This window comes from Mesorhizobium robiniae, from assembly GCF_040545535.1.
Lineage (GTDB): Bacteria > Pseudomonadota > Alphaproteobacteria > Rhizobiales > Rhizobiaceae > Mesorhizobium > Mesorhizobium robiniae.
This window is the reverse complement of record NZ_JBEPMC010000001.1, coordinates 561,235-616,723: the sequence shown is the minus strand read 5'-3', so window position 1 is coordinate 616,723 and position 55,489 is coordinate 561,235. Positions and strand designations below refer to the sequence as shown.

General features: G+C 63.3%; 55 protein-coding genes and 1 pseudogene (1 of these 56 cut by a window edge). 24 read left to right on the top strand and 32 right to left on the bottom strand.

Features of this window, described 5'->3' with window-relative positions; translation table 11 throughout:
- The 10 genes from ligD to ABID19_RS02935 form a co-directional block, all read right to left on the bottom strand.
- On the bottom strand, positions 1-1,665 hold the 5' portion of the coding sequence (ligD, locus tag ABID19_RS02980) for a DNA ligase D (RefSeq protein WP_354487887.1). 816 nt of this gene lie to the left of the window's left edge; the window shows 1,665 of its 2,481 coding nt (coding positions 1-1,665); the start codon lies at positions 1,663-1,665; the stop codon falls past the left edge of the window.
- A 109-nt stretch (positions 1,666-1,774) separates the two neighbouring features.
- On the bottom strand, positions 1,775-1,999 hold the full coding sequence (locus ABID19_RS02975; protein WP_095482742.1) for a hypothetical protein: 225 nt from the start codon (positions 1,997-1,999) through the stop codon (positions 1,775-1,777).
- A 122-nt stretch (positions 2,000-2,121) separates the two neighbouring features.
- The gene (locus tag ABID19_RS02970) at positions 2,122-3,222 is read right to left on the bottom strand and encodes a class II histone deacetylase (protein WP_354487884.1); all 1,101 of its coding nucleotides are present in this window, start codon (positions 3,220-3,222) and stop codon (positions 2,122-2,124) included.
- Between the two features lie 6 nt (positions 3,223-3,228).
- A complete protein-coding gene (locus tag ABID19_RS02965) occupies positions 3,229-4,812 on the bottom strand; it encodes a GMC family oxidoreductase (RefSeq protein ID WP_354487882.1) in 1,584 nt (527 codons plus the stop codon).
- A 10-nt stretch (positions 4,813-4,822) separates the two neighbouring features.
- Entirely contained in the window at positions 4,823-5,890 is a 1,068-nt protein-coding gene (locus tag ABID19_RS02960; RefSeq protein WP_354487880.1) for a branched-chain amino acid ABC transporter permease, read from the bottom strand.
- A gap of 7 nt (positions 5,891-5,897) precedes the next feature.
- Entirely contained in the window at positions 5,898-6,785 is an 888-nt protein-coding gene (locus ABID19_RS02955) for a branched-chain amino acid ABC transporter permease (RefSeq protein ID WP_354487878.1), read from the bottom strand.
- A 4-nt stretch (positions 6,786-6,789) separates the two neighbouring features.
- Positions 6,790-7,518, bottom strand: a complete 729-nt coding sequence (locus ABID19_RS02950; protein WP_292626057.1) for an ABC transporter ATP-binding protein — start codon at positions 7,516-7,518, stop codon at positions 6,790-6,792.
- Complete coding sequence (locus tag ABID19_RS02945) at positions 7,515-8,333, bottom strand: ABC transporter ATP-binding protein (RefSeq protein ID WP_354487877.1); 819 nt, start codon at positions 8,331-8,333, stop codon at positions 7,515-7,517. The genes ABID19_RS02950 and ABID19_RS02945 overlap by 4 nt, the downstream gene beginning before the upstream one ends.
- Before the next feature lie 84 nt (positions 8,334-8,417).
- Complete coding sequence (locus ABID19_RS02940) at positions 8,418-9,713, bottom strand: ABC transporter substrate-binding protein (RefSeq protein ID WP_354487875.1); 1,296 nt, start codon at positions 9,711-9,713, stop codon at positions 8,418-8,420.
- A 55-nt stretch (positions 9,714-9,768) separates the two neighbouring features.
- Complete coding sequence (locus tag ABID19_RS02935; RefSeq protein WP_354487873.1) at positions 9,769-11,202, bottom strand: amidase; 1,434 nt, start codon at positions 11,200-11,202, stop codon at positions 9,769-9,771.
- A gap of 134 nt (positions 11,203-11,336) precedes the next feature.
- Between ABID19_RS02935 and ABID19_RS02930 the strand changes: the two genes are divergently transcribed.
- The 6 genes from ABID19_RS02930 to ABID19_RS02905 all read left to right on the top strand — a co-directional run bounded on the left by ABID19_RS02930 (position 11,337) and on the right by ABID19_RS02905 (position 18,022).
- Complete coding sequence (locus tag ABID19_RS02930; protein ID WP_354487871.1) at positions 11,337-12,302, top strand: LysR family transcriptional regulator; 966 nt, start codon at positions 11,337-11,339, stop codon at positions 12,300-12,302.
- 124 nt (positions 12,303-12,426) lie between these two features.
- Positions 12,427-13,434: an aldo/keto reductase gene (locus tag ABID19_RS02925; RefSeq protein WP_354487869.1), complete on the top strand. Its 1,008-nt coding sequence runs from the start codon at positions 12,427-12,429 to the stop codon at positions 13,432-13,434.
- 241 nt (positions 13,435-13,675) lie between these two features.
- Entirely contained in the window at positions 13,676-14,626 is a 951-nt protein-coding gene (locus ABID19_RS02920) for a substrate-binding domain-containing protein (protein WP_354487867.1), read from the top strand.
- A gap of 245 nt (positions 14,627-14,871) precedes the next feature.
- Positions 14,872-16,464 (top strand): sugar ABC transporter ATP-binding protein, encoded by a 1,593-nt coding sequence (locus ABID19_RS02915; protein ID WP_354487865.1) that lies wholly within the window; start codon positions 14,872-14,874, stop codon positions 16,462-16,464.
- Positions 16,461-17,477, top strand: coding sequence for an ABC transporter permease (locus ABID19_RS02910; RefSeq protein WP_354487863.1), 1,017 nt, complete (start codon positions 16,461-16,463; stop codon positions 17,475-17,477). Before ABID19_RS02915 ends, ABID19_RS02910 begins: the two co-directional genes overlap by 4 nt.
- A gap of 47 nt (positions 17,478-17,524) precedes the next feature.
- The gene (locus tag ABID19_RS02905) at positions 17,525-18,022 is read left to right on the top strand and encodes a GNAT family N-acetyltransferase (RefSeq protein ID WP_354487861.1); all 498 of its coding nucleotides are present in this window, start codon (positions 17,525-17,527) and stop codon (positions 18,020-18,022) included.
- A gap of 42 nt (positions 18,023-18,064) precedes the next feature.
- Here the strand turns inward: ABID19_RS02905 and ABID19_RS02900 are convergent, their stop codons facing one another.
- From ABID19_RS02900 to ABID19_RS02885, 4 genes are all read right to left on the bottom strand, one after another.
- Positions 18,065-18,697, bottom strand: coding sequence for a DUF982 domain-containing protein (locus tag ABID19_RS02900; protein ID WP_354487859.1), 633 nt, complete (start codon positions 18,695-18,697; stop codon positions 18,065-18,067).
- Positions 18,694-18,909 carry a hypothetical protein gene (locus tag ABID19_RS02895; RefSeq protein ID WP_354487857.1) on the bottom strand — a complete coding sequence of 72 codons (216 nt, stop codon included), beginning with the start codon at positions 18,907-18,909 and terminating at the stop codon, positions 18,694-18,696. Before ABID19_RS02895 ends, ABID19_RS02900 begins: the two co-directional genes overlap by 4 nt.
- An 81-nt stretch (positions 18,910-18,990) precedes the next feature.
- Positions 18,991-20,622, bottom strand: coding sequence for a chaperonin GroEL (groL, locus tag ABID19_RS02890; RefSeq protein WP_354487855.1), 1,632 nt, complete (start codon positions 20,620-20,622; stop codon positions 18,991-18,993).
- A 51-nt stretch (positions 20,623-20,673) separates the two neighbouring features.
- A complete protein-coding gene (locus ABID19_RS02885; protein ID WP_354487853.1) occupies positions 20,674-20,988 on the bottom strand; it encodes a co-chaperone GroES in 315 nt (104 codons plus the stop codon).
- A gap of 278 nt (positions 20,989-21,266) precedes the next feature.
- On the opposite strand from ABID19_RS02885, the gene ABID19_RS02880 reads away from it, so the two are divergent.
- The gene (locus ABID19_RS02880; protein ID WP_354487851.1) at positions 21,267-21,536 is read left to right on the top strand and encodes an usg protein; all 270 of its coding nucleotides are present in this window, start codon (positions 21,267-21,269) and stop codon (positions 21,534-21,536) included.
- Positions 21,537-21,593: 57 nt separating this feature from the next.
- On the opposite strand, the gene ABID19_RS02875 is transcribed toward ABID19_RS02880, so the two are convergent.
- Positions 21,594-21,851, bottom strand: coding sequence for a DUF982 domain-containing protein (locus tag ABID19_RS02875; RefSeq protein WP_352937584.1), 258 nt, complete (start codon positions 21,849-21,851; stop codon positions 21,594-21,596).
- 159 nt (positions 21,852-22,010) lie between these two features.
- A complete protein-coding gene (locus tag ABID19_RS02870) occupies positions 22,011-22,229 on the bottom strand; it encodes a hypothetical protein (RefSeq protein WP_023799042.1) in 219 nt (72 codons plus the stop codon).
- A gap of 36 nt (positions 22,230-22,265) precedes the next feature.
- On the opposite strand from ABID19_RS02870, the gene ABID19_RS02865 reads away from it, so the two are divergent.
- Genes ABID19_RS02865 through ABID19_RS02855 form a run of 3 tightly spaced genes read left to right on the top strand, consistent with a single transcriptional unit; the run spans position 22,266 to position 23,519 of the window.
- Positions 22,266-22,460, top strand: coding sequence for a hypothetical protein (locus ABID19_RS02865; RefSeq protein WP_354487849.1), 195 nt, complete (start codon positions 22,266-22,268; stop codon positions 22,458-22,460).
- Positions 22,461-22,462: 2 nt separating this feature from the next.
- Positions 22,463-22,927, top strand: a complete 465-nt coding sequence (locus tag ABID19_RS02860; protein WP_354487847.1) for an Hsp20 family protein — start codon at positions 22,463-22,465, stop codon at positions 22,925-22,927.
- Between the two features lie 55 nt (positions 22,928-22,982).
- Entirely contained in the window at positions 22,983-23,519 is a 537-nt protein-coding gene (locus tag ABID19_RS02855) for an Hsp20/alpha crystallin family protein (protein WP_354487845.1), read from the top strand.
- Positions 23,520-23,932: 413 nt separating this feature from the next.
- Here the strand turns inward: ABID19_RS02855 and ABID19_RS02850 are convergent, their stop codons facing one another.
- From ABID19_RS02850 to ABID19_RS02820, 7 genes are all read right to left on the bottom strand, one after another.
- Positions 23,933-24,250: a hypothetical protein gene (locus tag ABID19_RS02850; protein WP_354487843.1), complete on the bottom strand. Its 318-nt coding sequence runs from the start codon at positions 24,248-24,250 to the stop codon at positions 23,933-23,935.
- Between the two features lie 254 nt (positions 24,251-24,504).
- The gene (locus ABID19_RS02845) at positions 24,505-25,401 is read right to left on the bottom strand and encodes a ribokinase (protein WP_354487841.1); all 897 of its coding nucleotides are present in this window, start codon (positions 25,399-25,401) and stop codon (positions 24,505-24,507) included.
- Positions 25,398-26,273, bottom strand: a complete 876-nt coding sequence (locus ABID19_RS02840; protein WP_354487837.1) for a MurR/RpiR family transcriptional regulator — start codon at positions 26,271-26,273, stop codon at positions 25,398-25,400. The genes ABID19_RS02845 and ABID19_RS02840 overlap by 4 nt, the downstream gene beginning before the upstream one ends.
- Positions 26,270-27,247, bottom strand: a complete 978-nt coding sequence (locus tag ABID19_RS02835; protein WP_354487835.1) for an ABC transporter permease — start codon at positions 27,245-27,247, stop codon at positions 26,270-26,272. Before ABID19_RS02835 ends, ABID19_RS02840 begins: the two co-directional genes overlap by 4 nt.
- Positions 27,248-27,263: 16 nt before the next feature.
- A complete protein-coding gene (locus tag ABID19_RS02830; RefSeq protein ID WP_354487833.1) occupies positions 27,264-28,790 on the bottom strand; it encodes a sugar ABC transporter ATP-binding protein in 1,527 nt (508 codons plus the stop codon).
- Positions 28,791-28,861: 71 nt separating this feature from the next.
- On the bottom strand, positions 28,862-29,920 hold the full coding sequence (locus ABID19_RS02825) for a sugar ABC transporter substrate-binding protein (RefSeq protein WP_352937572.1): 1,059 nt from the start codon (positions 29,918-29,920) through the stop codon (positions 28,862-28,864).
- A 44-nt stretch (positions 29,921-29,964) separates the two neighbouring features.
- Positions 29,965-30,954: a sugar phosphate isomerase/epimerase family protein gene (locus ABID19_RS02820; protein WP_354487831.1), complete on the bottom strand. Its 990-nt coding sequence runs from the start codon at positions 30,952-30,954 to the stop codon at positions 29,965-29,967.
- A 293-nt stretch (positions 30,955-31,247) separates the two neighbouring features.
- Between ABID19_RS02820 and ABID19_RS02815 the strand changes: the two genes are divergently transcribed.
- Genes ABID19_RS02815 through ABID19_RS02790 form a run of 6 tightly spaced genes read left to right on the top strand, consistent with a single transcriptional unit; the run spans position 31,248 to position 37,113 of the window.
- Positions 31,248-31,850, top strand: a complete 603-nt coding sequence (locus tag ABID19_RS02815; RefSeq protein WP_354487829.1) for a CDP-alcohol phosphatidyltransferase family protein — start codon at positions 31,248-31,250, stop codon at positions 31,848-31,850.
- Between the two features lie 29 nt (positions 31,851-31,879).
- Positions 31,880-33,670, top strand: coding sequence for a bifunctional alpha/beta hydrolase/class I SAM-dependent methyltransferase (locus ABID19_RS02810; RefSeq protein WP_354487827.1), 1,791 nt, complete (start codon positions 31,880-31,882; stop codon positions 33,668-33,670).
- A 2-nt stretch (positions 33,671-33,672) separates the two neighbouring features.
- On the top strand, positions 33,673-35,013 hold the full coding sequence (locus ABID19_RS02805; protein ID WP_354487826.1) for a phosphatase PAP2/dual specificity phosphatase family protein: 1,341 nt from the start codon (positions 33,673-33,675) through the stop codon (positions 35,011-35,013).
- Positions 35,010-35,444 carry a hypothetical protein gene (locus tag ABID19_RS02800; protein WP_354487824.1) on the top strand — a complete coding sequence of 145 codons (435 nt, stop codon included), beginning with the start codon at positions 35,010-35,012 and terminating at the stop codon, positions 35,442-35,444. The genes ABID19_RS02805 and ABID19_RS02800 overlap by 4 nt, the downstream gene beginning before the upstream one ends.
- A gap of 8 nt (positions 35,445-35,452) precedes the next feature.
- Positions 35,453-36,160 (top strand): lysophospholipid acyltransferase family protein, encoded by a 708-nt coding sequence (locus tag ABID19_RS02795; protein WP_354487823.1) that lies wholly within the window; start codon positions 35,453-35,455, stop codon positions 36,158-36,160.
- A 23-nt stretch (positions 36,161-36,183) separates the two neighbouring features.
- Positions 36,184-37,113 (top strand): phosphatidate cytidylyltransferase, encoded by a 930-nt coding sequence (locus tag ABID19_RS02790; RefSeq protein ID WP_354487821.1) that lies wholly within the window; start codon positions 36,184-36,186, stop codon positions 37,111-37,113.
- Positions 37,114-37,299: 186 nt separating this feature from the next.
- Here ABID19_RS02790 and ABID19_RS02785 read toward each other — a convergent pair whose 3' ends face one another.
- Positions 37,300-38,775 carry a glycoside hydrolase 5 family protein gene (locus ABID19_RS02785; RefSeq protein WP_354487819.1) on the bottom strand — a complete coding sequence of 492 codons (1,476 nt, stop codon included), beginning with the start codon at positions 38,773-38,775 and terminating at the stop codon, positions 37,300-37,302.
- Positions 38,776-39,346: 571 nt separating this feature from the next.
- On the opposite strand from ABID19_RS02785, the gene ABID19_RS02780 reads away from it, so the two are divergent.
- Complete coding sequence (locus ABID19_RS02780; RefSeq protein ID WP_352937554.1) at positions 39,347-39,919, top strand: inorganic diphosphatase; 573 nt, start codon at positions 39,347-39,349, stop codon at positions 39,917-39,919.
- Between the two features lie 246 nt (positions 39,920-40,165).
- Here the strand turns inward: ABID19_RS02780 and ABID19_RS02775 are convergent, their stop codons facing one another.
- Complete coding sequence (locus ABID19_RS02775) at positions 40,166-41,089, bottom strand: glycoside hydrolase family protein (protein WP_352937553.1); 924 nt, start codon at positions 41,087-41,089, stop codon at positions 40,166-40,168.
- Between the two features lie 418 nt (positions 41,090-41,507).
- On the opposite strand from ABID19_RS02775, the gene ABID19_RS02770 reads away from it, so the two are divergent.
- Both ABID19_RS02770 and glf read left to right on the top strand, forming a co-directional pair.
- A complete protein-coding gene (locus tag ABID19_RS02770) occupies positions 41,508-42,680 on the top strand; it encodes a glycosyltransferase (RefSeq protein ID WP_354487817.1) in 1,173 nt (390 codons plus the stop codon).
- A 2-nt stretch (positions 42,681-42,682) separates the two neighbouring features.
- The gene (glf, locus tag ABID19_RS02765) at positions 42,683-43,852 is read left to right on the top strand and encodes a UDP-galactopyranose mutase (protein WP_352937551.1); all 1,170 of its coding nucleotides are present in this window, start codon (positions 42,683-42,685) and stop codon (positions 43,850-43,852) included.
- Positions 43,853-43,876: 24 nt separating this feature from the next.
- Here glf and ABID19_RS02760 read toward each other — a convergent pair whose 3' ends face one another.
- The 3 genes from ABID19_RS02760 to ABID19_RS02750 form a co-directional block, all read right to left on the bottom strand.
- Positions 43,877-45,025 carry a glycoside hydrolase family 1 protein gene (locus ABID19_RS02760; RefSeq protein WP_354487815.1) on the bottom strand — a complete coding sequence of 383 codons (1,149 nt, stop codon included), beginning with the start codon at positions 45,023-45,025 and terminating at the stop codon, positions 43,877-43,879.
- A gap of 218 nt (positions 45,026-45,243) precedes the next feature.
- Positions 45,244-47,232, bottom strand: coding sequence for an AI-2E family transporter (locus ABID19_RS02755; RefSeq protein WP_435528678.1), 1,989 nt, complete (start codon positions 47,230-47,232; stop codon positions 45,244-45,246).
- A 193-nt stretch (positions 47,233-47,425) separates the two neighbouring features.
- Positions 47,426-48,355: a hypothetical protein gene (locus ABID19_RS02750; RefSeq protein WP_354487814.1), complete on the bottom strand. Its 930-nt coding sequence runs from the start codon at positions 48,353-48,355 to the stop codon at positions 47,426-47,428.
- A 180-nt stretch (positions 48,356-48,535) separates the two neighbouring features.
- Between ABID19_RS02750 and ABID19_RS02745 the strand changes: the two genes are divergently transcribed.
- Positions 48,536-48,766, top strand: coding sequence for a hypothetical protein (locus tag ABID19_RS02745; RefSeq protein WP_354487812.1), 231 nt, complete (start codon positions 48,536-48,538; stop codon positions 48,764-48,766).
- 147 nt (positions 48,767-48,913) lie between these two features.
- On the opposite strand, the gene ABID19_RS02740 is transcribed toward ABID19_RS02745, so the two are convergent.
- Positions 48,914-49,267 carry a cupin domain-containing protein gene (locus ABID19_RS02740; protein WP_354487810.1) on the bottom strand — a complete coding sequence of 118 codons (354 nt, stop codon included), beginning with the start codon at positions 49,265-49,267 and terminating at the stop codon, positions 48,914-48,916.
- Positions 49,268-49,413: 146 nt separating this feature from the next.
- On the opposite strand from ABID19_RS02740, the gene ABID19_RS02735 reads away from it, so the two are divergent.
- The 3 genes from ABID19_RS02735 to ABID19_RS02725 all read left to right on the top strand — a co-directional run bounded on the left by ABID19_RS02735 (position 49,414) and on the right by ABID19_RS02725 (position 52,510).
- Positions 49,414-49,635 carry an alkylphosphonate utilization protein gene (locus ABID19_RS02735; RefSeq protein ID WP_354488284.1) on the top strand — a complete coding sequence of 74 codons (222 nt, stop codon included), beginning with the start codon at positions 49,414-49,416 and terminating at the stop codon, positions 49,633-49,635.
- A 242-nt stretch (positions 49,636-49,877) separates the two neighbouring features.
- Positions 49,878-50,240, top strand: coding sequence for an SPW repeat protein (locus ABID19_RS02730; protein WP_354487809.1), 363 nt, complete (start codon positions 49,878-49,880; stop codon positions 50,238-50,240).
- A gap of 302 nt (positions 50,241-50,542) precedes the next feature.
- Positions 50,543-52,510: an acyltransferase family protein gene (locus tag ABID19_RS02725; protein WP_354487807.1), complete on the top strand. Its 1,968-nt coding sequence runs from the start codon at positions 50,543-50,545 to the stop codon at positions 52,508-52,510.
- Here the strand turns inward: ABID19_RS02725 and ABID19_RS02720 are convergent.
- Positions 52,414-52,656 (bottom strand): annotated as a pseudogene (locus ABID19_RS02720) (hypothetical protein); the annotation flags it as partial. The gene ABID19_RS02725 and the pseudogene ABID19_RS02720 overlap by 97 nt on opposite strands.
- A 43-nt stretch (positions 52,657-52,699) precedes the next feature.
- On the bottom strand, positions 52,700-53,257 hold the full coding sequence (msuE, locus tag ABID19_RS02715) for an FMN reductase (RefSeq protein ID WP_354487805.1): 558 nt from the start codon (positions 53,255-53,257) through the stop codon (positions 52,700-52,702).
- A 236-nt stretch (positions 53,258-53,493) separates the two neighbouring features.
- Here msuE and ABID19_RS02710 point away from each other — a divergent pair, with 236 nt between their 5' ends.
- Entirely contained in the window at positions 53,494-54,090 is a 597-nt protein-coding gene (locus ABID19_RS02710; protein WP_354487803.1) for a DUF922 domain-containing Zn-dependent protease, read from the top strand.
- A gap of 266 nt (positions 54,091-54,356) precedes the next feature.
- Here the strand turns inward: ABID19_RS02710 and epmA are convergent, their stop codons facing one another.
- Complete coding sequence (gene epmA, locus ABID19_RS02705) at positions 54,357-55,400, bottom strand: EF-P lysine aminoacylase EpmA (protein ID WP_354487801.1); 1,044 nt, start codon at positions 55,398-55,400, stop codon at positions 54,357-54,359.
- Between the last annotated feature and the right edge of the window lie 89 nt (positions 55,401-55,489).

Sequence of the window (55,489 nt, the reverse complement as noted above, 5' to 3'; positions counted from 1 at the left end):
GCCGAACAGCCGCCGCGTCGGGTTGGTCACCCAGATCGTGGCGAGATCGGCCTCGGCGATCAGCCGCTTGCGCTTGGCGGACACCGGCGTCGACAGGCCGACATCCCTGAGCCCGCGGAACACGCCGTGGCGCAGCGCATTGTCCGCGGTGCGGTTGGCATAGTGGATGCGGGCCGACAGCAGCGGCCGCACCCAGTTCATCTCGCGCATGATCTCGCGCGGAACCCCTTCGGGCGCCGACGCGCCGGCGCGCAGCGGCTCCAGCCGGGCCAGCAATTCGCCTGCTGTCGCGGCATCGAAGCCGGTGCCGACCTTACCGCGATAATGCAACTCGCCGTCCTCGAATTCGGCCATGCCGAGCGCCGCCAGTCCCTCGGCCGCGCTGGAGGTTGTGTAGCCGGCGATGACGAAGTCGTCGGATTTGAGCGCCTTGGTCTTGGTCCAGGTCTTGGTGCGGCCGCTCTGATAGGTTGCCGTGGCGCGTTTCGAGACGACGCCTTCCAGTCCCATCTCAGAGGCCTGGTCATAAAGTGCCTGGCCGTCGCCTTCGACATGGTCTGAAAACTGAATGGCGGAGTTGGAGCCCAAACCGGACAGCAGTTGCGACAGCAGCGCCTTGCGCCGGCCGAGCGGCGCTTTTCTCAAGTCCCATCCGTCGAGATACAACAGATCGAAGGCGTAGAAGTGGAGCTTGTTGCCGGCACCTTCGGCCAGCGCGTCCTGCAAAAGCGCGAAGCGGCTGATGCCCTTGGCGTCGAGCGCGACGACCTCGCCGTCGATGACAGCCTCGCGGCAGGGCAGCCTGGCGAAGGCGAGTGGCAGGTCGCCATAGCGTTTCGTCCAGTCGAGGCCGGCGCGGGTGATAAGCTTGACCGCGCCGTCGGCCAGATGTGCCATGGTGCGGTAGCCGTCGAACTTGATCTCGTGCAGCCAGGTTTCGCGCGTTTTTTCCGCGGGGCCTTCGCCGCCCGGCGGCTTCGGAACCTGCGTCGCCAGCTGTGGCTCGATCCGGGAAGGCGGCGGCGCCTTGACGGCGCCCGGGAAAGCGCCGGGCTTCAGCACGACCGGTTTCGCAGGCCTCGCGGCAGGCTTCGGCGCTGCCACCAGCTCCTCGATGCGGCGGCCGGATTTCACGCTTTCGGGGCGGGCTTCCAGTATGTCGAGCTTGGCGTCTGCCGCGAGGTCGCGCTCCTTGAACAGCAGCCAGTTCTTTTTGCCCTCATCCTCGCCGGGCTTCGGTTTCAGCCTGGCCAGCATCCAGCCGCCATTCAGCTTCTCGCCGGCCAGACGGAACTTGAAGGAACCGGTGCGCAGGCTCTTTTCGACATCGTCCATCGGCGCCCAGGTGCCGGTGTCCCAGACGATCATCGGCCCGCCGCCATATTCGCCCTCGGGGATGACGCCTTCGAAGTCGATATATTCGAGCGGATGGTCCTCGGTCTCGACCGCCAACCTTTTGTCAGCGGGATTGAGCGACGGGCCGCGAGGCACCGCCCAGCTCTTCAGCACATCGCCGACCTGCAGGCGCAGGTCATAGTGGTCGGCGGTAGCGTGATGCTTGTGGACGACGAAGCGGTTGCCTTCTGCGGCAACCAGTCCGCCGGCGGGCTCCGGCGTCTTGCTGAATTCGCGCTTGGCTCGATAGGCCTTGAGCTTCGACGTCATGTCCGCATGCCAAGCGGGATGCGTCGTCCCTGTAAAAACAAGGACTTGACCCGGATCACATGAATCATTTTGTCAGCATGCGGCGGGCCGATGTCGTGCCTCACACAGCTCAATCGTCGGTGGCCGGCGTCAATTCGAGCTCGGCCGGCGACAGACCCTGCTGAAGCTGGCTCAGCCGGAATTCGTCGACCCAGTAGGCCTCGCCGTCAACGAGGACACGCGCCTTGTAGGCGCCGGCGGAAAAGCTCTGTGCGGTGATATAGACCTTGTGGCGGTCTAGTGCCTTGCGCACCGCGGCGCGCTTGGATTTCTGGCTGGTGACGGAACTGGCCATAACTCGCTCACACACGCTGCCGCAGGAAAACCACGGCTGGTATAAGGATGGCCGAGACCGAGTGTTCTGTCAATTTGGGATGATCAGGCTACCTTGAGCGCATACCTGAGCGCACTCGGCACCTATCCGATGCCGCCCACCAATTCCTCCGCCTTGGCGATGGCGGCCGCCTGATGCGGCTGCAGGGGTTGGCCGGCGTAACCTTCGAAGACCGGCAGGAACGGGTCGTCGATGTCAGTCCTGATGCCGGACAATTGCTCCATCACCGCCAGCCCGCAATAAGGCACGTAGGAAGCCGAATAGCCTCCTTCATGCGACATCATCAGCCGCCCGCCGCAGAGATCGTCCGCCGCATGCATCAGCAGCCGCGTCATTTCGCGGTAGCTGCCGCTGTGCAGCATCATGCGCCCCAGCGGATCGGCCGCTGACGCATCGAAGCCCGATGGCACGACGATGAGATCGGGCTTGTAGCGAGTGAGCGCCGGCAGCACGACGCGCTCGAAGACGGAGATATAGGCGCCGTGGCCGCATCCGGCCGGTAGCGGCACATTGATGTTGTAGCCCTCGCCTCTGCCCTCGCCGCGTTCCTTGTGGAAGCCGCTATCGGGCGGATAGAGCCCGTCCTGGTGGATCGAGATCGTCAGCACGGACGGATCCGCATAGAAGGCCGATTGGGTGCCGTTGCCGTGATGGACGTCCCAGTCGACGGTGGCGACCCGCTCGAAGCCATGTTTGGCTCGGTTCTTCAGGATAGCGACCGGGACATTGCCGAACAGGCAAAAGCCCAGGCCTTGCGCGCGTTCGGCATGATGACCGGGCGGCCGCACCAGCGCGTAGCCATTGTTGATATCGCCGCTCAGCACCGCATCCATCACTGCCGCCGTACCGCCAGCTGCCAGGCAGGCGATCTCGTAACTGCCATGACCGAAAGGCGTGAGATAGCTCGCATCACCGCCGCGTTCGTCGCTGAGCGTCTTGATGCGGCGGATGTAGTCGCGATCGTGAAACAGGGCGAGATCGTCCTCGCTCACCGCGACCGAGGCGACCTTCAACAGTTTTTCGGTGAGGCCCGAAACCTCCATCAGGTTGCGGAACCGGCGTTTGGTCGCGGCATTTTCCGCATGCTCGCCCGGCTCGATGGTCAGGCTCGGCTGAAAGAACTGCGCGGCGTTCCCGGTCTCGTGCCAGAGATAGAGTTCATGGAAATTCCAACCCGTCGCCATTGTTTCCTATCCTCCCAGGATCATCGATGCGGCGCGTTCGGCGATCATGATCGTCGGCGCGTTGGTGTTGCCCGAGACCATCTTTGGAAACACCGATGCGTCGGCGATGCAAAGCCCTTCCAGCCCGTGCACCTTCATTGATGCTGGGTCGATGACAGCCATTTTATCGGTGCCCATCCGGCAGGTGCTGGTCGGGTGATAGAGCGTCGTGCAGTGGCCGCGGATGTACTCAGCGATCTCGGCATCGCTTTCGCATTCGGCGCTTGGCGTGATTTCGCCGACCAGCATTTCTTTGAGCGGCGACTGCGCCGCGATCCGGCGGCTGATGCGGATGCCTTCGACCAGCGTGGCGATATCCGAGCCGTCCTCGTCGCTGACGAAGTAACGCGGGTCGATCGCCGGATATTCGATGGGATTGGCCGAGCGCAGGCGGATCTCGCCGCGGCTGTCCGGCCGCTGCAGTGTGGTGTGCAGCGTGATGCCGGGCTTCGATGACAGGAAACGCACATAGTCGCGATGCGGGCTGATGGCGCCGTAAAGCTGCAGGTCCGGTTCGACATCCGGTCGGCTCCTGACAAAGCCACCGGCCGCCACCCAGGGCGAGGAGCGCGGCCCGCTGCGCGAGGTCTGCCATTCCGCAAAATCGCGCTGCAGCGTCTCGTCGGTCCAGGCGCCGACGCCGATCTTGTCCTTTGTATAGAAGGTGATCGGAATATTGATATGGTCCTGCAAATCCTTGCCGACGCCCGGCAGATCGTGGACAGGATCGACGCCGATCTCTCTAAGTTCGTCGGCCGGGCCGATGCCGGAAAGCAGCATCAGCTGGCAGCTGCCGATCGAGCCTGAGGACAGCACCACCTCGCTGTCGGCAAAAGCAGTCTCCGGCACGCCGTTGACCAGATAGCGGATGCCTTTGACCCGGCCCTTCTCGACGATCAGGCCCGTCGCCAGCACGCCGGTTTTGACGGTGAGGTTTGGGCGTTGCCGCGCTGGGCGCAGATAGGCCTTGCCGGTGCCCCAGCGTTCGCCGTTCTTGATGGTGAACTGGAAGAGGCCGACGCCTTCCTGCTCGACGCCGTTGAAATCGCGATTGTGCTGGTAGCCGGCTGCCTTGCAGGCCTCGATCCAGGCGAGCTCGTTGGGATCGACATGTCCGACATTGCCGATATGCAGCGGCCCGTTGGCGCCATGCAGCGGATCGTTGCCAAGCTCGGCATTGCTTTCGCTGGCCTTGAACACGGGCAGCACGTCCTCCCAGGCCCAGCCGGGACAGCCCATGGCGGCCCAGCCGTCATAGTCGGACGGCAGGCCGCGAATATAGATCATCGCGTTCAGCGCGCCGGAACCGCCGATCATCTTGCCGCGCGGCCAGAACACCCGCCTGCCGCGGCAGCCGGCCTGCGGCTCGGTGTAATAGCCCCAATCGACGGCGGTGTTGAACATGGTCGGCCAATCCGACGGCACGTCCGAGGCGAGCGGCGCCTCGCGCCCTGCCTCCAGCAAAAGCACCTTGCGGGCAGGATCGGCGCTGAGCCGGTTTGCCAGCACACAGCCGGCCGAGCCGGCACCCACTATGATCGTGTCGAACATCGTCGGTCTCTCATTTTCCAGCCGCAGCCGGGCTTTGCACAATGTTGCTGCTCGCTGGGCCGCTGCGCTTGCGCGTCAGCCAGCGGACAAGATTGCCAAAGCGGCCCACCAATCCCTTCGGCATCAGCACCACCGACAGCGCGATGATCAGGCCGAGGCCGAGCGTGCGGAATTCGCCGCTCTCGCGCATCAGCTCGTCGGCCAGGACCAGCACTACGGTCCCGACCAGCGGTCCCCAGAACGTGCCGACGCCGCCGACCACGACGATGGCGATGATGAACATCAGCTGCGACATCGACAGCACGCCGGGGCCGATCGCCTGGAAATGCGCGGCATAGAAACCGCCGGCCAGCCCGGTGAAGAAGGCGGAAATCCCGAAGACCAGAAGCTGCGCCTGGAAGCGGTTGACGCCACGCGCCACCGCATAGCCCGGATTGTCCTTGAGCGCCCGGAAGGCAAGCCCGATCGGGCTTTTGACGATCGCGTAGGTGAAGACCATGGTGATGCCGAACAGCAACGCGATGATCGCATAGTTGCCGACCAGCCACTGCGCTCTCAGCAAGGCCCTGGTGCCAAGATCGCCGAAGCGCGCAAAGCCGACAGCGCCACCGGTGAACTGGCGGCAGACCGAGCCGACCATGACGAAGCATTCGGTGTCGGTGACGATCAGCAGATACATCGTCTGGGCAATCGCCAGCGTCAGCAGCGCGACGTAGACGCCGGTCAGCCGCAGGCAGGCCAGGCCGACGACGAGCGAGAACAGCACCGCACCGAGCGCGCCGGGCACAAGCGCTGCCCAGACGTTCCAGCCGAAATAGAAGCAGAACATCGCCGTCGCATAGCCGCCGAAGGCGAAGATCGCCATTTGCGCCAGAGAGAAGATGCCGGAGAAGCCGAACAAAAGGTTCCACTGCGATGCGATCGTTGCATAAAACAGCGCCAGCACAATCTGGCCGAGAATGTAGCGGCTGTCGATCATGAAGGGCAGCGCAACCGCCGCAGCGATCAGAACCAGGCTGATGGCAAGATCGGTCCTGGCTGAGCGGGACATGCGCGACATGGATCCGGTGTCTGTCATGGTGCCCTCACATGCGCCGGATTTCGGCGCGGCCGAAGAGGCCTGACGGTCGCCAGATCAGCACGGCAATGACCACGAACAGCAGCGACGGAAAGCCCCAGCGAGCGCCAAGCGCGTACTGGACGAAGGATTCGAGCAGCGCCAGGCCAAGCGCGGCGGCGACCGCGCCCGGCAGATTGCCGAGACCGGCGACGACGCACATGATGAAGGCCTTCAGCATCGGATCGTTGCCGAGTGGCGGCGACAATTGCGTCATCGAGGAGACCATGACGCCGCAGATACCGGCGAGCGCGCCGGACAGCATCAGCACCTGCAGATAGACGCGGTTGACGGCAACGCCCATGAGCTGGGCCGCATCGCGGTTCTGCGCCGTCGCCCGGATTGCACGACCCATCCGCGTGCGGCCGAGCGCCAGCGAAACCACCACCATCATGACGACGACGACCGCTATGATCAAAAGGTTTTGCCATGGCAGCGTCAGCGGCCCCAGGCGGAAGGCGCCGGCGATCGAGACCGGCTGCTTGAGCGGCTGTCCGCCATAGGTCAGCAGGATGGCATTCTCCAGCGCAATGCCGATGCCGACCGTGGCTATCATGACATTGGCTTCGAATGTCGACTTGTCGTTCTTCAGGAGATTGCGAACGATCACAAAATAAAGGATCGCACCGGCCGTGGCGCCCACGAGAATGGCGCCGGCAAAACCGATCGCAATCGGCAGGCCGAGCGAGGTGATCACCGTGAAGGCGACGTAGCCACCAAGCGTCAGCATTGCCGCATGGGCCATGTTCAGCATGCCCATCGAGCCCCAGACCAGCGACAGCCCGACAGTCGCCAACGCATAGAGCGCGCCGGAGGTGAAGCCGGCGACGAGAATGGCCATGAGAACGTCGGTCATCGCGTCAGCCTCCCAGATAGGTTGCGAGGAGCTCGTCGCGCGCCATCAGTTCGGCGGGCTTGCCCGACCAGACGATTGCGCCGTCGTCGAGCAGATGCAGGCGGTCGGCGAGATCCTCGACCCGCGCCGGGTTCTCCTCGACGAGGAGAATCGTCCGGCCGGCTTTGCTTAGTTCGGCAATGACGCCGTAGACCTGATCGATGATCAGCGGCGCCAAGCCGAGCGAGGGTTCGTCGATCAGCAGGATGCGTCCGCCCATCATCAGGCCACGGCCGATGCCGGCCATGCGCCGTTCGCCGCCGGACAGGCTCGAGGCGACCTGGTCGCGGCGGTCGGCGAGCTTCGGCAGAAGCGTGTAGACCTCGTCCAGCCGGCGCTTGATCTCGGCCTTATCAGGCGCCAGATAGGCGCCCATCAAAAGGTTTTCGAGCACGCTCATCTGCGCAAACAGCATGTCGCCCTGGGGCACGTGGGCGACGCCCAGCATCGCCGTTTCGTGTGGCTTTCCGGACAGGCGCCGGCCGTCGATGCTGATCTGCCCGCCGCGCAGCGGCACGAGACCGGAGATCGTCTTGAGAAGCGTCGATTTGCCATGACCGTTCGGGCCGACGACGGTGACGAACTCACCGGCACGGACGGTCAGCGAAATGCCTTTGAGGACCTCGAGGCCGTCATAGCCGGAGACGATGGCATCGAGCTGCAGGACGGGCGGTTTGGCGGCTGCACTCGTCATTGCGCCCCCTCGACCGGTTTCGTTGCGGCCTGGTCGTCAAAGAATTTCTTCAGCCGCTTCTGGGTGCCTTGCCCCAGATAGGTTTCGACGACGGTCTGGTCCTCGGCGACCTTGTCCGGCCTGCCCTCGAAGATCACCTTGCCGTGGTGCATGATGATGACGCGGCTGGACAGCGCCAGGAGAAATCGCATGACATGCTCGATCAGCACGATGGTCAGTCCCTGGTCGCGCAATTTCAGCACCATCGCCATGATCTGGTCGATCTCGGCGACGTTGAGCCCGCCGACCGGCTCGTCGAGGAACAGCATCTTCGGCTTGGTGGCGATGGCACCGGCGATCATCAGGAGCTTGCGGTCGAGCACCGGCAGCCGCGCCACGGTCTCTTCGGCCTTGGACGCAAGTCCGACGAAGTCCAGAGCCTCCATCGTCGCTTGCTGGACATCCCCGCCCAGGCGAAAGCCGGCAAGCCTGCGCCGCTGCCGGCCGAAATAGGCAGCGACCTCGATGTTTTCGCGAACAGTCAAGCTGTCGAAGGCGGCATTGAGCTGAAAGGTTCGGGCCATGCCGAGCTGGCAGATGCGGTCCGCCCCAAGGGTCGAAATCTCCGCGTCGCCGAAATGCACGCGGCCGCCGCTGGCCGGCGTAATCCCGGTCACCACATCGAAGAAGGTCGTCTTGCCGGCGCCGTTCGGCCCGCCAATGCCGACGATCTCGCCCGGATTGACCACCATCGACACGCCGTCAACGGCGGCCAGCGAGCCGAACCGTTTGACGACGCTGTCACAAACCAGCATCGGGCCTGCGTCCTCAGTCATCCTTCGCCTCTGGCATCACGTCTTGACCTCGTGGAACCAGTCGGGCACCTGACCCGGCTGGTTTGGCGCGTCCGCTCCTCCGGTTCATTTGATCCATGGCGGCAGGATGAAGTCGTCCGTCGCGTAGAGCACAGGCGCGATCAGTTTTGGATCGGTCTTGTAATCCTGATGCTGCAGGAACTGGTGCGGCATGCCGAGCGACGGATCCGCCACCTGCGTCGGGTAGCAGAAGGCCGACTGGCCCGCCGGATCGGCCCGGTAGGTGCCGTTGACCCCGCGATAGACCAGCCGTTTCATGGCGTTGGCCACCTTGGTGGTCTGCTCCTTGTTGAACGGCTCGCCCGGACCACCGGCGATTGCCGCGGCAAGCGCCCACATCCACAGGCCGTCATAGGTCTGCGATCCGGTGATGTAAGCGGAGTTCGGACCAAACTTCGCCCGGTAGCTCTCGCGGAACGATTTGGAGAAATCGTCAGGCAGGCAACCGATCACCGTCGAATAGACGACGCCGTTGACCGTCTCGCCGCCGATCTCGCGGAACGCCGGCAGCGACGGTCCATACTGCATGTAGATCAGGCTGTTGATCGGCTCGGCGAGGAACTGGACCATGAACTGCGCCAGGTCCTGCGGCAAGAAATGCGTCACCAGGATCGCCGCCGGCGGATCTTGCCGGAGCTTCGCCAATGTCGGACCCCACTGGTTGGTCGGGAACGGAACCGTCTCGAACAGGCTGACCTCGAATCCGTATTCGGCGGCCTTGTCGCGGATCGCATTGGCGATGACGATCGAATATTCATTGGCCGACGGGATGATGGCGATCTTCTTGTTCGGTGCCTTCCATTTGCCGTCCGCGGCCAACGTCTTCAGAAAATTCAGGCAGCCGGGGCCATACCAGAATTCCGGCGGGTCGCCCTGGAAGGAACTGTAGTAGCGGGCCGGGTCGGTCTTGAACTTCTCATTGTGCGAAATCAGCGTGTTGTAGTGCATCATGATGACGTCGTTGTCGGCGGCGACGTCCATCTCGATCATGTTGGTGCCGAGATTGTAGCCGTTGATGATGACCGGGGCCGTGAAACGGTCGATCAGGCGCTGCATCGACTGGCTGACCAGGTCGGCGCCCATTTCCTTGGTGTCTTCGATGTGGATTTCGACAGGCCGGCCGAGAATGCCGCCTGCCGCGTTGATCTCCTCGGCGGCGAGGTCGAGGCCGTTCTTGAACTCGATGCCGTCGGCGGCGGCGATGCCGGACATCGGCAGGGCCGAGCCGACCGGAATGGGGGTGGCGTCCTGGGCCATCGCCGCATTGTTCATGTCGGCAAGAAGAGCAGCGCCAGCTCCCGCGCCGACCACCCCTTGCAGCATTGCACGTCTGTTGATCATGGCAAAATTCCCCTTTTTTGTCGTCGGTTATGGTCTGTTCTTCATACGAAACGGGTCAGGCGACATCCTTCAGGCCAAACGTTTGCGTCAGCGGCCGAAATGCGGCTTCCAGGTCGGCCGCCGCCGAAAGCACGCGGGCATCATCGCCGCGCGCGCCGATGATCTGGAAGCCGACCGGCAGGCCCGCCGCCGTCATGCCGCAGGGGATGACGCAGGCCGGTTGCTGACTGAGATTGATTGGATAGCTGAACGCCGCCCATTCGGTCCAGCGCGACAGGCCGCTGCCCGAGGGAACTTCAAGCCCGACATCGAAGGCCGGAACCGATGTCCCCGGCGAAACGATGAAGTCGTAGGTGTCGAGCAGACGGTCCATGGCGGCGCCGAATTCGCCGCGCTGTAACTGTGCGGCAACCAGTGCCTTGGCATCGAACGCCGCCCCGGCCCGGGCGATCTCCAGGAAACCCGGATCGATGCCTGCCCGTTCGTTCTCAGGGATCAGCGCCAGACGCGCAGCGGCGCCGGTGAACCAGTGGTGTTGGAAAAGACCGAGAAGATCGCCGCCCGAAAGGTCCACCGCGTCGACGGTTGCGCCGAACCTCTCGAAATGCCCCAGCGCCTGCGAAATCGTCGCGGCAATCTCGCCATCCAGCACGCCGGATGGCGGCTTCGACCAATAGCCGATCCGGGCGCCTTCCAGCGTCGCCTCGATCCGCCCGAGCGGCGTCAGCGTTCCCGCGCCCTGCTGCCAGTCGCTGAGGTCGCGGCCGGACATCGCCTCCGCCATTGCAGAAAGATCGGCGGCACTCCGTGCCATCGGCCCGATATGGGCGACGGTTCCAAACGCGCTCGACGGATAGGCCGGCACGCGGCCGAAGGTCGGCTTCAGCCCGGCGATACCGGTGAAGGAGGCCGGGATACGGATCGACCCGCCGCCATCGGTGCCGAGGTGGAAGACGCCGGCTCCGGTGGCGGCCGCCACCGCCGCGCCGCCGGAAGAACCGCCCGGCGTCTTGTCGGCATTCCAGGGATTGCGCGTAATCCCGCAAAGTCCGCTGTCGGTGATCGCCTTCCAGCCGAATTCGGGCGTCGTCGTCTGTCCAATGAAGACAGCGCCCGCTCGGCGCAGCAGGGCAACGGCGGGCGCGTCCCTGTCGCAAGGCGCAGCCGACGTGGTCCTGCTGCCATAGCGAACGCCCCAGCCTTCGACCCAGACGATGTCCTTCAGTGTCGTCGGTATCCCGTCCGCGGCCGATTGTGGCTCGCCTGTCCGCCAGCGTTTCTCGGAAGCGCCGGCGGCGTCGATCGCAGCCTTGCGGTCGATCATGGTGAAGGCGTTGAAAAGCGGATTGATCGCTTCGGCGCGGGCAAGCGCCGCCATCGTCACCTCGACCGGCGACAGCGCACCCGTGCGATAAGCGGCGTTGAGTTCCGCGGCGCTCAGGCGGCACAGATCATCGGCGTCGGCAATGGGAGAGATCCCATTCGGCATGCAGTGCGAACCCCTCGTTCCATGGCCGCTCTCGTGGCAGCCTTGTCAGCAGAGGCAGTTTGGCGCGTATCTTCACTTCCACAAAATGTATTATTGTGAGTAACATGCGCTATTAAATGTAATAGTGGCCTGTGATGAACCTGACGATCCGCCAGCTGCGCTATGTCTGCGAGGTCGCTCGCCTCGGCAGCGTGCTGGCGGCCTCCAAGTCGCTCTACATCTCGCAATCCTCCATTCTGGCGGCGATCACGGTTGCCGAGGCCGAGATGGGCGCGCGTATTTTCGACCGGCGGCCGGCGCGCGGCGTCTCCATCACGCCGGCCGGCCAACGCTTCGTCGCCGCCGCCCGCGTCATGCTGGCGGCGGAAACAGAGTTCAACCGTTCCATCGGCGATCTCAGCGGCCGCGTGCCGAAAGTCCTGCGCATCGGCTGTTTCGAGCCGTTCGGGGCGCTGTTCATGCCGGAAATGCTGCGCGGCTATCTCGACAGCGTCGGCGATGTCGAGATCGACCTGGTCGAGGCCGACCAAGTCCAGCTGCAGGAACGGCTTGTCGCCGGTCAGATCGACCTGGCCATTCTCTACGACATCGGGCCGATCGGTATCGACAGCGTCACCCGCATCTGCAAGGTGCCGGCGCACGCCATGCTCAATGCGGATGATCCCCTCGCCGCGCGCGACGGTATCTGGCTGGCGGAACTGGCGGAGCGGCCGCTGGTCCTGCTCGATCTGCCGCACACCGCAACCTATCTCCTGACCTTGTTTGACGTGCTGGCCAAACGACCAGAGGTGCGCTTTCGCACGCGCTCCTACGAGACGGTCCGTTCGGCCGTCGCCTCGGGCTTCGGCATGGCCATTTTGAACATGCGACCGATCGGCCGGGCCACCGCCGATGGCGACGAGATCGTTCGAAAACCGATCTTCGACGAACTGCCGCCACCGACACTGATCGTCGCCGACATGTACGGTTCGGCAAAGCCGCTCTTCGTGCGGGTCTTCATCGACATATTCCACCGCTTCTTCGACACGGTCGGCCCGTCCGGCTTTTCGGTGACGACCCCGGAGCGCGAGCCTTTGCTGCTGGTTGCCAGGAAAGGCTGACGGTATCCTCCTCGGCTCACGCGATCGTGCGATTGGCCCACAGCCGGGCGCCTGTAGAAACTGAGCGAACGCTCTATATCGTCCTGACGCACACGAACCCTGACATTATCCGGAGATCTCATCCATGACCTTGGGCACACGCAAGCTGGGCAGCCAGGGGTTGCAGGTATCGGTGATCGGCCTCGGCTGCATGGGCATGAGCCAATCCTACGGTCCGGCCGACGAGGCGGAATCGATCGCCACGCTGCACCGTGCCATCGAGCTCGGCTGCACCTTCCTCGATACGGCGGAAGTCTATGGCCCTCACACCAATGAGGAACTGCTCGGCCGCGCGCTGAAGGGCCGGCGCGACGAGGTGACGATCGCCACCAAGTTCGGCTTCCGCATCGAAAACGGCAAGCAAATCGGCACCGACCGCAACAGCCGGCCCGAGCATATCCGGGAGGCGGTCGAAGGCTCGCTCAGCCGGCTCGCCACCGACCATATCGATCTGCTCTACCAGCACCGCATCGACCCGGCGGTACCGATCGAGGATGTGGCGGGCGCTGTCGGCGAGCTGATCGCTGAGGGCAAGGTGCGCTTCTTCGGCCTGTCGGAGGCCGGTGTGGCCAACATCCGCCGCGCGCATGCCGTGCATCCGGTGTCGGCGGTGCAGAGCGAATATTCGTTGTGGGAACGCAATCTGGAACCGGAGATCATCCCGCTGCTCAGCGAACTCGGCATCGGCCTGGTGCCGTTCGCGCCGCTTGGCCGGGGCTTTCTCGCCGGCGATGTCAAGCGCGCCGAAGATTACCCGGAAGGCGATTTTCGCCGCGGCGATCCGCGCTACCAGGGCACTAACTACGAAGCCAATGTGAAGGCGGCCGGAATTGTCCGTGACATCGCCACGGCCAAAGGCGCCAAGCCGGGCCAGATCGCACTGGGCTGGCTGCTGCACAAGGGCAGCGACTTCGGGTTGGACATCGTGCCGATCCCCGGCACCAAGCGCAGAAAATACCTCGAAGAGAACGTCGCCGCTGCGGCGATCAAGCTCGACCACGCCGTAATGCAGGCGCTCGACGACGCGCTGGCGCCGGGCAAGGTCGCCGGCCGGCGCGACAACGAACGCGTCATGGCGATGATCGATAGGTAGCTCTTGCCTTCTCCCGCAAGGGAAAAGGCAAACCCCACCCGTTCTTGCGCAAACCTCCGGCCTTGGCTAGCATCCGCCCGCAGGCACCGAGCGGAGGAGAACGTCGCGGTGGACCGGCTGGAGCGCCGTTGCGTCCCCTTGGGCGCTCAAAGACACTCCATTTCTAGATCGACGCATGAACCTGCCGGAGACTCATTCCGGTTTTCGGGGTCGTGCGCTCATGGTGGAGGATACCAAATTGATGAACAGACGTGAGTTCCTGCTGTCGTCCGTGGCGATAGGCACATTGGGGCTGGCCGCTCCGCAACTGGCTTTTGCCCAGGACAAGCTGACCATCCTGGGTTCGGTGCCGAGCCTCGGCTTTCCGTTCTTCGTTCACATGCTGAACCAGATCAAGGCGGAGGCGCAGGCGCAAGGCGTCAACCTGACCGAGAGCGACGGCCAGAATTCGGCACCCAAACAGACCGCCGATATCGAGGCGGCGCTCGTGCAGAAGGTCAACGCCATCGTCATCTCGCCGCTCGACGTCAACGCGTTGGCCCCGGCCATCGAGCAGGCGGTCCAGGCCGGCATTCCCGTCGTCACCATCGACCGCCGCGTCGACGGCGTCGAAGGCATCCTGGCCCATGTCGGCGCCGACAATGTCAAGGGCGGCGAGGCCGAGGCGCAGGCCATGGTGGCGGCGTTCCCGAACGGCGCAAAGATCTTCCATTTGCAGGGCCAGCCAGGCGCCGGTCCGGCGATCGACCGCAACAAGGGCGTGCACAACGTTCTCGATCCGCTGAAGGACAAATACCAGATCGTCTTCGAGCAGACCGCCAACTTCGCCCGCGCCGAGGCGCTCTCCGTCACCGAGGCCGGCCTTGCCGCCAACGGCAAGCCCGACGCGATCATCTGCGCCAACGACGACATGGCGCTCGGCGCCGTTGAAGCGTGCGCGGCGCGCAACTTCACCGACGTCAAGATCTACGGCTTCGATGCGCTTCCCGAAGCGCTGGTCGCCGTGCGCGACGGCAAGCTGGCCGGCACGGTCGAACAGTTCCCCGGCGAGCAGTCGCGCACCGCGGTGCAGATCGCGGTCGCTTACGCCAAGGACAAGACCGAGCCAAAGGAAAAGCTCGTGCTCTTGACGCCGATCGTCATCGGCAAGGACAATCTCGACAAGGCTGAAAGGCTTGGCGAGACGAAGTAGGGAACACAAAGTGCGCGCAGCAGCAAAAGTAGCGTTCTGTCGCGCCCCCCTCTGCCCTACCGGGCATCTCCCCCACTTGGGGGGAGATCGGCAGCTTCGCCGATGGCGCCTTTTCTGCAACGCAGGAGATTGGCGAAAACCAAGGTGACGTCCAATCTCCCCCCTTGTGGGGGAGATGTCCGGCAGGACAGAGGGGGGCGCTGTCCCGCCGGCCTGCGTATGAATCGGAATTCAAGGAGCAACCTTTGTCTCCAGCCGAAGCCAATGCGCCATCGCAACCTCCCGCCCTTCTCGCCGTCGAGGGCGTGACCAAGCACTTTGCCGGCGTGACCGCACTCAGCGACGTCTCGCTCGAGGTTCGGCCCGGCGAAATCCTCGGCCTGCTCGGCGAGAACGGCGCCGGCAAGTCGACGCTGCTCAAGATCCTGTCCGGCGTGATGCCGCCTAGCAGCGGCCGCATCGTTTTCGACGGCGTCGAATTCAATCCGCACAACCCGCAGGATGCCAAGCGCCTCGGCATCGTCACCATCTACCAGGAACTGAGCCTGATCCCGACGCTGACGGTAGCGGAGAACATTTTTATCGGCCGCGCGCCGCTCGGTCCGCTCGGCCTGGTCAGTTGGCGCAAGATGGAGGAAGACTCCCGCGGCATCATTGCCCGGGTCGGTCTGGACCTCGATCCGGCGACGCCGGTGTCGGCGCTGTCGGTCGCCGAGCAGCAGCTGGTCGAGATCGCCCGCGCGCTGTCGCTGAAAAGCCGTCTTATCATCATGGACGAGCCGACCTCGGCGTTGACCGAAACCGAAGTGCAGAAGCTGATGTCGATCATGGATCGGCTGCGCAAGGATGGCGTCGCCATCATGTTCGTCACCCACCGGCTGGAAGAAGCCTCCGCCATCTGCGACCGCATGACGGTGCTGCGCGATGGCAGGCTGGCCGGCCATCTCGACCGCGATGGCGGGCCGATCAAGCTGCCGAAGATCATCGAGAAGATGGTCGGCCGCGCCGCATCCGAGCTTTATGCCAGGCCGACGCAGCGCGACGTTGCCGGCGACGTCAGGCTTTCCGTACGCGGTCTGCGCACGGTGCGCGATCCGCAGGCGCCACACGCCATTGTGCTCGAAGGCGTCGACCTCGATCTCAAGGCAGGCGAGATACTCGGTGTCGCCGGCCTCGTCGGCTCCGGCCGCACTGAGCTCGCCCGCGCCATCTTCGGCGCCGACCGCATCGCCGCCGGCACCATCACGCTGGACGGCAAGCCGATCGCGCCAGCATCGCCCGCCGACGCCATCGCGCTCGGCATCGGCCTGGTGCCGGAAGACCGCAAGCATCAGGCGATCTTTGCCGCGCTTGGCATCCTGACCAATTTTTCGATCGCCGCACTCGGCCGCTACTCCAACGCCACCGGCTTCATGACCGAGCGCCGCGAGCGCGAAGCGCTGGCAAGCTACCGCAAGACGCTGTCAATCCGCATGGCCTCACCCGAGCAGCCGATAGAGGGACTGTCCGGCGGCAACCAGCAGAAGGTCATCCTTGCCCGCTGGCTGGCGCGCGACCCCAAGGTGCTGATTGTGGACGAACCAACGCGCGGCGTCGATGTCGGCGCCAAGGCCGAGGTGCATCAGATCCTGGTGCAGCTCGCGGCGCGCGGCATTGCCATCATGATGATCTCTTCGGAATTGCCCGAGGTGCTTGCCGTGTCGGACAGGATCGTCACCATGCGGCGCGGGCGCATCACCGGCGAGATGCCCGGCATCGAGGCGACAGAGGAAAAACTGATGGAACTGATGGCGCTCGACCAAACGCAGGAAGCCCAGAATCAGGAAGCAATGCAATGACCAGCACCACCGAACCGAGCCAGCGCAGCGGCATCAATGTCGCGCGCCTGCTGATGAGCTTCGGCCCGCTGATGTTCCTGGCGCTGCTGATCGTCGTTTTCACCGTGCTGAAGCCGAGCTTCATCGACCCCATCAACATCTTCAACATCATGCGGCAGATCTCGATCACCGGGCTGATCGCGCTCGGCATGACCTTCGTCATCCTCACCGCCGGCATCGACCTGTCGGTCGGCTCGCTGCTGGCATTCTGCGGCATGGTCGCGGCGGTGGTGGCCAAAGGCGGCACCGCCAACACGCTGTCGCTGTCGACATCAGGTGCGCAAGGCTACGGCTGGTTCGCCGCCCTTCTGGCCGCTGTTGTCGTCGGGGCGCTGGCTGGCGGCGTCCAGGGCTTCGCCATCACCAGGCTGAAGGTGCCGCCTTTCGTCGTCACGCTCGGCGGTCTCACCGTGTTTCGCGGCCTGACGCTGACGATCTCCAATGGCGGCCCGATCTCGGGCTTCGATGCCTCGATGCGCTGGTTCGGCACCGGCCTGATCGGCCCGGTTCCGGTGCCGGCGATCATTTTCGCGATTGCCGCGATCCTCTGCCACATCGTGCTGCGCTACACGCGCTACGGCCGCGCCGTATACGCCGTCGGCGGCAACGCCGAGGCAGCAAGGCTGTCCGGCCTGCGCGTCGACCGCATCCTGATCTCGGTCTATGTCATCGTCGGCTTCTTCGCCGGCCTCGCCGCCTTCGTGCTGTCGGCCAGGCTCAATTCCTCGGAAGCCGTCGCCGGCATCGGCTACGAGCTGACGGTGATCTCGGCCGTCGTCATCGGCGGCACTTCGCTGTTCGGCGGCATTGGCTCGGTCGGCGGCACGGTGGTGGGCGCGGCACTGATTGGCGTGCTGCAGAACGGGCTGCAGTTCAACAACGTCTCGTCCTACACCCAAAGCATCGTCATCGGCCTTATCCTCATCCTCGCGGTAGCCTTCGACCGCTGGCTGAAATCGCGGGTGAGGCGGTGATCCGAGGAGCGCAGGCTGCGATGTACTAGACTGCCGGGGAGGTAGCGATGACCCAGATCAGAACCATGACCGAACAGGACGTGCCGTCGGTATCGCAGCTCCTTGGCGAGTCCTGGCGCCGCACCTATTCGCCAATCATGGGCGCCGAGACCACGGCACGCATCTCGGACGGCCGTCACGCGCCGCAAAAGATCGCGGCGGAACTGGCCGACGACAACAAGATGTCGTTCGTCGCGGAACGGCCGGACGGCTCGATTGCCGGCTACGCGATGGCCGAAATGGACGAAACCGGCGACGTCATTCTTGACCGGCTCCACATCGACAAGAGCGAGTTCGGCACGGGGCTGGCCGCCGATATGCTGCACGCTGTCTTTGCCGCCCATTCGGGCATCCCCAGCATCGCCCTAGAAGTGATCGAGGGAAACGACCGGGCACTGGCCTTCTATCGCAAGCACGGGTTCGAAGTGGTCGAGCGCAGGCCCGCGTCTCACGGCGTGGAAGGCCATGCGTCATTCATCATGCGCAGGCCGCTGCCACGGGCTTAGGTCAGACGCATGGTTCCGCGCTCGGCGCGCCTCGTCTTCCACTTACGTCGGTGCATTGACGCGCTGCGAACGGGTCGCCCAATCGACAACCGTCCCGCTCGCAACCGTAGAACTGGTCTGCGGCGCGAGAAGATCGTTGCGGCGGGCAAACGCCACGAAGGTCGCCCGCGCCGTCTCGGCATCGATCTCTCCGTCCATTGCAGCCCGGCAAGCCTTTGCGGCGATGTCATGCGCGGCCGTCCGGCTTGCCGACGGCCAGTCGGCAAGCAGCGCATAGGCTTCAGCCGCGCTTTCTATCTTGGTCGGTGTGCCGAGGCCGGTAAGGATGGTGACCGGCTTTTCAAAAGAAGAACGATCCATGACACTCTCCTTTGGAAGCTCAACTGGCGCCTTTCCCGGCCCAACTGGCCGGCCGCTGCGATCCTCGAGAGCGGCCTGCGGGATGATAGCGCCGATCAGCGAATGCAATACGGCCGGCTGCGGCATACTCGGCCGTGGCAGCAGCCGGTGCACCTTGGCCAGCGTCTCCAGCCAGGCCACCACGACAAGGGGCGGATGTTCACGCCCGTAGAGCCAGGCCTTTGCCTTGGCGACCGGATAGCCCGCCTCTTCGGCGAAATCGGCTTCCGACCACCTCAGCAGGCGCAGACACTCACGCATCCGCGCAGCAATCATTTGCGATCCTCCTTGCCGGCTCCCAATCGCTGGGCCGACAGGAACATCAGCGTGTAGGCCGCCTTGCGACGGTCCCAGCCGGCCGACTCGACCGCATCCAGCAATCCGTCGACAAGCGGCGCCAGCGCCGTCTTGCACTCCGTTTCATAGTTGAAATCGGTCCTGGGAAGGGTCGGCGCGGCGATCTTTCCAAAACTGTTCATCATGTCCATGGCAACACCTGCATATAGTCGGGCACGGCCGTGCCCGCCCTCGCATCGGCGGGCACGGCCATTGTCCTCAGAAGCCCGGCGTCAGAAATCCATGCCGGCGCCGGCGGGCATCGCCGGAGCAGCCGCTTCCTTCTTCGGCTTCTCAGCCACCATCGCCTCGGTGGTCACCAGCAGGCCGGCTACCGACGCGGCGTCCTGCAGAGCGGCGCGCACCACCTTGGCCGGGTCGATGACGCCCTGGCCGTAGAGGTCGCCGAACTCGTTGGTCTGAGCGTTCCAGCCATAGCCGAATTCGGTTTTCTCGCGCAATTTGCCAACGATGATAGAGCCTTCCGCACCGGCATTCTCGGCGATCTGGCGCACCGGCTGCTCGATCGCACGACGCACGATCTCGACGCCGGTCTTCTGGTCGGAATTGTCGACGGGGACGTTATCGAGCGCCTTCGCCGCCCTGAGCAACGCTACGCCGCCGCCCGGTAGTATGCCTTCCTCAACCGCGGCGCGGGTGGCGTGCATGGCATCATCGACGCGGTCCTTGCGCTCCTTGACCTCTACCTCGGTCGAGCCGCCGACCCGGATGACGGCCACGCCGCCGGCGAGCTTGGCCAACCGCTCCTGCAGCTTTTCGCGGTCATAGTCGGAGGTGGTCTCCTCGATCTGCGCCTTGATCTGGGTGATGCGTCCCTGGATCTCGTCCTTGCGGCCGGCGCCGTCAACGACCGTGGTATTCTCTTTCTCGATCACCACCTTCTTGGCGCGGCCGAGCATCTCCAGCGTGACGTTTTCGAGCTTGATGCCGAGATCCTCGCTGATTGCTGTGCCGCCCGTCAGGATGGCGATGTCTTCCAGCATCGCCTTGCGGCGGTCACCGAAGCCCGGCGCCTTGACGGCTGCTACCTTCAGGCCGCCGCGCAGCTTGTTGACCACCAGCGTCGCCAGCGCCTCGCCTTCGACATCCTCGGCGATGATCAGCAGCGGCTTGGAGGACTGGACAACCGCCTCCAGCACGGGAAGCAGCGCCTGCAGGTTGGACAGCTTCTTCTCGTGGATCAGCACATAGGGCTCATCGAGCTCGACGCGCATCTTGTCCTGGTTGGTGATGAAGTAAGGCGAGAGATAGCCGCGGTCGAACTGCATGCCCTCGACCACTTCGAGCTCGGTCTCGGCGGTCTTGGCTTCCTCGACGGTGATGACGCCCTCGTTGCCGACCTTTTCCATCGCCTCGGCCAGGAAACGGCCGATCTCGGCGTCGCCATTGGCTGAGATAGTGCCCACCTGGGCAATCTCATCGTTCCTGGTCACCTTGCGGGCATTGGCCTTGAGCTCGGCGACGACGGCGTCGACCGCCTTGTCGATGCCGCGCTTCAGGTCCATCGGGTTCATGCCCGAGGCCACGGCCTTCGCGCCTTCCCTAACGATCGCCTGGGCAAGTACGGTCGCCGTCGTGGTGCCGTCGCCGGCGAGATCGTTGGTCTTCGAAGCCACTTCGCGCACCATCTGTGCGCCCATGTTCTCGAACTTGTCCTCCAGCTCGATTTCCTTGGCGACGGTGACGCCGTCCTTGGTGATGCGCGGGGCGCCGAACGACTTGTCGATGACGACGTTGCGGCCCTTGGGGCCGAGCGTCACCTTCACCGCGTTGGCGAGGATATCGACGCCGCGCAACATCTTTTCGCGAGCTTCGGTATGAAATTTCACGTCCTTGGCAGCCATTGGATAACTCCTTCAAATAGGCAGCTTTTCTTTGACTGATTATGGCCCCGCTCAGGCGGCCTTCTTCAATTCGCCAGCAGCTTCGATCACGCCCAGCACGTCGCTTTCCTTCATGATGAGCAGGTCCTCGCCATTGAGCTTGATCTCAGTGCCCGACCACTTACCGAACAGGATACGATCACCGACCTTGACGTCGAGCGGCTGCAACTGGCCGCTATCGTCGCGCGCGCCGGGACCAGCAGCGATGACTTCGCCTTCCTGCGGCTTCTCCTTGGCAGTGTCAGGAATGATGATGCCGCCGGCGGTCTTCTCGTCGACCTCGATGCGGCGGACCAGGATACGGTCATGCAACGGACGGAACGTCATGTTGTTCTCCTCTTGGACAAACAGGTTTTCGAAGGCCCTCCAGGCCAGACCGGCAATATCGGTCCGGCGCAGGGTGCGCGACCCTTGCTCAGGCATCGCGCGCATACGAACTAGTTTTGCCGTTTTAGCGTTTCAAGAGGATCGCGAAAAAATTTTAGCACTCACCTGATGAGAGTGCCAACGCCCTGTAATTGCTGGCACATCCGCGCCGGCCGGAACCTATGTGGAGCCGTAGCGTTTTTTTCGGACCTAGATTTCATTCGAAAGGAAAGCATCACATGACCAGCAGGGATTTTCAGCTTCAGATGCAGGGCTTTGGCCTCACCACGGCCGAGATCCACTACCATCTGCCCGATCATCCAAGCCTGCTGCAACTCTACGTCTGGCAGGAATACGACCTCGCCCCAGACTTCCCGACGCTGAAGGATTTCCTCGACTATTGGGATCGTGAGATCGAAGGTCCGCTGCATTCCGTGCGCGTCGCCCATCACCGTCTGATCCAGCCCTCCGAATGGCGGGCGGTGGACGGCGTCATTACGCTTCATTGATACCGGTGGGGCTGAGGGAAGGCTGTTATCCGCACCGCTGCTACGCGCAACGGCCGTTCAGGTGGATTTACGTCCCCTGACAAGCAGTCCGGCCGTGCGGGCCGCCTTGACGAAGGCGGTGCGGGCTTCGCGGGCGGTGCGCCAACCGTCGAGCGCGTCGCGGCAGGCGCGATAGGCTGCGCGCCAGCTCCGGCCGCGCGCCCGTTCCGGCCATTGCTGCATACATTCGATGGCTTCCCAGCTGCTGGCGACCTTGCGCTCTCCGACGGATTGCAGCTTGAGCGTGATCGGCTCGGAAAATGGGACGTCGTTCATCACTTCCTCCTTCTTTCTGTTTAGAGCAAGCAACATGCTCGAATAAGCAGGAGGCGGCCGATGTCCGATCGGCGCCGGTGGACGAGATGGTTCGTCTGCCCGCGCGCTTCAAGATCTCCCTGCCCAATCCCTGCCTCCCCTGCCCGCCGCAACGGCCGGCTATATGTCGTCATCAGGCGGTTCAAGAAGCCCGATCAGCGTCGCCACCCTTGCCGACGGCAGAGGGCGGCCCTCGTTCACCAGCGCCTCATCGGCACCGACCCACGCAAAGGCCTCGCGCAACTCCTCGATCGTCGCGCCGGTCGAGGCGATGTCGGCGATGACGGCGTCGTCCACCGGTCCCAGCACCGAAATGATGTCGTCGCGTGTCATGGTCATGATATCCTCCATGCGGCGTGCCGGCGCGACCCACAAATGAAGGTTGAAACCGGCTTTACCCGCTACAATCTGGCAACAAAAAATCTGGCAGCGGGACAGAATCTGGGTCTTGATTTCGAGCTGGCAATAACCAAATCGAAATTGCCGGTTGCCGAATGGGGCCGGCAGAACCCAGGGAGCGCCAAAGCTCTTTGGCGTCCCTCGTACTATGTTGCTCAATGGAGGATGTAGCTATGAGAACCGCGTTCGACTTTTCCCCGCTCTATCGGTCGAGCATTGGTTTCGACCGCGTCTTCAACCTGCTGGAAAACGCGCCTCAGGCAGTCGACAGCTGGCCGCCCTATGACATTGAGCGAAGCGGCGAGAACAGCTATCGCGTGAAGATCGCCGTCGCCGGCTTTTCCGAAAACGATCTCGACATCAGTCACGAGCCGAACCTTCTAATCGTCTCGGGCGAGCGCAAGGAGCAGGACACGGTGGAATATCTGCATCGCGGCCTGCCGGTGCGACCGTTCACACGGCGCTTCGAGCTTGCCGATCACATGACGGTCAACGGCGCCTCGCTCAACAACGGCCTGCTGACGATCGACCTCGTGCGGGAAGTGCCCGAGGAGATGAAGCCGCGGCGCATCGCGATCGCCAAGCACGACGGCGCTGCGAAGTCCGGGCAGGTCGAGAAGCCGAAGCAGGCCGCCTGAGAAGGCGATCTCTGTCGTCGGCTTTGGCACAACCAGTCGAGAAAGGAGAACATCAATGGCTATTCGTGATCTCATTCCCTGGGGCCGCGAGAACAGTCCGGTGCCCAGTCTCTATCGCGACGATGACCGGGACCCGTTCATGGCGTTGCATCGCGAGATGAACCGCCTGATCGACGACGCCTTCCGCGGTTTCGAAACGCGCATGCCCTCGCTTAGCGGATTTTCGTCGGCGCGCGGCAGTTGGCCGAGCGTTGAAATCTCCGACGGCGAGAAGGAAATCCGCGTGACCGCCGAAATTCCCGGCATGGACGAGAAGGACGTCGAGGTGATGCTCGATGACGGCGTGCTGACGCTGCGTGGCGAGAAGCGCTCCGAGACCGAAGACAAGGACCGGCAGTTCTCCGAGCGGTTCTACGGCCGCTTCGAGCGCCGCATCCCGCTCGGCTACGAGGTCGAGGAAGACAAGGTGAACGCTGCCTTCCACAATGGCGTGCTCAGCGTGACGCTGCCGAAGACCCAGCGCGCGCAGACGAAGGCCAAGCGCATCGCCATCAGTGGCAGCAAAGTCAGTTCCGGCGAGAGCAAACACTGACGACATCGGCAGCCGGACGCGCAAGCGGCCGGCTGTGCCGGACATCGTCAGCCGTCGGCGGCCGGCTTGGCCTTGACGTTCTTCAGCGCGGTCAGCAGGTAATCCTGCATCGTCGCCTGAAGGTTTGTCGTGGCAGTGCGCACTACCGCCATCGCGCCCCTTACCGCCGCGTCGTCGAAGGGCGAAGCCTGCTGCGCCGCCGCGAGATCGGCCCGCGTTCTCGCCAGAGGCGCGGGTTCATTTCTTCAGCCGATGCGCCGGGCCGCGCGCCGGCCGCATATTGAAAGGTCTGCGGAAGCACCGGTAGCAGACATCGCTACCGTGGCGTCCCTGACGCCAGACAACGGAGCCCGCCGTCCGAAAGGCGGCGGGCTTTGTCGAACTCTATAGCATGAGCGGTGCCGGGAGCACGCCTACAGAACAGGGCCCAATTCCAGCACAACGAAAGCGGTGGCGCCCAGCACGACGAGGGCATAGGCCGCATAGAGAACAAGCAGCAGAACCTCAAAATCGCGGAAAAAGCCCGTGGTGGCCCTGATCTGTTGCGGCTCGCTTTTCTCAATGAGGTCGGCTGCGGGGTGGGCCGCCCGGACGACGACATAGCCAATCCTGTCGTTCTCGGCCGCCTGTAATATCCGTTCCGCAATATCGAGAGCGATCACCGGATCATCGGCCAGCTGATTGCCCGCGATCCGGTATTCAGTAACCGTCTGGATTTCATGCTCTCTCATGCGTTCATAACTGCGCCATTTAAATTAGGTTCCACTAATGTACATATGTTTACGACCGACCTGATCGTCACGTAACCGGGCGGCAACAATTCTAGGCCGCGAACCCCTACCCCGCGTCCTCCAATTAGATGGCTCTCCATGGGCTGTTACGCATCTGCCGCGTGCCGACGAAGCACCGCAAAGAGCTCCCCGGCGATGTCGAAGCCGCCGGGGCCAGGCGGGAAGGCGCGCGCGGCCCTCTCAGCACCCTTGCCTCAGATCGCCTCGCGCTCCCGTTCCGGCGTAGCGACCAGCAAGGCCGCGGCAGCGTTGGCGGCAGTGATGGCAGCCTCGACCTGAAGCCCGCGGGCAAGGCCTGCCGCGAACGCGCCAACGAACTCGTCGCCGGCGCCATGGGTGCTGACGACCTTCACCGGTATGCCCGCCAGCGCGAACGCCTGACCGTCACGGTCGCAATAGGCGACGCCCTCCCCGCCGGCGGTGACGATCGCGGCCGGGTAGAAATCGACCAGCATGCGTGCCGCCTCGGCAGCACCCCCGAGCGTGTCGACGACCGGAACGCCGGCCAGAAATTCCGCCTCGATAGCGTTGACGATCACGACATCAACCAACGCGACCAATTCGTCCGACAGTTTCCGGGCGGGTGCCGCATTGAGCACGACGCGGCCGCCATGCGCCTTCACCGCTCGCGCTGCAGCAACGTTGGCGGCTTCCGGCACCTCGTTCTGCAGCAGCAGCACCGAAGTGTGCGCGATCATGTCTGCCGCCTCTGCGATGTCCTTCGCACCCAAGGTGAGATTACTGCCTGAGACGATCACGGCGCCATAGTCGCCGCCGTCGTCGAAGATCGCCACGCTCATGCCCGAGCCGGCGCCAGGCGCGACACGCACGAAGCGTCTGTCGACGCCACAGCGGCCGAGATTGTCGAGAAGCGCGCGGCCGAAATCGTCATCGCCGACCGCTCCGATCATCGCCGAGCGCACGCCGGCCCGTGCGGCAGAGACTGCCTGGTTGCCGCCCTTGCCGCCGCACTTCGGCCGCCATGCATGGCCGGTCACGGTTTCGCCCTTGCGCGGGCGGTCGGGGGCTTCGACCATGATGTCGTAATGCAGACTGCCGAACACGGTGACCAGCGGTCTCGGCGGCGTCATGTGCCCCTGTCCCGCCGCTTCGACGTCACCGCCGACATGGTGCGGCCGAGATTGCGCTCTGCCGCCTGGTAGTCACGCTGCGCCACTGCCACGAACAGCGCGTCGAGAATGTTGAGCTGGGCGATGCGCGCCGCCGCGTTCTCGCCCATCAGCGGCGAGCCTTGCGCTGTCGAGCACAGCACGATGTCGGCGACTGCGGCCAGCGGTGAGTTGTCATAGTTGGTGATCGCCAGCGTCCGCGCGCCGCTCTTGCGGGCGAGATGGATGGCGTCGATGACGGCGCTGGTGTTGCCGGAGTGGGAGAAGCCGACGGCGATGTCGTCGGCGCCGAGCAGCGAGGCCGACATCAGCATCATGTGCGAATCGTCATAGACGGATGCGCGGATGCCGATGCGCAGGAATTTGTGCGAGACGTCGCGCGCGATCTGCGCCGAGCCGCCGACACCATAGAAATCCCGGTTTTGGGCGCGGTAGAGAAGATCGGCGGCGCGGTCGAAATCGTCCATGTCGAGGATGGCGAGCGTTTCCTCCAGCGCCTGGATGGAGGTGCGGAATACCTTCTGCACGATCTCGGCCGAACTGTCGTCGACCGACAGCTCCTGGTGCATTTCGGCGGTCGGCAGGCGGCTGTATTCGTAGACGGCGGTGCGGAAATCGCGATAGCCGGAAAAGCCCAGCTTCTTGGCGATCTTGACCACCATCGCCTCCGACACGCCGGCCTCTTCGGCGATCTGCTTGAGCGGAATGGTCTCGTCGAAGCCGCGCCGTCCGAAGACGGTTTCCACCACCTTGGCCTCGAGCGGCGTCAGATGCGGCATCATCATGCGGATCCGCGGTCCTACTGCTTTCAGATCCAGGCTAGTCAAGGTCATCCACGTCCCCTCGTCACACGATCGATAAGCATCGCGGCGAGGATTATAAGGCCAGTTGCCAGCAGCTGATAGAAGGACTGGACATTCATCAGCGTCAGGCCGTTGCGCATGGTGCCGAGGATGACGGCGCCCAGGATGGTGCCGACCACGCTGCCCTTGCCGCCCATCAGCGAGGCGCCGCCGATGGCAGCCGCGGCAATCGCATCGAGCTCCCAGAGGTTGCCGAGAATGGGCTCGGCAGCACCCAGCCGGCCGATCAGGATCTGCGCAGCAAGTGCCGCCAGCAGGCCCGAAATCATGTAGGCGGCGATCTTGGTGCGGGCGATCGGCACGCCGGCTATGTAGGCGGCCTCCTCATTGCCGCCGACGGCGAGCAGATATTCGCCGAATGGCGTCTTCTTGAGGATGATCCAGGCGATCAGCGCGACCACGGCCACGATAATGACCGCCAACGGCAATCCAAACAGCGAGCCGTTGAAGATGGCGCGGAAGCCGGCAGGCAGGCCGAGCACCGGATTGCCGCCGGTATAGATCAGCGCCAGCGCCCGGTAGGTGCTGAGCGTTCCCAGCGTGACGATGAAAGGCTGCAGCCCGACATAGGCGACCAGCACGCCGTTGAGCAGGCCGCAGACGAGGCCGATGGCGAAGCCGGCGGCGATGGCCAGTGGAAACGGCACGCCGGCGACCAGCATCGAGGCAGAGATGACGGCCGAAAGGGCTGCTGTCGGCCCGACGGACAGATCGATGCCGCCCGAGATGATCACCAGCGTCATGCCGAGCGCCAGGCAGGCGTTGATGCTCGATTGCTGAAGGATGTTGATCAGGTTGCGCTCCGCAAAGAAGCCAGGGACCAGCGCACCGAAGACGGCGAGGATCACCACCAGGCCGATCAGCGTGCCGGCGTCGCGCACGGAAAACCGGTGCAGGAAATCCGCCTGTGGGCGCGCTGCTGTGTGTTCGGTTATATCAGTCATCCGCTGGTCCTGTCCGTTATGCATCGGCTCGATGGCCTTGCGCCTTGCCGGCCTGAATCTCCGATTGGGGTATTGCGTGTGCCGCGATCGCCTGTTCGCTGAGATCAGCCCGGCCGAGTTCGGCCGCGACCGTTCCATCGCGCATGACCAGCACACGGTCGGCGAGCCGGATCACCTCGGGAAGCTCGGACGACACGACGATTACCGAATGGCCTTCGGCGGCGAGCTCCTCGATCAAGTGATAGATCTCCGCCTTGGCACCGACATCGATGCCGCGCGTCGGCTCGTCGAACAGCAGAATGCGCGTTCCCGCCGCCAGCCAGCGCCCGATGATCGCCTTCTGCTGGTTGCCGCCGCTGAACAGCCGGATCGGCCGGTCGAGCAGGAACGGCCTGAGATTGACCCGCTTCATCTTCTCGGCCGCGACCCGTTTCAGCCTGGTGTGATCGATGACGCCGCGCGGCGCGAACACGCCCATCGATGCCAGCGCCATATTGCTGGAGATCGAGCGCAGCGGCACGATGCCTTCGCGTTTGCGCTCCTCCGGCACCAGGCCGATACCGGCGGCGATGGCATCGCGCGGACTGGAAAGTTTTACCGCCTTGCCGTCGATCTCGACCGCACCTGATGAGGCGCGGTCGGCGCCGGCCAGCAGCCGCAGCAGTTCGGTGCGGCCCGAGCCGACCAGGCCGGCAATGCCCAGCACCTCGCCGCGATGCAGGTCGAACGAGACGTCATGGACCTTGGTCGGCGAGGCGAGGCCGCGAACGCTCAACCTGACCTCGCTGGAGGTGTGCGAGCGGTGCTGTTCCGGAGCAAGCTCGCGGCCGACCATCACCGAAACGACGGCCTTTTCCGACACCTGCGCAAGATCGACGGACCCGACAACGACGCCGTCGCGCATGATGGTGGCGCGTTGGCAGATACCGAACACCTCGTTTAGCTTGTGCGAGACATAGACGACCGCGACACCGTCGCGGGCCAGGCCGGCAATGACTTCGGCCAGGCGCTCGAATTCTTTCGGCGTCAGGCTCGATGTCGGCTCGTCCATCGCCACGATGCGCGCACGATCGAGCAGCGCCCGGGCGATCTCGACGATCTGCCGCTGCGCGACCTTCAGGCTGCCGAGCGGCGCTGCCGGATCGATCGTTAGGTCGATGGCCGCAAGGGCTTCCGCAGCGCGGCGTTCCTGCTCGCGCCGTGCGACGAAGATGCCGCCGCGCGTCAGCGGATGGCCGAGGAACATGTTCTGGGCGACGCTGAGGTGCGGCACCTGCTGCAATTCCTGATGGATCATGGCGACGCCCGCGGCGCGTGCGGCGACCGGATCGTTCAGCGTCACCGGCTTGCCGTCGATCAGCACGCTTCCCGCCGTCGGCCTGTAGACCCCCGACAGGATGCGCAGCAGCGTCGACTTGCCGGCGCCGTTCTCACCGAGCAGGCCATGAATTTCGCCGCCGCCGACCGAAAAGGACACACCAGAGAGTGCCCGCACAGCCGGAAATACCTTGGAAATGCCCTCGAATTGCAGCCGGGGTGACATGGGTTCTATTCTCCGGGCAAGGGTGCCAGCCGTGAGCAATAATGCTCTGGCCGGCACCTGCCCTTGTGCCCTTAGTTGCCCGCTGCCGCATCCTCGAGCAGCGCCTTGCGCACGGCCTCGCCGGCACCGGAATAACGGTCGGCGTTGTCCTTGGTGATCAGCGCCTGCGGCGTGGCGACGACCCGCGGCAGCTTTTGCCCGGCCACCAGTCGCAGCGCCGATTCCAGCGCCACCTCGCCGGTCAAAACCGGGAAGCTGTCGACGGTGCCGGTCAGCTCGCCGGCGCGGATCGAGGCGTAAGCGTCGGAGATGCCGTCGGTGCCGAAGACGGCGACCTTGTCCTGCAAGCCGGCGGCCTTGACCGCCTCGACGATGCCCAGTGCCATACCGTCATTGTTGGCATAGAAGCCGATCAGGTCGGGATGCTGCTGCAGGATGTTGGTGGCCGCGTCGTAGGAGGTCTGGCGATCCCAGTTGCCGGGGACGCTGGCGACGACCTCGAATTTGCCAGCTTCGGTGATCGTGCTTTTGAAGCCGTCGGTGCGCTGGACGGCGGCATAGACGCCGGCCTGGCCTTCGACGATGGCGACCTTGCCGCCGTCCGGCCGGTTCTTGATGAACCATTTGGCGACGCGCACACCATTGTCGCGCTGGACATTGCCGACATAGTGCTCGGCCTGCGGGATGACCGCGTCATTGACGTTGACCACCGGCACGTTGGCGGCCTTGGCCTGTTCTATGATCGGCTGCAGATTGGAGTCGGTCTGCGGCGAGACGAGCAGCACGTTGTAGCCCTGTGTGACCAGGCCTTCGGCGATGGTGAGCTGGCCGAGCTGGTCGCCCTCGCTCTGCGCCGCCTGGTAGACGACCGGAACAGCGACACGATCGCCGAACGACTTGTAGCCCTCACCCAGCGAGCGCCAGTATTCGTTGGTCAGCGTCTTGGAGACAGCGCCGGCCTTGGTACCGTCGGGTAGCTTGGGGAACGCACCGAACTTGGCCTCGAGCTGCGACCAGTCGATGCGATCCTTCTCGGTGTCGGAATTGAGCGGCGCGAGGTCCGCGGAAAAAGCGGAGCCGATGGACAGCGCCATCAGGGCAGCGGTGGCGGTGGCAAGCAGAAATTTCATGGTCTTTCCTCCCTTGTTGAAAAACGGTCTATGCCGCCGGAGCCTCAGCTGTCCGGTCCGAGCATGGCTTCCTGGATGATGGCCTGCGACGCGACCGCGTCCTGACGGTCGATGGCGGTGGACAGGCGGTTGTCCTTTTCCAGCCGATCGACGACGCGCAGCATGCGCTTGACGGTTGCGATGTTGACTTCGCATTCGTGGACCGGATCGAGTCCGGTCATGTCGGGGAACGTGTCGAAGTAGATGGCGCCGGCGTAGCCGTCGCGGCGGATCTGCCTGAGCAACTCGATCGTCTGCAGCGTGTGCACTGCGCCGACCATCAGGCCGTCGTCGCGCTTGGCGTAGCCATCGTTGAGATGCACGCCGAGCAGCTTGCTATGGCGCGTCACGAGTGCTGCGGCAAAGGCCGGCTGCTCGTCGGCATAGAGCACATGGGCGAAATCGAGCGTCACGCCGAGATTGGGCAGCCCGATCTCGCGGATCGCCAGCAATGTCGTCGCCGCGTCGGGCATCAGGCTATAGGAGCGTGGCTCGTTGGGCTTGTATTCCAGGCTGATCTGGCAATCGGGATCATGCGATGCAACTTCACGAATTCCATCGATTTCGTGTTGCCACAGTGTCGCGTAATCGGCCTGGAAGGCATAGTCGAAGCCATCCTGCCCGAGCCACAGCGTCATCAGATTGGCGCCGGCCTGACGCGCTGCGTCGATGCCGGCCTTGGTCAGGTCGATGGCTTCGCGGCGAACAGCGGGATCGGGATTGGTGAACGCGCCGAGCTTGAAGGCCGGATTGGAGTAGTAGCGCATGGCGAAGCCATTGATCGAAAGCCCGATATTGCTCAGCTTCCGTGCCATTTCCGCAGGTTTTTCATCGACATGATCGGGAAAATTGAGGTCGAGGTCGGTCAACCCGGCAACCTTCGCCGCACGCGCCGCCATCTGCAGCATCGACGGCTTGCCGACAAGATCCGGCCACTCGGCCTGTGGCCGCGAGGCAAAGGAATTCAGGCGCGTGGCGAAACGATTGGCTGTCATGGATGACCCTTTGGTGAACATAACTTCACACATTTACAAATATCTGTAAAGTTTATATTCGAGAAATGAGCCATCCGCTGCGACCAAGCGGCGGACGCTGTTTCGATCCGGCATGATAGCGGCCGTAGACGCGCTCGGCCTCGAAGCGGTGGCCGCGCCGGAACTGTAGGGCTTAGCTCTCAAATGTCCGGTGCCGCCGATCGTAACCATGTACAACCGCTCGCAGCCCTTGCGTCTCGGGCGTCAATTGATCATCGTCGTTGGCACTATGTCGTGGCCGGGGGGTTCCGCACATGCCGACACTTTATGCGCTGAAACCGGCGTTCCAAGCCAAGCTGCGGCCGCTCGCCGATCGGCTGGCCGTGGCCGGCGTCACCGCCAACCAGATCACGTTGCTGGCCGCCGCATTATCGGTCGCCACCGGCATTCTGGTCGCGGCCCTTGCCGGCCATCGCGCGGTCTTCCTGCTGATGCCGGTGGTGCTGTTTGCGCGCATGGCGCTGAACGCCATCGACGGCATGCTGGCGCGGGAGCATGGTCAGGCCTCGAAGCTTGGCATGTACCTCAACGAACTCTGCGACGTCGTGTCGGACCTCGCGCTGATCCTGGCCTTTGCCGCCATCTTCCCAGGCTGGGGCGTCGTCGCTTTCGCTATCGCGGCGATCATCGTGGAGTTCACCGGCGTGCTCGGCATAGCGGCGGGCACGGGGCGCAATTATGCCGGGCCGTTCGGCAAGAGCGACAGGGCGCTGGCGCTCGGCATCATCGCCTTCCTCATCACCTGCGGACTGTGGGTCGCGGCGATCGCGCCGTTTGTGTTTCCGGCAATGGCTACACTCTCGCTGGTGACCGCCATCAACCGGATACGCAGCGGCCTTAACGGGAGCGGCGACTGAAATTCCGGTCGCGTCCGCCAGGGGAAACCATGCTTCACGAACAGACGATCGCCGCCGCCGCGGCTTTGGCAAACCTCAAGCGGGTGGGGCAGGAGCGCGCCTTCAAGAGCCATGACAGCACCGAGATCTTCTACCGCTACTGGCCGGCTGTCGGGCAACCCGCCAAGGGCGCGGTTCTGCTGTTCCACCGCGGCCACGAGCATGGCGGCCGCATGGCGCATCTGGTCGACGAACTCGACATGCCCGATCATGCCTTCTACGCCTGGGACGCGCGCGGCAATGGCCGCTCGGCCGGCGAGCGCGGTTACGCGCCGTCCTTTGCCGCACTTGTGCGCGACATCGATTGCTTCGTGCGGGAGATCGGCAAGGATGGTTTTGGCCAGCGTGACATCGCGCTGATCGCGCAATCTTTCGGCGCCGTGCTCGCCGCCGCCTGGGTGCATGATTATGCGCCGCAGATTCGGGCTTTGGTGCTGGCCTCGCCGGCCTTTTCGGTCAAGCTCTACGTGCCCTTCGCCAAGCAAGGGATTGCGCTGTGGCAGAAGGTAAAGGGGCGCTTCTTCGTCAATTCCTACGTCAAGGCCAAGTTCCTGACGCATGATCCCGAGCGCATTGCCTCCTTCGAGGCCGATCCGCTGATCACGCGGCCGCTCGCTTCCAACATCCTGGTCGAGCTCTACGACCACGCCGCGCGTATCGTCTCGGATGCCCGCGCCATCACCGTGCCGACGCAACTGCTGATCTCGGGCTCCGACTGGGTGGTGCGGCACGCACCGCAGCACGAATTCTTCGTCAATCTCGCCAGCCCGGCCAAGGAACGGCATGTGCTGCCCGGCTTCTTCCACGACACGCTGGGCGAACGCGACCGCAGCCAAGCGCTCGACCTGATCAAGCCGTTTCTCGAAAGACAGTTCGCAGCACCGGACACGCCGGTCGACCTGACCGCGGCCGACCGCGCCGGCTACACACGCGACGAGGCCGACCGGCTGGCCTCGCCGCTCGCCCTGCTGTCGCCAAAGGGCCTCTATTGGGCAATGAGCCGTGCCTCGATCCGCATGGGCGCCTGGCTGTCATCAGGCCTGCAGACAGGCATTGCCACCGGCTTCGATTCCGGCTCGACGCTCGACTATGTCTACGAGAACGAGGCGCGGGGCAGCAGCGCGCTCGGCCGCATGATCGACCGCACCTTTCTCGATGCCATCGGCTGGCGCGGCATCCGCCAGCGCAAGCTGCATCTCGAAGAGCTGATCGGCGGCGCCGTCGCCGAACTAAAAGCTACCGGCCGGCCGGTCAATATCGTCGATATCGCCGCCGGCCATGGCCGCTACGTGCTCGACGCTGTCGCCAAATGTCCTGAACCGCCGGCCAGCGTGCGGCTGCAGGATTTCTCCGAGCTCAACGTTTCGAGCGGCTGCAAGCTGATCGCCGAGCGGCACCTGCCGACCAGCGTCTCGTTCCACCAGGCCGACGCCTTCGACGCCCAAATGCTTGCCGGGCTGAAGCCGGCGCCGGACCTCGCCATCGTCTCCGGGCTTTACGAATTGTTTTCCGACAATGCCATGATCGCCCGCTCGCTGGGCGGGTTGGCCAAGGCGATGCTGCCCGGCAGCCTGCTTCTCTACACCAACCAGCCCTGGCATCCGCAGCTCGAAATGATCGCCCGCAGCCTTACCTCGCATCGCGGCGGCCAGGCGTGGGTGATGCGCCGGCGCACGCAAGGCGAGATGGACCAGTTGGTGACGGCGGCCGGCTTCGAAAAACTCGACCAGCGCATCGACCAATGGGGCATCTTCACCGTTTCCGTCGTGCGGCGCGTCTGAGCATGGTCGTGCCTATCCTTGGCGCCGCCGCTGCCACTTCTGCCCCCGCACGCGAGCCGTACGCCGGAATCGTGTTGCGGGCGGCACTGTGGCTGGCGTTTCTGGCGCCGTTCTTTTACGCGACCTATGGCTTCGCCAACTGGCTGGCGTCGCAGCGCGACGATGTCGGCAGCATCGTCTTCGCCTGGGAGCGCTCCGTCCCATTCATCGCCTGGACCATCGTGCCCTACTGGTCGATCAACCTGTTCTACGGTCTGTCGCTGCTGTTGAATGATACCAAGAGCGGCGTCGACCGTCTCGCCGGCCGCTATCTTACCGCGCAGATCGTCGCCGTCGCCTGCTTCATCTTGTTCCCGTTGACGGCGACCTTCGTGCGGCCGCAAACATCGGGCCTGCCGGGCTTCATGTTCGCGGTGCTCGGCGGCTTCGACAAGCCGTTCAACCAAGCGCCGTCGCTGCACATCGCGCTGCTGGTCATCATCTGGGATCACTGGCGCCATCGGCTCAAAGGTATGGCCAGCATTATCTGGCATGCCTGGTGTTTGCTGATCGGCGCCTCGGTGCTGACGACATGGCAGCATCATGTCATCGATATCCCGACCGGCGCGCTGCTTGGCTTTTTCGCGCTGTGGCTGTTCCCGCGCAACGGCGAATTGCCGTTCGCCGGCTTTCACCTGGCGACCGACGCCAGGGCCAGGCGGTTGGCTCGGTTCTACACGCTTGGCGCAGCCTTGGCGCTGGCCAGCGCCGTTGCCGGCGTCTTCGTCTCGGCGCTGTGGCTCATCCTTTTGTGGCCCGCGCTGGCGCTGGCCATCGTCGCCTTCGCCTATGCCGGGGCCGGCGCCAAGGTGTTCCAGAAAGCGGCCGACGGCCGCGTCTCGCTGGCCAGTAGTATTCTGCTGCTGCCCTACCGGCTTGGCGCCAGGATCAATGTATCGATATGGACGCGCAAACTGCCGGCGCAGATCGCGGTTGCCGACGGCGTCTACCTCGGCCGCTTTCCGACAGCTGTTGAGGCTGACACTTTTTGCACTGTGATCGACCTTGCCGGCGAGTTGGAAAGGCCACGCGGCGTGACCTGTCGCTGGACTGCTATCGCCATGGTCGATCTTTTGCCGCCGTCGCCGGAGGTGCAAGCGCAAGCGGTGGCGGCGATCGAAGCGGCTCGCGGCCACGGCACCGTGCTGGTCTGCTGCGCGCTCGGTTTCCAGCGCAGCGCCAGCGTCGTCGCCGAATGGCTGGTTGCCACCGGCCGCTCGCCAACGCCGGCGCAGGCGCACAAGCGGCTCGCCGCATCGGGCCGGCCGGTGCATCTTCACATCGGGGTGGACGAGCCGGCATGAAAAGCGACGCTTATCAGGACAGGGCCGAGGCGTTCGCAGCCGGGCTGATGGTGCAGGCGGCGTGGCCGATTCTGCTGCTGGCGGCCGCCTTGATGGCCGCGCCGATCATTGGCGCGGTGGCCGGGCCGCAGGCAACGCCCATATCGGCCGCGGCCTGGCTGATCGCGGCGGCGAGCGCGGCGGCCACCCTCGCCTACTCTGCTTTGCTTGTCTTCGACGCATTGCTGTTCCGGCTGATGGCGAGCCACGCCAGCGAGGCCGCAGCCGGAGCCGCGGTCGACGAGGTGCTGGCGCGCATGCGGCTGAAACCTCCCTCTGCCGGCGGCCGCTCGCTCGACCGGCGCATGGCGGGCACGCACCGCCTGCTGGCCAGGCAGCGCATCGCGATCGGCCTGTTCGGGGCGGCGTCCCTCGTCGCGGCCTTTATCTGAGCCAGCCGATGAGCAAGCTCGGCACTCGCACCTTCACCTTGCTGCAGACCGTGACCTCGGTCGGCCTGTCGGCGCTGGCCTGGGCGGTGACCGGCGTGCGGCCGATCTGGAATGGCAGCCAGCCGTCTGACCGGCAGCGCATCTACTTCGCCAACCATGCAAGCCACGGCGATTTCATCCTGCTGTCGGCCTGTCTCAGCGAGAAGGAGCGCGCCCGCACCCACGCGGTCGCTGCCGCCGACTATTGGGGAAAATCGCGGCTGCGCCGTTTCATCGCCCAGGACATGCTGTCCTCCGTGCTCATTCACCGGCAGTGGACCGATGAGGCGCAGAATCCGATTTCGATCATGCTGTCCGTGCTCGACGCGGGCCATTCGCTGATCGTCTTTCCCGAAGGCACGCGCAACATGACCGACCAGCCTCTGCTGCCGTTCCGTTCCGGCCTCTACAATCTGTCGATGGCGCGACCCGACGTCGAACTCATCCCGTGCTGGATCGAGAACATGTCGCGGGTGCTGCCCAAGGGCCAATTTGTGCCGGTGCCGCTGCTTTGCCGCGTCGTCTTCGGCGCGCCGATTGCGATTGCGCCCGGCGAGGAACGCCGCGCCTTTCTCGACCGCGCCCGCCAAACACTGCTTGCGCTGAACCCCCGCCCGCCAGCGCATGATGCGGAAAAGTGGAATCCGGTTTTCCGAAAACCATCATGCGACCCCTAAGAGACGACTAGAACAACATGTCAATGCACGAAACACTTATTCTGGTTATTGGCCTCGCTGCGGTGCTGACCACGGCAAGCCTGGTCGCCGGCATTCTGGCGTGGCGCGCGCCGAAGCCGCTGTCCTCGACGCTGGTCAACCTCAACCAGCGCATCAACGCTTGGTGGGTGATGGTCGTGGCGATCACTGTCGCCTTCTTCTTCGGTCGCCACGGCATGACGATCCTGTTCGCGCTGATCTCGTTTGCGGCGCTGCGCGAATTCGTGACTTTGACGCACAGCCGCCGCAGCGATCACTGGGTGCTGCTCGGCATGTTCGGCATCATCATCCCGTTCCAGTACTGGCTGGTGTGGACCGCCTGGTACGGCCTCTTCACCATCTTCATCCCGGTTTACTGCTTCCTGCTGATGCCGGCGATCACTGCGCTGCACGGCGACACCGAACGCTTTCTCGAGCGTGTCTCGGCGCAGCAATGGGCCGTCATGATCTCGGTCTACTGCGTCAGCCACGTGCCGGCGCTGCTGACGCTCGAGGTGCCGGGCTTCGAGGGCCGCAATTTGCTGCTGATCGCTTTTCTGATCATTACCGTGCAAGGCAGCGACGTGCTGCAATACATCTTCGGCAAGCTGTTCGGCAGGCATCTGATGTCGCCGAAGGTGTCGCCGTCGAAGACCTGGGAAGGGCTGGTCGGCGGGCTGGCGACGTCTAGCCTGCTTGGCGCGCTGCTGTCGTTCCTGACGCCGTTCTCGCCGCTCCAGGCAGCGGCCGTCGCCTTCATCGCCTGCCTGATGGGGTTTCTCGGCGGACTGGTCGCCTCCGCCATCAAGCGCGATCAGGGGGTGAAGGACTGGGGCCATCTGATCGAGGGCCATGGCGGCATGATGGACCGCGCCGACAGCCTGGTCTTCGCCGCCCCGGTGTTCTTCCATACTGTGCGCTATTTCTGGACGTGACAGCGAACTGCAGCCTTATTTTGCAGCCGCAAGCGGCGCTTTCTTGGCGGCCGGCGCCTGCGGCGCAGGCAGCAACCTTGAGCGCAACGGCGGACCGCTGACGCTACGCGTTCCGAGTCTTGCCGCAGGTCGTGAGAGATGTCTCCCGTGGCTCTGCTTGGATCAACAGGACCGCGGATGAAATAATTATGGCGCGGCCAGAACGCCCCGGCGGATGGCAAGGGCGACATCGGCGGAGAACGGCGGCACATCAAGCTTCAGCCAGCCGTCCGAATTTGCTTGCCATTCCGCCATTTGCCTGCCGGCCGCGGTATCCCAGGCGATGACACGATAGCTGCCGCGAGCCAACCCGGGCAGCTCCAAGGCGGCCGGAACCGGCGCGGCGCCGGCGCGAAGCATGCCGTTTCGCCCGATCGTGTCGCGGCGAACCAGCCAGACGACTGCCTGGGAATCGTCACCGCAGGCAACAGCCGCGGCGTCGGGACCGGAAACCCGCATCTTGTTGCCGACATGGGCACGCCGGAACGAAGCCCAGTCGATCAGAGGGAGGAAATCGGCCAGCGAACGCTGCGCCCGCCGCATGCCGGGGGTGAGCACATGCGGGGTGCGGTTTGGCCACCGCATGCCGCCACCCGCGCCCCCCGCTGCCAGGTGAGCCCATTGCAAATGGCGGAAATATTCATCATCGAAAGGTTCCGGAAGCGTGATCTTCCTGTCCTTGAACGAGTGGATCGGGCCGTGCTCGGAATCGAGAAAAGGGCGGCCATCATGGATTTCGCCGAGCGCCTCTCCGACGATCCGCCCCATGCCGAGCGCCGGCGCTACCGTGTCGCTCGGGTCGTCGATCGTGCCCTCCTCGTAGAGATGAAGGGAGGCGAAGTCGAGGTCTGAGTGGCGGAAGATCGGCCCCGGCAACGGCATGTGGGGCCGCCAGCGAAGCTCAGGTCCGAACAGCGAGACGGTCTGGGGGTGAGAGCGGCCGTAAAGTGACGTTTCCAGCCGACGCACAAATTCGCTGAGATCATGGATGAAGGCGCCGAAGCCATCTGCGGAGCCCTGAGCCTGCTCGGGATGGATCTCGTTCCAGAGGTCCCATGCGAAGAGGGCTCCGCTGCCGCTCCATCTGCGAACCACGAATTCCAGCCTTGCCTTGATTGCGCGGCGCGTCTCGGCGCAGACGAGGAATCGCGACGGGTGGTCCAGCACGCCTCCGTTATCGCGGTTGTAAGGGTGGTGGCGCCAGTGGAGCCACTGCCAGAACGTATCAAAGGGGGTGAGCAGGATTCTTAAGCCCTGTCTTTCGCAAAGACGAAAGAGGTCGTCCCACAATTGAACCATAGCCGGCACGACGCGGCCCTGCGGCTTCTCGAAGTAGCGGTGGCGAACCTGGGCATATTCCAGCATCAGCCTGAGGCAGGTGACACCGCTTTCCTTCAGCCAACGGAGATGATTTTCCACGCCGGCCATATCGGCGCGCCGGAACAGGCCATTGAGTTCGGGCCAGCTTACCGCATCGTTCTGCCCGATCGGCGTCCATGCCTCGCCGTCCTCGGTGGCGAAATAGGAACCGGCTACCTTGATCCAAGGCAGGCCGGCAGCCGATCTCGGCGCAGAGTCCTCCACTTCCCCGACCAGCGGTATCGCCAATCTAATATCGTTCAAAGGCATGCCCCGAATTTGGTTCCCGGAGCGCTATAACTGTCATGGTGGCAAAATGTTTCGCCGGGCTTTGCAGGCCAATGGACCTTCTCTTTCTTTCCACTCAGGCTCTTCTTGGAAAGCCATGAATTGCTCAACGGCTCCCTCGGCAGGGTTGATCCCCAGGTAATCCAGGTCGCTCTATCCTGACGAGGAGCGCAGGGGTGCATCAGGCTGGCCAATGACATCAAAGCCGATTTTTGTGGCGTAGGCATGCTTCGCCAGGGAAACTGGCGCGATAATAGCGATAGTGAAGAGGAGACCGCCCGGCGCAGTCTGGTCTACCCAACTACGCGGTATCGCTCTCCGGGGTGATCAAGCCAGGACGCGAGCATGGTCCGTAGTTTGCTGCGACCTTGCGTCCATGACGACACAACGCCACCAGTTGCTTGGAACCGCCTGCACGAAGCTTTGCCCGACGCCGTTTCGACGAGATGCTGCTCGACGTCGAGCGTAGGCACGTTCGGAACAAATCCGTCATCCGCCGCTTAGAAAAGCCTAGTGCCATTGGGCATGGACTGGCGAGGACCAAAACGTGGCGAATTATCTGACACTGCCTACGACTACATCGAAGGGTCGGATCAGGGTGGTCGTGGAAACGCCGCGTGGCGCCGAAGCAAAGTTGACTTACAAGCCCAAGAAGAAGCTTTTCGAGTATACGCGGCCGCTTCCAGCCGGCCTGGCCTACCCGTATGACTGGGGCTTTCTGCCATCTACACTGGGCGACGATGGCGATGCCCTCGACGGTCTAGTAATCCATGAGGCAACCTGCGCTCCCGGCGTTGTCATCAAGTGCGATTTGCTTGCGGCCCTTCGTGTCCTGCAAACGGAGAACGGCGAGACCGTGAGAAACGACCGCTTTGTATTTTGCCCGCACAAGCAAGACGCTCATAGTGAGTCTCTCCTTGGCGAGAATGTTCCGGATCGCTTGCGATCCGAGATCGAGCAGTTTTTCCTCGCGTCGGTATCCGGCACTGACAAGCAGATCGAATTCGAAGGGTGGCACGATTCCAGCCAAGCTCTCCGCAACATCCATCGGGCCATGAGAACTTTCGAGCGGAAACAGCGAGCCGCCCGTGAGCGTTCCCACATATCGGTAAGAATGTAGCTCGAAAACAACAAGGCTGCCTGGACGTCGGTGTAGGGAGAAGCTGATGGTGCTCGGCCCTTGCAAACAGCGAACGACGCCTGAACCTCTCAAGCAGTGGGCGCAACTGGATAAGGCGAGATGTTGTCGCGCTCTGGCTTGCGGCCCTTGGTAATGCAGAGCGGCCGTTGGCCCTGTCGCAGCCATTGCAGGAACCCGGCAAAAAAAGTCATGGCACTGCCATGATGCTCGTGCTGGTCGTCCCTGTTAGGCGACTCGTGAAAGGACTTGCTGATCCAGGTCGCACCTAGCCAGTCCAAAACGCCAGCGATGGTTCGTTGCCTCACGTCTGCTCTGGTAGAACAGGGTCAGTTTCCCGCCCTCGATCATCACCGTCGAATGGCCGTTTTCCCCAGGCTCACCAGGGTCAAGCACCGGGCCGACCGACACGTAAGGACCCTTGACGTCGTCGGCGACGGCAAAGAATACACGCTGACGACTTCCGCGCGGACCGTCGGGAAGGAAGCAGGTGGCGTTGAGAAGCACGCGACCGTCAGGCAATTCGACCAATTGAGCGCCCTCGATTCCCCATTCGTAGTCGGGATGCTCACGCGCATTGTGATGGGGAACGTCAAGATGATCCAATATCTTGCCCAGACGTTTCCATGGCCCGAACCAGGAATCGGATTGGCTGCGCGCCAGATAGACGTCAGGCTGCGGCACCCTGGTGAATTTAGGCATGCCTGAATAGACGATGTAGCGCTTGCCGCCGATGATCGCCGGATGGGGATCATAGATCCCGTCCTCATCGGTGTCCGGCAGGGACAATATCGCCGGATTCAGCACCACCCAATGAAAGCCATCATTGGACACAGCATGCTCGCAACGTCCGCCCGACTTCATGAACTCGGTCTGGATAAACATATGGAAGACGCCGCATTCATGAATGACGCCGGGTGCCGCAATGCCCGATCCGGTTACCGCCAAGTCGAGCGCCTCATGCTCAGTCCAGGGACCCAAAAGGTCCGGAGCCGTGGCATGTAGTATTTTCCAGCTCTCGGTCGTGACAGTGCCGCTCGAGCCGAAGACGTGCCAAAGCGTGCCGTCGAACACCGGACAGGGATCCTTCAGATCATCCACGGCCTGCGGGTGAAACAACGGAAAGACATTGGTTTCGAAGTTGAATTTCATTTCTTAGTTTCTCTCACGGCGTTGTTCGTCGACGATCGCGGGCCCGTGTGCCACTCGGCCGAATCGATTCACAGACCGTTAACTTATAGCTCCCCCGATTAACGCTTGTTGAATGATCGATCGTTCTCAACCGTTCTGTGGCAATGCGCCACATTCGCGCGTGGCGCAGGACCTTGCCGACAGCCGAAGCGCTCGCGTGGGCCGGCTGGGGTCGGACGCCTCGGCTGCCCGTCGTTTATTGGCCGATCGATCGCGGCAAGTGTGGCGCCGCGAGCTAGACACACATGCAGTTCAACTCTGTGGAACAACTTACTTAAATGAAAGTTAGATGTATGCCTGCGGGCCTAAAGTCGAACGCGTCTCGATTAACATATGTTATTTCGAGAGTATATTTAACTGTAGCTAAGGGAAAACTTATATGGAAATGGCGGGCGGCAAGAAAATATCACATGACACTCCCGTAAAATCGTCAATTATACTTTGCTTTTCCCACCTAAGATGGAATTTCGTACATCAACGCCCACAACACATTCTGACGCTCGCGTCAAAACAGCAACAGCTAATTTACTTTGAGGAACCGGTCTTCGAAGAAACACACTACCCCTCTATCAGGATAAAAGATGAGTCGTCGACGATCAGAATTGTCACCCCGGTTCTACCGGTCGGCATTTCAGCAACAAAGGCGGACGCGATCCAGCGCAGGTTCGTCGACCAGATCATCACCTCCACCCCGCATGACCGGCTGACTTTATGGTACTACACGCCGATGGCGCTGCGTTTCAGCGACCATCTCCTCTGCGACGTGTGCGTCTACGACTGCATGGATGAACTCTCCGCCTTCAAGAACGCGCCGGCAGAGTTGGCGCAGATGGAGAAGGCGCTGTTGCAGCGCGCCGATGTCGTCTTCACGGGCGGACAGAGCTTGTACGAGGCCAAACGATGCCTCCATAAGTCAATTTTTCCCTTCCCCAGCAGCATCGACGTTGCGCATTTCCATAAGGCAAGACAGCCCGGCGATGACCCTGTAGACCAGGCAGACATACCTCACCCGAGAGTGGGCTTCTTCGGTGTGATCGACGAACGGCTCGACATTGATATGATCGCGCGAGCGGCTGCGGCAATGCCCGACGTGCATTTCGTTGTGCTCGGGCCAGTGGTCAAGATCGATCCGCTCAGCCTGCCGCAAGCAAGCAACTTGCATTGGCTGGGTGCCAAGTCCTACGCCGACCTGCCTCGCTATCTCAGGCATTGGAACGCCGGCTGGATGCCCTTCGCGCTCAATGAGGCGACACGTTATATCAGCCCGACCAAAACTCCTGAGTTCCTGGCCGCCGGACTGCCGGTGATCTCCACCGCGATCGTCGACGTCGTGCGCACCTATGGTTCGCAAGGCCTGGTCGACATCGTCGACGCCGAAGATCTCGAAACCAAACTTCGGTCTGTTCTGTCCCGCCCACGCGATTTCCTGCTGAAGGAAGTCGATGCCTACCTTGCAAACATGTCGTGGGAACGAACGTGGGACGCAATGGCTGCACATATCCAGTGTGCGTATTCAATGAAGAGCATTGTGCCGTTGCGCAGGAGAGCCTGACCATGTTCGATTGGTTGATTGTCGGCGCCGGCTTCGCCGGCAGCGTGCTCGCCGAACGCATCGCATCGCAACGGCATGAAAGCGTTCTGCTTATCGACAGGCGAAATCATGTCGGCGGCAACGCCTATGACTGCTACGATGAAGCGGGGATTCTGGTCCACCGCTATGGGCCGCATATATTCCACACCAACGCCCGATCGATCATCGACTACCTCTCGCAGTTCACCGAATGGAGACCTTACGAACATCGCGTACTGTCTTCGGTCGACGGAAAACTGCTGCCGATACCGATCAACCTCGACACGATCAATCGCCTGTACGGTCTGGAATTGACGCCTGAGCAGTTGGAGGAGTTCTTCGCATCCAGGCGAGAAACGGTCGAGGAGGTCCGGACCGCCGAAGACGTGGTTGTGAGCACCGTTGGCAGGGAACTCTACGAAAAATTCTTTCGCGGCTACACCAGGAAGCAGTGGGGCGTCGATCCGGCCCAACTAAGCAAGTCCGTGACTGCGAGGGTCCCTACGCGGATCAACCGCGATGATCGCTACTTCGGCGACACTTTCCAGAATATGCCGGCTGGCGGGTATACACGCATGTTCCATCGCATGCTGGACAACCCGAGGATCAAGATCATGCTGCAAACCGACTATCGCGAAATTCGCGACACCATCCCCTTTCAGCGGATGATCTACACCGGGCCGATTGATGAATATTTCGACTGGAGCCTTGGTCGTCTGCCTTATCGGTCACTGCGGTTCGAGCACGTGACGCTTGATTGCGAGCAGTTTCAGCCGGTCGCCGTCGTCAATTATCCGCAGACGGAAAACTATACCCGCATTACCGAGTACAAGCATCTGACCGGTCAGCAGAGCCCGAAGACCAGCCTGACTTATGAATATCCCACCGATATCGGCGATCCCTATTACCCGGTGCCGCGGGCGGAAAACGAGGCGCTGTACAAACGCTATGAAGCACTGGCAGCGGCGTGCCCCGACGTGTGGTTCGTCGGGCGCCTGGCCACGTACCGTTACTACAATATGGATCAGGTTGTCGGTCAGGCTTTGGCGACGTTCGCGCGCATCCAACAGAGCCTTCCGGCAAACGGCACCGTGCAGATGCTTACGCAGCGGACGACGCTCGGCCAACATTCGGAGCAGTTCCCCACCTACTAACGTGGCCCGCTCCTTCTTAGATCGCTACGAAACAGCTGCCGCAAATAATGTGCGCTGGCGATCCAATTCATCGGCAACCGGCTGGCGAAGACTGCGCGAACCGTCGGCGTGAATGGTAGAGAACAAGCCGACTTCCGCGTGGCGCGAATTGTCCCAGCCGGGATACGCGGTCACCGGGTACAGACATATACCCTGAACCGGGGCACCACGGCTCATTGCGTTACGGGCCTCATCGCAAACATAATGGAGCCATGCCGGCCGGCCTGATCCTTCAGCGCCTGTCTCGGCGATGAGCATGGGCTTTCTGTAGCGCTCTGCGACTTCGACCAACATGTCGGAAAGCGCCCGATATTCGTGGTGGCCCATCGGTATCGTTGGCCCCTGAAAGTACCATTGGTTGTGCGGATAAAAATTAAGCCCGATGACGTCGACGCAGTCCTCGCTGCCGCCCAATTCGGGCTCGGCACGGCCCGTCAGCATGTCGTAGGCTTCAAACTGGCCCTGACGAACATTTTCCGCACGCCGCTGCTCGGCACGACTACGGTCACGGGGCGCAACATGGATTAGCGGTTCAGCCCATATGAACCGGCAATCAGGTTCGGCATCGCGCATCGCCTTGACGCCCGCAACCGCTGCCCTCACCAACTGTCGCTTGAACCATCCCCGCTTCTTTGGCCCCACGCGCGGGAAATAGCCGACCTCAATCGCCCATGCGAAAAATGAGATCTCATTGATCGGGCACACCAAGGGAGCTACTCCCGTGACGGAGCGGTGGACCCTGACAGCTTCAGCGGCGAAACGAACATAGGCCTCTGTAAAGTCTGGGGCGCCTTGGTCTACGTGATCTGGTGAACCATAGTGGAAGATATCCCAGACGACCTGCACCCCCGCCGCGTCGGCCGCTTCGATCATTGAGATCCAACCCGACCAGTCGAAGACTCCGGGCGCAGTTTCAATCAGGTGCCAGCGCAAGCCGTCGCGGATCGTACGAAGCCCTAGGACAGCACAACTGCGATAATCGGCGAGAGCGTGTTTGTCGTGTGCGGTCGCGCGAATCAAATCGAGGCGCACTCCGTCGCCGCGCCGATGCGATGAACACTCGAAACCGGCCATGAAGAAGCTGGCAAATGCGGACAGGCGTTCGCCTGGCGGACGCGCCGGCTCGTTGCTCATACGTGCGATCCGTCGGCCAAGGCTCGCGCCACCGCTCCCGGTAGGCGATCGGCCATTGAAATCAACAACACTGCCATGGCTCAATCCCCCCCATCGCGTACCGAACTTGCCTGCGACCGTGAGGTTCCCTTCGCCTGGAATATTTCTGGTTGGGAGGGCGATCCGCCCAACTTGGCGCGCCAAAGATGATCGCGGGCCCGCGCTCTCGGCGCCCGCGTTCATTTTGCAGCTGCAAGTGGCGCTTTCTTGGCGGCCGGCGGCCGACGGCGAATGCGACGCCTGGCAGCGGCCTTCAGTGCGATGGGCGGATTGCTCGACAACGCGCCCAACACGGCATCGACCATGCCATGGGCCACAAAATCGGCGTTCATGTCATTGGCCAGTTTGACGGCTGTCTCGCTGGCGTCGCCGTCGTCCGACCAGAACACGATGCCCACCCGTAACGCCCTTTTGACACGTTTCAGCCGACGAACCAGGAAACGGGCGTGCTTGACTGAGTCGCGGTTCAGAAAGCCGACCACAACGGTGTCGACAGCGTCGAGCTTAAGCCGGCGAATGCTCGCCGGTTCCATGTCGGCAAAGCTCGCCATCGATACCGTCGCCCCCTGGACTTCGAGCACCTGCGCCAGCATGGCGGCGGCGGCATCGTCGAGTTCGCCGCGTCCGCCGGCACACACGACCGACCTGTCCGTTCCATCAGGCAACTCGATGTCGTCCTCGCCTTCCCCCTGAGTCTCCTTGTCCTTGCGCGAGCCGGTTTCCTCGGCGGCGGCTGGGTCTTCCTCCTCTGCTTCTTCCTGTGCGCTGTCGTCGAGGTTCGCCACCAGCGTCTGCGCACTGGCCGCCACCTGCCGTCTTTGCTCATCGCCCATGACGCCCCGCACGCGATCCTGTTCGCCGAGAAGAAGTGCAGGAATGGCGACCTTGTCATAGAATTCGAACAGATATTTTTCCTCCAGGATCTCCTCGGCGTGATCTGTGGCTTCCTCTGGATCGCCGGCCAACAGCCGTTGGTAGAGCCGGGCATGGGGTTCGAGCACGGGTTCGTTGCCGAACAGGACGTCGAGGAATTCGAACTGCGGCACGTGCCTGCCGAGCACGACGAGACAGACAGTGAGCGGCGTCGACAGAACCAGGCCCAGCGGTCCCCAGAGCCAGGTCCAGAAGATAGCTGCAACGATAATAGCCAATGGTGAAAGCCCGGTGCGTGAACCGTAGAGCCATGGTTCGACGACGTTGCCGGTTATCATTTCCATGGCCACGAACAGACCGGCGGTCCACAGCACGAGCGACCAACCGGGAGCCACGGCAAGCGCTAGGAACAAAGGCAGCAACGCACCAACGATCGGGCCGATATAGGGAACAAAGCGCAGCGCCAACGCCAGCAGGCCCCACAGCATCGCATTCGGTATGCCCAGAACCCAAAGCCCGAATGCAATCGGCACGGCATAGACGATGTTCACCACCAATTGCATGAGTAGATATCGGCCGACCCGCTTGCCCGCTTCCTGGAGCGCCTCGGTGGTCCGATGAAGATCGCCGTACCCGACGAGGCGTATGAAACGATCGCGCAGGTCCTCGCGCTCGAGGAGCATGAAGATGACGACGACGATGATCAGGCCGGCCGATGCTAGCGGGCTGATCAGCGGGCCGATCAGGTTCTGAAGAACCTGGAGCGGCCTTTCGCGCGCGATGATCTCGACAGGCACCGGCTCGCGCTCTGGCTCATCTGCGGTAGGCGGTGAGGCTTCCTGCCTGTCGAGTTCCTGGCCTACGCGTTCGATCACCCCGCCCAGCCTAGCGATGATGCCACCGCCGACGCCGGTTTCCTTCAGGGACCTGACCTTGGTCAGGATATTCGACTGGTAAAGCGGGATGTTCTGCGCCAGTTCGCTGACCTGAGTGGCGACAATGAAGGAGAACAGCGCAAGGACCGTGAATGCACTCAGCACACTGGCGATGACGGCCGGCAGACGCGGAAGGCCGACTCGCTTGAGTCCGGAAACCATGGGCGCGAGCGCGAAGGTAAGCAGCAGAGCGATTGCGATCGGCAGGAAAACCTCGCGCCCGAAATACAGGGCGGCAACCGTAGCCACGACAGTCGCGACGGTGGGCAATGACATGCGCGGAAGGGTTCTGGCAGAGGAAACCATGCCTATCAGCACGGGCTCGGCGGGTTGAATGCCTTTTCGAGGATTTGCCGCCACTTGATACCTCCGCCCTGCCACAGCCATGATCGGGCATGTTGAGCCGGCGTGCAACTTTCGCCTCTTCGCGCCGGCGAGTTCGAAGACGCGACCGGCAAGGCGGGCGCTTGGCAGCCCAACTGGACAGCCGGACGGGCGCTTTGGTCGCCGGACACAACAACTGACGTAGTGATCGGTTCCGCGGAGATCAGGCTTAGCCCGAATGGCTCAGCCAATGACGGTCAAACACGTCGAGAATGGCGCGGAATTCGGCCGGTGGGATCTGGCTGGCACCGCCGTCGCTGTCTCCGGCGAGGAATTGCGCCAACTGCCGATCAACCGCTTCCGGCTGCTCGACGGTCACGCCTAGCGATGCCAAATCCGCGGCGATCGACCCATCGGGCGGCAGATATCCGCCCCATGCCTGGGGCGCCGGATTGCGCAGGCGGACCATCAGGATCCTGGTCAGCGACGGCTGCGGCTCCGGGCCGATGATGGTGGTGCCGCACATGTAGCCGCCAAGCGCGCCTCCCGGCCGCGAGTGCGGGAACAGGCAAAGGAAAAACTGGGCGTCGCCTCCGGCTTCCTTCAGATGCGCATAAAGGCCGCGTTTTGCCAGCGTCATCACCCCGCCGAGCAGCAGCTGCCCGGTCGGCAACGCCTCGCGATAGGCTGCGGTCAGGCCGTGCGCACCCGGTCCGGCCTCTATCGACAGGCTGCCCCTGATAAACTGGCCGCGATAATAGGGTGACAAGGCGCGCGAATAGCAGGCGTAGGCGCCGGCGACGGCCAATCCGGGGCTTCGCTCCTCATGCCCAGGTGACGCCTCGAAATGGGCACCGGCGCGGCGTTCCAGCTCGGCCCTGTCGATGCCGTGGCGGGCGCAGATCGCCGCTGTGAAGCTTGGCAGGTCGCTCTCTGCGATCCAGGCGCCGGGCTGCTCCAGCTTGAGAAGCTTCGACCAATCGTCGTAGACGCCGAGCTGGCGTGGCTGGGCGCGGCCCTGCAGCCATTTGTCGGCACGGCCGAGATCGAACGCCGTGTTCGGGTTGACGCTCCGGAACGCAGCCGCAAGATCCTTGCGGGTGATGGTTCCCAGCAAGGCGACAGTCAGCCGTAACTTCTGTGCGATATGCTGCGCCATCTCACCCTGCCCCCTATGCCCGCTGTAAGGCATAGCACGCGCCGGGCACCTGCTCCCATTGTACTTTTCCAGAAGCTAATATTCCAGGAATTCCGCAGAATTCCACCTCCTTCCACACAGCGGCCGTGTTCGAGCCGGCGGCTAGGGTTAACCTTACGTTAACCATGGAGGGACCCTGTCATGAAACTTGCCCTGACTGCACTTCTCGCCGTGCTCGCACTGTCGCAAACCGTGGAGGCTAAGACGAAAGTCGTTGCCACCGATGCGAAAGCGGCCAAAGCCGAGAAAGTCCGGCCGCCGCTCGACAATAAGTCCACCGGCGGGATCACCGCATGGCCCAGTGCGATAGCAGCGCCGGCCGGCAAGGATATGTCCAGCCCGTATCCGCCGGCGATCTATTTCAATTTTTAGAGTCTCATCCATCCCTAGTGGATGGGGCTCTATCTTTTTATTCGACCGTCCCACGCTTGCGGTGCCCGGGATCGACAGATCCCGGGGGTAGACTGCTTGGCGGCGGCGCGTTAGGCCGTGATGGGATTGTTCTGTTCGCTTTCGACCTCAGCCGATCCTGACGACGAAGTGCTTCGTCACCGGCTCGATGATCTTCCAAGTTCCCTTGAAATCGGCCTCGACCACGAAGGCATCGCCGGGACCGACTTCGATGGGCTCGCCGCCATCGGGCGTGATGACGATGCGGCCTGATATCATGTGCACGAATTCATAGTCGCTGTAGGTCGCGTGATAGGTGCCGGGAGTAGCCTGCCATGTTCCCGACATGACCTTGCCGTCCTCGGTAGTGTGCTGGACGGCGGTCTTCATGGTCGGGTTGCCGTCGACCACGACCCAGCCCGCGAGATCGCCCGCCTCGGCGTTTTCGACCACGCCGAATTTGAGGATGGTCTTCTCTGTCATGGTCGGGCTCCGTTGGACTTGTGCCGGCATTGGCTGTCGGTCAATAGCCGAAGCACCTGATATGGACAACGTGGCTGCCCGGCGCATGCTTGACCTGGCCGCCATCCGCCGGATAGTCCGTGGACCGCCGCATGAAAGACCCTGATATGACAGATGCGATCGTAAGAGACAGCAACGGCGCCCAGCTGAACGAGGGCGATTCCGTGACCCTGATCAAGGATTTGAAGGTCAGGGGCACGTCGGAAACGATCAAGCGTGGTACGCTGGTGAAGAACATTCGCCTCACCGGCAATCCGGGCGAGATCGAGTGCAATACCAAGCAAGTGAAGGGCCTGGTGCTGAAAACCGAATTCCTGAAAAAGGCGTGATCGGCTGAGGACGCCGCCTGCCCCGTGATCTGCGCGACCTTGCAGGCAGAAACCTCCGGGAATCGGCGCTTCTGAATTGCGCAGGCGGATGGCAGGCATGGCATCGCGGCGTTGCGAAACGACGACGCCATGGCCGCGCGAGGCCGCTCCTTGAAGGCCGCTGAAAGCGCAATATATCAATGACTAAGCGTGCGTTGCACGCGACATAGTGCTTTGGTCAAACTTCATCTGTGGAGGTTGTCATGGCAAACAATGTGATGGAAGGAAAGAAGGCCCAGGATTGGATCAATCTGATCCTTGCGGCATGTCTGTTCGTCTCACCCTGGATTATCGGCTTCGCTGCTGAAACCGTTCCTGCGTGGAACGCCTGGATCGCCGCAGTCGTGCTCGGCGCCCTGGCTCTCGCAGCGCTTTCGGTATTCGCCGAGTGGGAAGAATGGGTGAACGTTATCGTTGGGCTCTGGCTGGTCGTTTCGCCTTGGCTGCTCGGCTTCGCGGCGAATGCAAATGCGATGGCGACCCATGTCGTCCTGGGCGTGCTGGTGGTTGCGGCATCCGCCTGGGCGGTCTGGGACTCCCGTCATCATCCGCCGGCCCACGCGTGATCGGTGGCGACCAAGGGAGGAGCCCGGCGCGCCAGCGGCGGGCTCTTCCAAAGCCTGAGATCGGTACGCAGCCCCGCTAGCCGGGCTAATTTTCAGCTTCTGCTCGAAATCGGCCGCCACAGTGCAAACAGATGGCAGCGCTGGCGCCGCGCTCGTCATGCACGCGCCGGCGAGCACACTGCTCTGCACGCCGCGAATCCACGTATGTTGCACTGCGTTAAATTTGTTGCGTTGCAATATTAGCGCATCCCGTCGAGTCTCCGCAGCAGGTGGGCTTTTCAACGACTACGCGAGGTTTTGCCGTGTCAGCATCGTTCCGGCCTGATATCGAAGGGCTGCGTGCGCTGGCGGTGTCGGGCGTCGTCGCCTTCCATTTCGGTCTGTCGGACCTGCCGGGCGGCTTCACCGGCGTCGACATCTTCTTCGTCATCTCCGGCTATCTGATCACCGGCCAGTTGCTGCGCGAAATCGCCGAGGACGGCCGGCTGAACCTGTGGCGGTTCTATGCAAGACGCGCCCGGCGCCTGCTGCCGGCCTCGCTGTTCGTCATCCTCGCCACGCTGGTCGCCGGCTACTTCATCCTGTCGCCGGACGAACAGTCGCTCTATTCGAAAGGCGCCATGTACGCCTCGGCCTATGCGATCAATTTCTGGCTGATCCGCTGGTCGTTCGACTATTTCGCCCCCGATGCGGCGAACAACCCCTTCATCCACTTCTGGTCGCTCTCGGTCGAGGAGCAGTTCTATCTCGTATGGCCGGGGCTGCTTCTGCTGGCCGCATGGCTGCGTCCGGGCAAGCGCGCGGCAATCCTGGTGATCGGGCTCGTCGGCGTGGTGTCGTTCGCCGTCTGCGCCTGGCTCACCACCGTGTCGCAGCCCTGGGCCTTCTATTTCTCGCCGCTCAGGGCCTGGGAATTCGCCGCCGGCGGCCTGGCTACGATGGCGCCGGCAAAATTCTGGCGGGAGCGCCCACAATTGGGCGCAGCACTGGCATGGCTTGGCCTGGCGCTGATCGCCGCGGCCTATCTCGCCTTCAGCGAACAGGACACCCCCTTCCCCGGCGTCGCGGCGGTGGTGCCGGTGGCCGGCACCGTGCTCCTGCTGCTCAGCGGTTCCGGCAATGCTCAAAGAGGCCCCAGCGCCGTGCTGGCGCTGGGTCCGTTGCAATGGGTGGGGAAGCTTTCCTACTCGCTCTATCTCTGGCACTGGCCGGTCATCGTCTATGCGACGATGATGGTTCCCGACCTCGCCTGGCCCGGGCGGCTTGCCTGCGCGGCATTGACGCTGGCGCTGTCGATCTTCACCTATAACTTCATCGAGAACCCGATCCGCCGCAATGGCTGGCTGATGGCGAATGCGGCGCGTGCGCTTGTCCCCGCCGCAATGCTGACCGGCGCCAGCGTGGTAGCGACCTATGCCAATGCGCGCCTTGCCGTGCACGACCTCGATCCCTCACAACGCATCATTGCCGAAACGGCCGCACAGCCCTCCACCGCGCGCGCCAAGGCGGGCTGCGTTCTCGACTACGAGACCGTCACGCCGAAGCCCTGCGTGTTCGGCGCCAAGGATGCCGAGCATTCGATCGCGCTGTTCGGCGATTCGCATGCCGACCACTGGTCCACGCCGCTGATCGAGGCCGCGAAGAAGAACGACTACAAGGTCGTCACCTGGCTCAAATCCGCCTGCCGGGCCTCGCGGCTGACGGTGTGGAGCTCAAAGCTGAAGCGCGACTACACCGAGTGCGATCAATGGCGCGAGCAATCGATCAAGGAGATCATCGCGCTCCGCCCGAGCCTGGTGGTGATCTCGGAGATCTCGCTGACCAGCTCGCGCAAACTGTCGCCCGAGGCGCAGCAATCCGACAGCCTGGATCAGGATTGGCGGGCCGGCCTGCGCGCAACGCTGGAAGCGTTCAGCCAGGCCGGGCTGAAGGTCGCCTTCATCCGTGATGTGCCGTTCAACGGGATGTTTGTCGACACCTGCGTGGCCCGCGCGCTGTGGCGAGGACAGACGCCGTCGGTATGCGACGCGCCGCGAACCGACGCCGCCAACGACGCGGTGGCCGCGGTGGAGCGCGACATCGTGCGCGCCGTCCCCAACGCGACCTATATCGATATGACCGACCGGTTCTGCGACGCCAAGACATGTCATGTCTTCATCGACGGCAAGCTGGCCTACCGCGACCGCCACCATCTGGCGACGCCCTTTGCGCAAACGCTGGAGCCGCTGGTCGAGCGCGCGCTGTTCTCGAACGTGGCGGCGCAGAAGTAACGACGGCGCACGCGCTTTTCACCCGCTACCTCAGTGCCCGCTGTGTCTCGGTGCAAGCCAAACTCACGCAGCAGTTCTTCGCGGTAGCGCACGAACCGGCTTTCGCTGCGATCGCGCGGGCGCGGCAGTTCAACGTCGACCAGCCGTGCTTTGGTGTGCTGTGCGGAAAGGGAATCAGCTGACCAGCGTTTAGGCGGCAAGACCGACGCTGCGTGGCGTTCCGGCCACCCGGCATGCCTCGGCGACCGCTTGCCTGACGCGAGAATGGATGGCTTCGGAGACCAGCACGCCGTCGGCGAAGTCCTTGTCGGAGGCGTAGATCGCGGTCGGCAGGGTCAGTGCCTCGAAGAAGCCGAACAGCGGCCGCAGCTGATGTTCGACAACCAGCGAATGACGATCGCCGCCGCCGGTTGCAGCGAGGATGACCGGTTTTCCCCTCAGGGATGACGGGTCGAGCAGGTCGAAGAAATGCTTGAAAAGCCCGGTGTAGCTGCCTTTGAAAGTCGGCGAGCCAACCACCAGGACATCGGCACCCAGCAATCGCTCGACGATGCTCCTGGCCAGCGGATCGAGATCGCCGATGCGCCTTGCCAGCGGGAAGGATTGGCCGAGATCCTCGATGTCGAAAACGGTCGAGGCTGCACCGGTGCTGCTCGCCACCTCCGCGACGATGTGGCTGATGAACGCCTTGGTCTTCGACGGACGGGTCAGGTTGCCCGACAGCCCCACCACCAGTTTCTTCGACATTTCGGTCTCCTCGCAAAGCGGCTTATCCATATAACTCTAGTGAGTTTATAGAATTAAATGAGCGAGAAGATTTCAAAACGAGCCCGCCAAACGGATTGAGTTTGCGGCACATCGCCGTTGATTGGTTCATTCGACGCGAAGTGCGAAGCCGAGGTTTACGGCAAGGAGCCTTGACCGCATTCCGGCCACGCATTGATGATCTCAAGCGCACCAAACGCATCGCCCGGGGGATTCGCATGAAAACAGCCGTTCTGACGTCTCTGCTCCTGGCCTGTTTGCTGGCGTTGCCGGCGCAGGCGGGATGGAAGCCGATCGAAAAGGTCGAGACCTACGCCGTAACAGGGCAGACCGGTCCCCAACTCCATGCCTCGATGGGCGAGCGGGGGCCGACCATCGGCAAGAGCAAGGTCCGCGCCATGGCCTACACCAATTTCAAGCTGACCTGGGTCAGGGATTATCAGCGACAAGGCAATGCCTGCGTGCTGGTGTCGGCGCGGCCGAAGCTCATCATAACCTACACCTTGCCCAAAACCTCCGGGCCGGTACCAGCCGCCGTGCAGAAGAGTTGGGACGTTTTTGCTGCTGGCCTCGCCGCCCACGAAAAGGTGCATGGCGACATCATCGTCGACATGGTCCGCAAGATCGAGACGGCCACCATCGGCTTGTCCGTCCTCGACGATCCCGGCTGCAAAAAGATCAGGACCGAAATGACCAGGCGGCTTGCCGAACTCTCCCAGGCGCAGCGCCAGGCAAGCCGCGATTTCGACCGGGTAGAATTCGCCCCACGCGGCAATCTGCAGCAACTCATCGTCGCTTTGCTGATGGGGCGGTAGGGGTGGAAACCAGGGCGAGGCTGGCGGCGGACAGGTCGGCGGGACAGCGCCCCCCTCTGTCCTGCCGGACATCTCCCCCACTTGGGGGGAGATCGGCCGTCATCTTTGATTTCGCCAATCACCAACCTCGAAAAAGAGGCGGTGTCGGCGCAACTGCCAATCTCCCCACTTGTGGGGGAGATGTCCGGCAGGACAGAGGGGGCGCCGTAGAGCGCCAACCTGAATAGTTTCCCAAATCTGTGGGAGGCCCTGACGATGCACTCGCTTCACCCCGCCACCGGCGTCCACATCACATCCTCCACCTTACTCGCCCCGGTTGCCAGCATCACCAGCCGGTCGAAGCCGAGCGCGGCGCCGCTGGCCTGCGGCATGACATCAAGTGCGGCGAGGAAATCCTCGTCGATCGGATAGCGTTCGCCATAGACGCGCTCTTTCTCGTCCATCTCGAGCATGAAGCGCCGGCGCTGCTCGGCGGCGTCGGTTAGTTCGCCGAACGCGTTGGCCAGTTCGACGCCGCAGCAATAGAACTCGAAGCGCTCGGCAACCCTCGCGTCATCGGCGCTCGGCCGGGCGAGCGCTGCCTCCGAAATCGGATAGCCGTAGAGGATGGTGGCGCGCCCCTGCCCCAGCGCCGGCTCAACCTTTTCCACCATCACCCGGCTGAACAGATCGGCCCAATTGTCGTCGGGCGCGGTGCGTAAGCCCGCCGCAACCAGCGCCGCGCGCAGCGCTTCGCGATCGGTGCTGCCGTCGGCGGCGACGGTGGCCAGCAGGTCGATGCCGGCATAGCGCGTGAAAGCCTCGGCGACGCTCAACCGTTCGGGTTCGGCGAATGGATCGGCCTCGCGGCCGCGAAAGGAGAAAATTTTTGTGCCCGCGCGCTCGGCGGCCAGCACGACGAGCCCGGCACAATCCTCCATCAGGCTCTCATAGGTCTCATCAGCCCGGTACCATTCGAGCATGGTGAAGGACGGATGGTGCAAGGCGCCGCGCTCGCGGTTGCGGTAGACGGCGCTCAGGCTGAAGATGCGCTTCTCGCCGGCAGCGAGCAGCTTCTTGCAGGCGAATTCCGGCGAGGTGTGCAAATAGAGCGGCTGGCGCTGTCCGTCCGGCCCGATCGCCTCGGTGGCGAAGGCCGATAGATGCGCCTCATTGCCGGGCGAGATCTGCAGCGCCGCTGTCTCGACCTCGACGAAGTCGCGGCGGGCAAACCAATCGCGCAGGGCCGCAGCGATGGCATTGCGCAGGATCAGCCGCGGCCGGCGGTCGGTGTGGACATCGGGCGTCCACCAAGGCGAGGCGGCGGTCATGACGACAGGATTTGCATCGAGGACTGGCGATTGCAGCCAAGATGCGCTAGGCCGCACCGGACGGCTCCCGCAGCCGATTTGCGCCAGTC

Excerpts from the sequence above, each read along its gene's own strand:
- ABID19_RS02975 (WP_095482742.1), bottom strand. The coding sequence starts at position 1,999 with ATGGCCAGTTCCGTCACCAGCCAGAAATCCAAGCGCGCCGCGGTGCGC.
- ABID19_RS02970 (WP_354487884.1), bottom strand. The coding sequence starts at position 3,222 with ATGGCGACGGGTTGGAATTTCCATGAACTCTATCTCTGGCACGAGACC.
- ABID19_RS02965 (WP_354487882.1), bottom strand. The coding sequence starts at position 4,812 with ATGTTCGACACGATCATAGTGGGTGCCGGCTCGGCCGGCTGTGTGCTG.
- ABID19_RS02960 (WP_354487880.1), bottom strand. The coding sequence starts at position 5,890 with ATGACAGACACCGGATCCATGTCGCGCATGTCCCGCTCAGCCAGGACC.
- ABID19_RS02955 (WP_354487878.1), bottom strand. The coding sequence starts at position 6,785 with ATGACCGACGTTCTCATGGCCATTCTCGTCGCCGGCTTCACCTCCGGC.
- ABID19_RS02950 (WP_292626057.1), bottom strand. The coding sequence starts at position 7,518 with ATGACGAGTGCAGCCGCCAAACCGCCCGTCCTGCAGCTCGATGCCATC.
- ABID19_RS02945 (WP_354487877.1), bottom strand. The coding sequence starts at position 8,333 with ATGACTGAGGACGCAGGCCCGATGCTGGTTTGTGACAGCGTCGTCAAA.
- ABID19_RS02940 (WP_354487875.1), bottom strand. The coding sequence starts at position 9,713 with ATGATCAACAGACGTGCAATGCTGCAAGGGGTGGTCGGCGCGGGAGCT.
- ABID19_RS02935 (WP_354487873.1), bottom strand. The coding sequence starts at position 11,202 with ATGCCGAATGGGATCTCTCCCATTGCCGACGCCGATGATCTGTGCCGC.
- ABID19_RS02930 (WP_354487871.1), top strand. The coding sequence starts at position 11,337 with ATGAACCTGACGATCCGCCAGCTGCGCTATGTCTGCGAGGTCGCTCGC.
- ABID19_RS02925 (WP_354487869.1), top strand. The coding sequence starts at position 12,427 with ATGACCTTGGGCACACGCAAGCTGGGCAGCCAGGGGTTGCAGGTATCG.
- ABID19_RS02920 (WP_354487867.1), top strand. The coding sequence starts at position 13,676 with ATGAACAGACGTGAGTTCCTGCTGTCGTCCGTGGCGATAGGCACATTG.
- ABID19_RS02910 (WP_354487863.1), top strand. The coding sequence starts at position 16,461 with ATGACCAGCACCACCGAACCGAGCCAGCGCAGCGGCATCAATGTCGCG.
- ABID19_RS02905 (WP_354487861.1), top strand. The coding sequence starts at position 17,525 with ATGACCCAGATCAGAACCATGACCGAACAGGACGTGCCGTCGGTATCG.
- ABID19_RS02900 (WP_354487859.1), bottom strand. The coding sequence starts at position 18,697 with ATGATTGCTGCGCGGATGCGTGAGTGTCTGCGCCTGCTGAGGTGGTCG.
- ABID19_RS02895 (WP_354487857.1), bottom strand. The coding sequence starts at position 18,909 with ATGGACATGATGAACAGTTTTGGAAAGATCGCCGCGCCGACCCTTCCC.
- groL (WP_354487855.1), bottom strand. The coding sequence starts at position 20,622 with ATGGCTGCCAAGGACGTGAAATTTCATACCGAAGCTCGCGAAAAGATG.
- ABID19_RS02885 (WP_354487853.1), bottom strand. The coding sequence starts at position 20,988 with ATGACGTTCCGTCCGTTGCATGACCGTATCCTGGTCCGCCGCATCGAG.
- ABID19_RS02880 (WP_354487851.1), top strand. The coding sequence starts at position 21,267 with ATGACCAGCAGGGATTTTCAGCTTCAGATGCAGGGCTTTGGCCTCACC.
- ABID19_RS02875 (WP_352937584.1), bottom strand. The coding sequence starts at position 21,851 with ATGAACGACGTCCCATTTTCCGAGCCGATCACGCTCAAGCTGCAATCC.
- ABID19_RS02870 (WP_023799042.1), bottom strand. The coding sequence starts at position 22,229 with ATGACCATGACACGCGACGACATCATTTCGGTGCTGGGACCGGTGGAC.
- ABID19_RS02865 (WP_354487849.1), top strand. The coding sequence starts at position 22,266 with ATGAAGGTTGAAACCGGCTTTACCCGCTACAATCTGGCAACAAAAAAT.
- ABID19_RS02860 (WP_354487847.1), top strand. The coding sequence starts at position 22,463 with ATGAGAACCGCGTTCGACTTTTCCCCGCTCTATCGGTCGAGCATTGGT.
- ABID19_RS02855 (WP_354487845.1), top strand. The coding sequence starts at position 22,983 with ATGGCTATTCGTGATCTCATTCCCTGGGGCCGCGAGAACAGTCCGGTG.
- ABID19_RS02850 (WP_354487843.1), bottom strand. The coding sequence starts at position 24,250 with ATGAGAGAGCATGAAATCCAGACGGTTACTGAATACCGGATCGCGGGC.
- ABID19_RS02845 (WP_354487841.1), bottom strand. The coding sequence starts at position 25,401 with ATGACGCCGCCGAGACCGCTGGTCACCGTGTTCGGCAGTCTGCATTAC.
- ABID19_RS02840 (WP_354487837.1), bottom strand. The coding sequence starts at position 26,273 with ATGACCTTGACTAGCCTGGATCTGAAAGCAGTAGGACCGCGGATCCGC.
- ABID19_RS02835 (WP_354487835.1), bottom strand. The coding sequence starts at position 27,247 with ATGACTGATATAACCGAACACACAGCAGCGCGCCCACAGGCGGATTTC.
- ABID19_RS02830 (WP_354487833.1), bottom strand. The coding sequence starts at position 28,790 with ATGTCACCCCGGCTGCAATTCGAGGGCATTTCCAAGGTATTTCCGGCT.
- ABID19_RS02825 (WP_352937572.1), bottom strand. The coding sequence starts at position 29,920 with ATGAAATTTCTGCTTGCCACCGCCACCGCTGCCCTGATGGCGCTGTCC.
- ABID19_RS02820 (WP_354487831.1), bottom strand. The coding sequence starts at position 30,954 with ATGACAGCCAATCGTTTCGCCACGCGCCTGAATTCCTTTGCCTCGCGG.
- ABID19_RS02815 (WP_354487829.1), top strand. The coding sequence starts at position 31,248 with ATGCCGACACTTTATGCGCTGAAACCGGCGTTCCAAGCCAAGCTGCGG.
- ABID19_RS02810 (WP_354487827.1), top strand. The coding sequence starts at position 31,880 with ATGCTTCACGAACAGACGATCGCCGCCGCCGCGGCTTTGGCAAACCTC.
- ABID19_RS02805 (WP_354487826.1), top strand. The coding sequence starts at position 33,673 with ATGGTCGTGCCTATCCTTGGCGCCGCCGCTGCCACTTCTGCCCCCGCA.
- ABID19_RS02800 (WP_354487824.1), top strand. The coding sequence starts at position 35,010 with ATGAAAAGCGACGCTTATCAGGACAGGGCCGAGGCGTTCGCAGCCGGG.
- ABID19_RS02795 (WP_354487823.1), top strand. The coding sequence starts at position 35,453 with ATGAGCAAGCTCGGCACTCGCACCTTCACCTTGCTGCAGACCGTGACC.
- ABID19_RS02790 (WP_354487821.1), top strand. The coding sequence starts at position 36,184 with ATGCACGAAACACTTATTCTGGTTATTGGCCTCGCTGCGGTGCTGACC.
- ABID19_RS02775 (WP_352937553.1), bottom strand. The coding sequence starts at position 41,089 with ATGAAATTCAACTTCGAAACCAATGTCTTTCCGTTGTTTCACCCGCAG.
- ABID19_RS02770 (WP_354487817.1), top strand. The coding sequence starts at position 41,508 with ATGGAAATGGCGGGCGGCAAGAAAATATCACATGACACTCCCGTAAAA.
- glf (WP_352937551.1), top strand. The coding sequence starts at position 42,683 with ATGTTCGATTGGTTGATTGTCGGCGCCGGCTTCGCCGGCAGCGTGCTC.
- ABID19_RS02760 (WP_354487815.1), bottom strand. The coding sequence starts at position 45,025 with ATGAGCAACGAGCCGGCGCGTCCGCCAGGCGAACGCCTGTCCGCATTT.
- ABID19_RS02750 (WP_354487814.1), bottom strand. The coding sequence starts at position 48,355 with ATGGCGCAGCATATCGCACAGAAGTTACGGCTGACTGTCGCCTTGCTG.
- ABID19_RS02745 (WP_354487812.1), top strand. The coding sequence starts at position 48,536 with ATGAAACTTGCCCTGACTGCACTTCTCGCCGTGCTCGCACTGTCGCAA.
- ABID19_RS02740 (WP_354487810.1), bottom strand. The coding sequence starts at position 49,267 with ATGACAGAGAAGACCATCCTCAAATTCGGCGTGGTCGAAAACGCCGAG.
- ABID19_RS02735 (WP_354488284.1), top strand. The coding sequence starts at position 49,414 with ATGACAGATGCGATCGTAAGAGACAGCAACGGCGCCCAGCTGAACGAG.
- ABID19_RS02730 (WP_354487809.1), top strand. The coding sequence starts at position 49,878 with ATGGCAAACAATGTGATGGAAGGAAAGAAGGCCCAGGATTGGATCAAT.
- msuE (WP_354487805.1), bottom strand. The coding sequence starts at position 53,257 with ATGTCGAAGAAACTGGTGGTGGGGCTGTCGGGCAACCTGACCCGTCCG.
- ABID19_RS02710 (WP_354487803.1), top strand. The coding sequence starts at position 53,494 with ATGAAAACAGCCGTTCTGACGTCTCTGCTCCTGGCCTGTTTGCTGGCG.
- epmA (WP_354487801.1), bottom strand. The coding sequence starts at position 55,400 with ATGACCGCCGCCTCGCCTTGGTGGACGCCCGATGTCCACACCGACCGC.